Raw genomic sequence first — 57671 nt, forward strand, 5'->3', positions numbered from 1 at the left:
GGGTCTTCTGAAACCATGGGCGCCCACATTGTCCGCGGGCATGGCAGTCCATCTGGCCCATGATTTCCAACCCACAGCAAGCCTACACAGCCGCGCCGGCGGTTCCACCCACGGGGTCACCGCGATCGTGGAGCACGGCAGCGACATCTTTGCCGCCTCACGGGGGGGCGGGGTTGTCGTATCGATGCCCGTGAATGATCTGGGAGACGATCAATGACCCCAATTCTTGAGCTCCGAAACGGCACCAAGGACTACCGCGGCGTCTCTGCGGTCAAGGATGTCTCCTTCACGTTGCTGCCGGGCGAAGTGCATGCCTTGCTCGGAGAAAACGGAGCTGGCAAATCGACCCTGACAAAGATGCTAGCCGGCGTCGTGCAACCGACTGCCGGTGAGGTATTCCTCGATGGCGGGCAGGTCTCACTCCCTACTCCCGCGGATGCCCTCTCGAAGGGCATCGCGATGGTGTATCAGGAGACCAGTCTCGTGCCCTCGCTGACCGTAGCACAGAACCTCTACCTGACCGACCGGAAGCCATTTCATCGGCTGCGCGGGATCTATATCGCCGGCCAGCAGTTCCTCCAGTCACTCAACTTCCATGTCGATCCGACAGCACTGGTCTCAAGCCTGGGGGCCGGTCAGAAGCAGATGGTCGAGATCGCGCGGGCGGTCCACCACAATGCCCGGGTCATCATTTTCGATGAGCCGACGGCCACGTTGACCCCCGAAGAAAAGCACCAGTTCTTTGCCCTGGTCGCGCGCCTGCGGCAGCGGGGCGTCTCGATCATCTTCATCTCGCATGCTCTGGAAGAAGCGCTTCAAATCTCCGACCGCATTACGGTGATGCGTGACGGCGAACACGTCATCACGGCACCGACATCAAGCTTCGACCGGGACAAGATCATCAGTGCCATGGTTGGTCGCTCACTGTCCGATGAACTTTATGGAGCGCATCCGGATCGTGCGGTGCGGCGCGCGGGCAATAAAGTCCTGAGTGTTCAGAACCTTTCGATGAACAACGTCGTGCGCAACACATCCTTCTCGGTTTTTGCCGGGCAGATCACGGGTGTTTTCGGCTTGATCGGTTCAGGCCGGACCGAAGCGGCGAAAGTGGTTGCGGGTGTCCTGAAACGCGATTTCTTCCATGGCGGCGAAGTGCGTCTGGACGGTCGCTCGGTTCGCTACCGCGTGCCGCGTCCTGCCGTGAAGGACGGCATCATCTACGTTACCGAAGACCGCAAGCAGGAAGGCTTCTTCGAAACCATGTCGATCGCGGAGAACATCCACATGGGTGCTCTGGCGGGTGGTCAAACCCGTTCCACCACCATCAGCATGCGCGAGATGCGCGAGATCGCCGATGAGTGGATCAAGGCGCTCAGTGTGCGGGCCATCAACGGCGACGCTCGCGTGATCGAACTGTCCGGCGGCAACCAGCAAAAGGTCGTCGTCGCCAAGGCGCTCGTGCAAAAGCCCAAGCTTGTCATCTTCGATGAGCCGACGCGCGGTGTCGACGTCGGCGCAATCGCTGAGATTCATGCCCTCATAAACAGGCTTGCCGACGACGGCATCGCCGTGATGGTGATTTCCTCCTACCTGCCCGAGGTTTTGCATCTCTCCGACCGTATTCTCGTTTGTCGTCAGGGACGTATCGTCGAGGAATTCGACGGTCGGAACGCGAATGAGGAAACCATCATGTATGCGGCGGTCCACTGATGTCCGGGGCGCTGAGGATGACGAACCCGGTTCGTGCGGTCCGAACCATCGAAGATATTCGCGCCATCGAAACGCAGCCCTACGACGAGGTCGTCACGGCGCATAATCTGTATGATCTATTCAGGGCAACCGCGGTCCACCGCGGTGACGCACCAGCCCTGACGGTTCTGCGTTCGCCGGATACCCTTGAAGCCGGGTGTACCCTGAACCATCGCCAGCTGTTGGGCGAGATTAAGCGCGCTGCAAACATGTTCCGGCGGCTTGGCATCGCGGAGGGGAAAGGCAGCGTTGCCTTCATGACCCCGACCGTGCCCGAACTGCAGGCCCTGCTGATCGGTGCGCAGGTTGCTGGCGTCGCGAGTTCCCTGAATTATCTGCTGAACCGCGATACGATCGCCGAGCTGATGAATGCCCATGGCGCAACGGTACTCGTGACCGCTGCGCCGTCGGTTGATGAAAACTGTTGGTCGAAGGCCGAGGGACTTTTCGACCTCGTGCCCACACTGGAAAGGATCATCGTCATCGGTGCGGCCTCTCCGCTGCCTGCTGGATACATCGCCCTGGACAACGGTGTTGCAGGGTGTTCGACGGCAGATCTGGAATTCACACCGACTGCGACGCGCGACACGGTTTGCGCGCTCTTCCACACCGGCGGCACCACCGGCCGGCCGAAGCTTGTTCAACTGACCCATGGAAACCAGATTCATGCCGCCTTCGGTTTTGGTCAGGTTTTTGGCTACGACGCCCAGGACACCGTCATTAACGGATTTCCGTTCTTTCATGTTGGCGGAACGATGACCGTCGGCATGTCGGTCCTGGCAGCGGGGGGGCACATGGTGGTCCCATCGCCCTATGCCCTTCGCCCACCACAAGTGATCGAGCGCTACTGGGACCTCGTCCAGCACTTTCGAGCGACCGTGGTGAGCGGTGTGCCCACATCGATCGCCTCGATGACCAACACTGTCCCAAAAGGGCGGGATCTATCGCATGTGCGCATGGCAGTGACGGGCGGAGCGGTCCTGCCCCGCGCGGTCGGTACAGCATTCGAGAAGGCCACCGGCATCAAGATCTATGAAACCTATGGCATGACCGAAACCGCTGCCGCCATTGCATTCAATCCCGGCCGCGGCACGCCCATGATGGGCAGCGTCGGATTTCGTGCTCCATTCTCGCAGGTCCGCGTCGTTCGCCAGGACACCGGCGATTTGGCCATGTGCTCCCCAAGCGAGCCTGGCCTCGTTCAGATCCGTGGACCACAGGTTTTTCCAGGTTACCACGACCCGAAGCAGAACACCGGTGTCCTCGACCCACAAGGATGGCTGACTACGGGTGACATCGGATACCTCACCGAGGACGAGCGGCTTGTCCTGACGGGCAGAGCGAAAGACCTGATTGTCAGAAGCGGTCACAACATCGATCCTGCAGCGATCGAGGACGTGGCGAACCAATTCGAAGGGGTCGCCATCAGCGCAGCTGTGGCAATGCCGGATCAATATGCCGGGGAAGTGCCGGCGCTGTTTGTCGTGCCGGTCCCCGGAACGGTGATCGACATTGACCGTCTGGCCGACCATATGCGGACACACGTCCACGAGCCGCCTGCACGCCCTAGGAGCATAGTCGTAATCCCGTCCCTGCCGGTCACCGCTGTTGGCAAGATCTTCAAACCCGCGTTGCGCGACTTGGCGATCGAGGAAAAGGTGAAGCTTGAGGTCGCCGGCATCTGCGCGCCCGGCGCTGTGGCGACTATTGAGATCGGCGAGGATGAACGAATGCATTCTGTCATCTCAGTCCAGGTGCAAGGCGCCACGGCGGCGGAGCTTAAAGCTCTGGCTGAGCGCCTGCACCCACTTCCTCAGACCTACAGGATCACTGGAGACCGTCCGAATGACTGAATGCGTCACACTATCGGTTGAAAATGGCGTCGCGCTCATGACACTCGACCGGCCTGAGAGCCTGAATGCCCTGTCGAAGGCCATGATGAAAGCACTCGAAGAACGCATAGACGCGCTGGCAGAAATGCCGGAACTTCGGGTTGTCATCCTGACGGCAACGGGCAGGGGCTTCTGCGCGGGCGGAGATCTCAAGGAGTTTGAAGAAGAGCTCCATCGCGACAAGCGGCAACTCCTGGCGACTCTAAGCTACAATCAGGGTGTGATTGCCAAGCTTGAGAACCTGCCGGTTCCGGTAATTGCCGCGGTGAACGGCGTTGCGGTCGCCGGAGGTCTCGAACTCCTTCTGGCATGCGATCTGATCGTCGCTGCTGCGGGCGCAAAGATGGGCGATGGACATGCCAAATACGCCATAGTGCCGGCAGGAGGGGCGACGGTCCGTCTCGCTGAAAAGGTCTCACCTGCAAGAGCCGCTGAACTTTTCTATACCGCCAAGCTTGTCGATGCAGAAACGATGGCGGAGTGGGGTCTGGTAAACGAGGTAGTCTCTCGGGAAAGAGTGCTTCCGCGCGCAAGGGAAATCGCGGCGGAAATCTGCAGCGCAAATCCGTCCGCCATCCGCCACATCAAGCAGTTGACCAGGCCCTGCAACCGTCTGGTGGAACGCTCGATCCGCCTTGAGGTCGAGATCGAGCATTTCCGCCAGCACCTGGACGGTCCGGACATGGCAAACGGCCTCGCCGCCTTTCGAGGCAAGTAGCCCCGGCGGCCGCAAAAAGAAACGCAATGCCGCCGCCGGAGCCAACGAGCTCCGGTCTACATCTTCACCCAAGCCGCATTGCGCGACGAAGACCGCACGCAGGCGTCGACGAATTGCACGCCAGCGAGACCCTCTTCAATCCCGGGAACCAGGGAGGCGAGTCCATCCCCACCTCGATGTGCACGGATTACACCTGCAGCTTCTTTGTAGATGTTGGCGAAGCCTTCAAGATAGCCTTCCGGATGGCCGGCAGGGATGCGCGTTGTTGGGGCAACCCCGGCAGACATTCCGGCTCCCCCACGAGTGATGATGCGGGTCGGCTCGCCGAAGGGCGAGACGTGGAGATAATTCGGATTCTCCTGATGCCACTCGAGGCCACCCTTTTCTCCGTAAACCCGGAGCTTCAGGGCATTCTCGTTGCCCGGTGCAACCTGCGAACACCAGAGCATCCCGCGGGCCCCGCCTTCAAAGCGCAGCAACACGTGGCCATTGTCATCGACCTGACGTCCTGGAACGAAGGATTGCAGATCCGCCGCCAGACTTTCCGCGGCAAGCCCTGAGACGAAGCAAGCGAGATTGTAAGCGTGGGTCCCGATGTCTCCGGTTGCGCCGCCCAGGCCTGACCGCTTCGGGTCGGTTCGCCATTCGGCCTGCTTGTTATGCTGTTCGACCGTGAGCCAGTCCTGAACATATTCGACCTGGACCAGACGCACCTTGCCGATAGCCCCCGATGCGACAAGTTCGCGGGCCTGACGCACCATCGGGTATCCGGTGTAATTATGGGTCAGGAAGAACAGGGCCGATGACTCACCGACGACTTTTGCCAGTTTCCGGGCATCAGCGAGCGTCGAAGTCAACGGCTTGTCGCAAATGACATGGATGCCGCGTTTAAGGAACGCCTTGGCGGCGGGATAGTGGACATGGTTGGGCGTGACGATAGCAACCGCCTCGATGCCGTTCTTCAACCGCGCCTCGCGCTTTGCCATATCCTCGAATGAGCTGTAGATCCGGTCTTCCGCCAAGCCAAGTGCCTGCCCGGACTCGACCGCTTTTTCCGGCGTTGATGACAACGCACCGGCAACGAGTTCAAAACAACCGTCGAGACGTGCTGCGATCCTGTGAACAGCGCCGATGAATGCATCCTTGCCGCCGCCAACCATGCCCAGCCGGATGGGCCGGTCGTGGTTGCCGTTTCGTCCTTCAATTGTCATGGCGTCCCCTACCCGATCCCTAGCATCTTGCGATTTGCTGCATCGTCCGTCCTCGCATCCGCAAAGTCATCGAAGGCCTTTTCGGTAACGCGGATGATGTGATCGCGCACGAAAGCCGCCCCCTCACGCGCTCCGTCTTCCGGATGTTTCAGACAGCATTCCCATTCGACAACGGCCCAACCGTTGAAGTCGTTGGCCGCCATCTTGGAGAACACGGCGGCGAAATCGACTTGGCCGTCGCCGAGCGACCTGAACCTTCCGGCCCGATCGACCCAGGACTGGTAGCCGCCATAAACGCCCTGGCGGCCGGTTGGGTTGAACTCGGCATCCTTGACGTGGAACATGCCGATCCGGTCCTTGTAGATATCTATGTTGTCCAGATAGTCGAGACACTGCAGAACATAGTGCGACGGGTCGTAGAGCATCTTGCAACGAGCGTGGTTGCGGACGCGTTCGAGGAACATCTCGAATGTGATGCCGTCATGCAGATCTTCGCCCGGATGGATTTCGTAGCAAAGGTCGACCCCCATATCCTCGGCATAGTCGAGGATCGGCTGCCAGCGCTTGGCGAGTTCATCGAAGGCCATCTCGATCAGCCCTGCAGGCCGTTGCGGCCAGGGATATACATAAGGCCACGCAAGGGCACCGGAAAAAGTCGCGTGCGCACTGAGCCCGAGGTTTCGGCTTGCGGCCAATGCCAATTTGACCTGATCGACCGCCCAGGCCTGGCGCGCCACCGGGTTGCCCCGGACATCTGATGCCGCAAATCCGTCAAACGCGGTGTCATACGCCGGATGGACCGCCACGAGCTGTCCCTGAAGGTGGGTCGAAAGCTCGGTGATCTCAATCCCCGCCTCACGGGCGGTCCCGGCAAGTTCATCGCAATAGGTCTTGGAGCTCGCCGCCTTCTGCAGGTCGAACAACCGTGCATCCCAGGTCGGCACCTGAACTCCGACATAGCCGCAATCTGCCGCCCAGCGGGTGATGTTTTCCCAGGAATTGAAGGGCGCCTCGTCGCCCGCAAACTGGGCCAGGAATAAAGCGGGCCCCTTGATCGTCTTCATGACTGTCTCCGGTATCGGATAGGAAAAATGGGCCGGAATCAGATCGCTAAAATCCCGGCCCAGAAGGTCCTCGCGGCCTTAGAAAGGCGACTCGGGGAAGTAGTAGCTCTCGGCATTCTCACGAGTGATGAGAGTTGCACCGAGAATGTAGCGACCGGCGACCGGGCCGTTGGACTTCAGGGCGTTTACCGTTGCATCCATCGCGGTTGCGATCATCGCAGGCGGATAGAGAACGTCGACAGGGATGAGCTCGTCGCCGTCCATGATGCCCTTGATGATTTCCTTCATGCCTGCGCCACCGACGACAAACATGCCGTTGCCATCGCGACCGGCCTGCTTCAGAGCCTCGACAACGCCGATGGCGATATCATCGTCTTGAGCCCAAACTGCATCGATGTCAGGGAAGCGGGAGAGGAAGTCCTGCATGACTTCGAAGCCGTCATCGCGATTCCAGTTGGCGTGCTTGTTATCGAGCACATTGATGCCGGAGCCTTCGATCTCCGCCATGAAGGCGTCGAAACGCTCGTTGTCGATGACAGTCGGAATGCCGCGCAGGACCACGATATTGTCACCGTCCTTCAGGCGGCCCTTCATGTACTGGGCGGAAACACGGCCGAGTTCCGGGTTGTTGCCCGCGACATAGAGGTCCTCGATCCCCGGCTGGCTCAGGCCACGGTCCACAACCGTGATCCATGCACCGGACTTCTTGACGTTCAGAACCGGATCCGTCAGCGGCTCGGACTCAAACGGAAGAACGACAAGAGCGTCGATCTGGTGCACGGAGACAAGGTCTTCAAGAGCGCTGGCCTGGGCACCCGGGTCAGGTGAATTGACCAGGATGAGATCGACATCCGGATACAGGGCTTCCAGACGCTTTTCGGCCTGTTCCGCGTGCCAGTTCATGCCGGCTGCCCAGGCATGGGTCGGTGTCGGATAGCTCACCCCGATCTTGATCTTGTCATCGGCAACGGCCGCCCCGGAAAGGGCGAGAAGTCCCGTTAGCGCCATCATTCCCATCTGTTTGGTAATACGCATTGCTTCCTCCTCGTTTGCTGGCAATTGGACGCACCTCTCCCGTCCGGTGCGAACCGGTTCTTCATTCAGGGACGGGTCCCGTTTCTCTGGATCAGGCGTTACGCCTTGGAGCGGCTTCCGAGCTTCCAGTCGCTCCGCTGCAAAAGAACCGCAACGATGATGATCAGGCCTTGCATGGTTCCATTCAGGTAGTTCGAGATCACATCGGTGAAGTTCAGAATGTTTCCGATCGTCGTCAGGATGAGAGCACCCATGATGGTGCCTCCGATCCGGCCATAGCCGCCTTTCAGGACTGTGCCGCCGATAATAACCGCGGCGATCGCCTCGAGCTCCCACAGCACCCCGGTAGAGGCCGACGCTGACCCGAGACGAGGGACATAGATGACGGTTGCAAAGGCGACGCAAAGGCCCTGAATGATGTAGGTGAGCGTCTTGACCCGGTCGATATTGATTGCCGAGTATTTGGCCACGGCCTCGTTGGAGCCGATCGCCGTGCAGTAGCGTCCGAAGGCAGTACGGTTAAGCAGGATCCAGCCGCAGATCGCAACAGCGATGAACACCCAGACAGGAACCGGCAGACCAAGAAAACTGTCATAGTAGACCGGCCGGTATGTGCTCCGGATATCGAAATCCAGCGACAGGGTTCCGCCATTGGCAAAGTAGGTCACAAGAGACCGGTAGATACCCATGGTCCCGAGCGTGACGATAAACGCCTCGATCTTGCCCTTGGTCGTCAAGGCCCCATTGATCCACCCGGCCCCGATGCCAAGCACGAAGGCGAGCCCCGCCCCGAGCAGCACTGTCGGTACGCCGGCCCCGAGCGTGTCGACGGCATTGTTCATGACGATGATCATGACGCCTGCAATCGCAGCCGCCATCGACCCGACGGACAGGTCGATCCCTCCGGCCGTGATGACGAAAGTCGCACCGACTGCGATGATGCCGATGAAGGCGGAGCGGGTCAGCAGATTGGTCAGGTTCCCCTCGCTGACGAAGGCCGGATTGAGGAGGAAGCCAATGATGCAAAGCACCAGCAAGGCCAGGGCTGGCCCAAGGGTCTTGAGGTCAACGGACATCTTCCTGGCGGCCGTAGCGCCCGTATTTTGCGGGGCGGTGGTCATGGTCAATGGATTTCCTCCCGTTTCAGCCCGGCGGCATAACGCATGATTTCGTTTTCGTTGATGTGATCGCCCGTCAGAACCCCGGTGATCTGCCCCTCCCGCATGACGACTACGCGATGACAGATGCCGATGATCTCCGGCATTTCCGAAGAGATCACCACGACCGAGACACCCTCGGCGGCGAGTGCCGCAATGAAGTGGTAGATTTGCTGTTTGGTTCCGACATCTATCCCTCGGGTGGGCTCATCGATGATCACGATCTTTGGATCGCTCTCCATGATCTTCGCCAACAGCAGCTTCTGCTGATTGCCACCTGACAGTTTACCGACGATCACCTCTGCATCCCTGGCACGAACATCAAAGCGCCGGATTGCACGGGACAGTGCCTCGGCTTCGGCCTTGTTGTCGATGGCAAGGTTTCGGACAAACTTGGGCAGAGCAAAGAGCGTGAGGTTGGGCTGCATCTTCTTATCGAGCAGCAGCCCTTTTTCCTTTCGATCCTTCGTCAGGTAAGCGAGACCTGCATCGCGCGCAGCGGAGACGCTGAGATGGCCGACATCGCGGCCGTATAGTCGAATGGTACCGCTCTCAATCGGCAGAAGACCACAAATCGCCTCGAAGACTGCAGTGCGGCCGGAGCCGATCAGCCCGGAAAAACCCAGGATCTCGCCCTGGCGCAACCCAAAGCTGACATTATGAACGCCCGGAGCCCTTAGGTTTTCAACCTCCAGAACAAGCTCCGCATCCACGTCGGCCTCATGCATGGGCGGATAAAGATCCGAGAGTTCGCGGCCCACCATCATTTGCGCCATCATGTCTGGCGTCAGATCCGCCGCTGGCCGGGTGTCGATCCTCTGACCATCACGCAAAATCGTCACGCGGTCCGCGATTGCCTTTACTTCGTTCAGCTTATGCGAGACGAACACGATCGCCACGCCACTTTGCTTCAACTTCGTGACCTGTCGGAAGAAGGCTTCGGTTTCCTCCTCCGTGAGCGCGGCTGTCGGCTCGTCCATGATCAGGACGCGAGCATTGCGGCTGACGGCCTTGACGATTTCAACCATCTGCTTTTGCGCAATTGTGAGACTGGAGATCCTGTCCGAAGGTGCGATGTCGAGCCCGATTTCGTCGAGGTACCGCTGGACAATTGCCCGCATCGCGGATTTGTCGAGAAAGCCTTTGGACCGGATCTCGCGCCCGAGAAAGACATTCTCCTCGACGGTCATCTGTTCAGCCAGGTTGAGTTCCTGGTGGATGAGCACGATACCGAGTTTTTCCGCCGCTCCGTTTTGCGGCAATTGGACCGAGGCCCCCTCGAGCTTGATATGCCCGGACGTGGGATCATGAAACCCGGCAAGGATTTTCATTAGGGTGGATTTGCCTGCGCCGTTCTCTCCGATCAAGGCATGAACTTCGCCCGGACGAATATCCATGCTGACACTGAACAGCACAGGAACCGGCCCGAAGGACTTGCTGATGTTGACGGCCTCGATCGCCGCCTCGGACTGAGACGCTTGGGCGTGCATTATGGCATTCCTCCCCCCGGCACCAATCCTCTTCCCTATCGGCGCCGAGTAAATGATGTAAACGTTTTCATCAAACGTGTAAACCTTTACATTCCAGATTGTAAACCTTTTCACAAATCCGGAAACGCTCTATACAGCGACAGAGCGTTGGAATTCACGGGCTTATCAAGCGTTCCAACACTGCCGTCATTGAGGAAAGAATGAGCGATCAGGCCGACAAGCCAGCGACGATTGAAGATGTGGCGAAGCTGGCCGGGGTATCGATCGCAACCGTCAGCCGCGCCCTGCGTTCTCCGGAAAAAGTCGCTGAGAGCACCCGTAAGAAGGTCACTGCAGCGATTGCAAGAACCGGCTACACCGCCAATGCCATGGCACAGAACCTGCGAATGCAGCGTTCCCGCATGGTGCTAGTCCTTGCATCCTCCATCGCCGATCCGAACTTTGCCGGCATTCTGACCGGCCTCGAAAAGACCGCGAACGACCGGGGCTACGGGGTTCTTATTGGCAATACGGAAGGCACGACCGGCCTTGAGCAAACCTATCTGCGCTTTCTATCGACGGGAATGGCCGATGGTCTTCTCCTGCTGACAGGGTACATCCCCGTCGCAGGAGAGCCGAGGACGCCACTTCACACATTGCCCCCTATCGTTGCGACCGAGCGGCCGGTCGACAGTCCGGAGATCAGCTACGTTGGGGTCGATGATGCGGCGGCCGCGAAAATGGCGACCGAGTACCTCATTTCACTTGGACATCGCCGGATCACCTATATTTCCGGTGGCCCAGCTGATGTCAGGAGCGACCTGCGTCATGCTGGATACCAGCGAGGCCTGAAGGAAACGCCTGAAACCCTTCGTGACTGGCGTGTCGAGGGTGACGGAACGAGCGAAAGCGGCCGCGCCGCGGTCGAAAGGCTGTTCATCAAGGATGATCTTCCGACGGCCTTTTTCTGCTTCAATGACAATACGGCAATTGGCGTCATTTCAGCGCTTCAACTGCGTGGCTACCGGGTTCCGGAAGACTTTTCCGTCCTGGGCTTCGACGACATTCCCTTTGCCAACAACTTCACCCCGGGACTGACCACCATTCGCCAGCCCCGGCACCAGATCGGCGAAATCGCGATGAACTTGCTGCTGGACCGGATCGCGAACAAGAGCCTGCCGCCTCAACGGCGCTTGCTTCACGGAGATCTCGTTGTCCGCGAGAGCTGTGCAGGGCTCTTGCGAAGGCAACTTTAGCAGGTCCGGACCGCGCCGGTGGCTGGCCAGACGCCCGAAGTCACTGGCCTGACCGCGCTCCATGAAGATAGCAATTTTAGCCGCTACCAAATCCGGATTCGTTTTCGGAGATCGCTGGACCCTAGAAGACGTTGATGTCACCGCGCAGGAAACCGTCAATCAGGTTCGGAGTGTCGGCGAGCTTGCGTCTGACGATCTCGGCAATCTTCGACCGATCATCTTTTAACAGGCTCTCGTCTTCCACCATGCAACGAATGTCGATCATTGCAGGCTCCGTGACTGGCGAACCTATTTGACCCACGAGGATGCATTCGGCGTATCGGACGTTTTCCAGTTCCTCGACAAGCGCACCTGCGATTCCCCCGGCGGTGACGTTGTAGAGCTTCCCGATGTGGCTGACCGGGTTCTTACCGGCGGATGCCTCGAGGCTCATCGGATGACAAGGGGTGATCAAGCCGTTGATCCGGTTGCCCCGCCCCACCTGACCGTCGTCTCCTCCTTCCGCGGAAGTCCCGGTAACCGTCATGTAGATGTCGCAGGTCTCGGGACTATCTGCGGCATTGACGGCGATGGTCGTGGACACCAGTCCTCGGTTGCGAGCGATATCTTCAACAAGGCCCGCGAGTTTGGTTTTCTTCGACAGGTAGGCTTCGAGATCGGCAACATGGGCACTGACCATCGCGCAGGCGACCGTCAGATGAACGTTCCCTCCCTGACGCCAACCCATGATCTTGACGTCTTCTCCCCAGGCCGGATCGTAGTCAACTGACGCCCACAATTCCTGCTGAAGCGAGCGCACCAGTCTTTCGAGATCCGACAGCGGCGCATACCCGACACCGATCGAGGTATCGTTGCAGAGTGGTACATCGTCTTGCCCACGGGCAAAAAGATCCACGAGTTCTGACGACCCACCACGGACCAATGGATGAATGCGCACATGCCGCTTGGGGTCGAGCCCGCGCAGGTTATGTGACAGCCATTGCTCCGCGCTCTCGCGGGCGAGCTCGGCGACTGGAATCTGGTCGCCCTTTACCGCCGAAACCGCTCGCCCGGTAAGGTAGATATCGATTGGTTCATCGACAGCACCGCCCCCGAAGACAGGGCTTGCCCGTCCCCCCACCAGAAGCGCCTTGTCCACGTTGTGATGCAGCACACGGCCGAAGTTCTCCAGATAATAGCGGCTCAGAGCCCGTGAGAAATTCTCAGCCAGCGCATCGCAAATAGTGTCCGGGTGACCGATCCCCTTGCGTTCGACAACTTCGACGGCCAATCCTGTTGAGGACAGGGTCCGGAGGCTCAATCCCTGCATTTCAATCCTCATTCTTGTATGCACCGGCCAAACTAGGTGGTTCCATTTGCTGACTGTCATGATCAACGGAAGCGTGCGTGGGGAGTTCGCTCCCCCTCTCATCGCCCCAGCCTTCTTCACCGATCAGAGGCACGAACAGCACCCCACCGAGGTTTTCGGTCGCGTAATCATTGTCTCCGGTTCGCATCACACGCATCAGGCTCTGGAGAGGGGCAAAGGCGCCGACGGGGATGACAAGCCGCCCCCCGATCTTTAGTTGCCGTTTCAGGGCGTCCGGCACACGTGGACCGCCTGCAGTTACGACGATGCCGTCGAACGGAGCCTCATCCGGCAGACCCTTGGTGCCATCGGCGCAGATGACGCGCACTTGTCCATGACCGCTGCGTTGGAGGTTCGCCCGCGCGTGATCCGCAAGAGATTTTACTCGCTCGATGGAAATCACCGTTCCGGCAATCTCGTCTAGAACCGCGGCCGCGTATCCGGAACCGGTTCCAATTTCCAAAACCTTCTCTCCGCCGCAAAGCTTCAGGGCCTCGGTCATCATCGCGACCATGTAGGGCTGGGAGATCGTCTGCCCCGCACCAATCGGCAAGGGCCTGTCATCATACGCATAGGCCCTTTCATTATCGGGTACGAAGTCATGTCGCGGCACCTTGCGCATGGCCGCAAGGGTCAGCTGGTCGCGAATGCCGCGGCGTTCCAGCTGAAACTCCACCATGTTCCGCCGCGCCGTCTCCAGTGTGTATCCGTCATTCTTCGCCATTGGATGAGCTGCCTCTCACCAGGCAGATCATCACGAAAATGCCACTTGGGACATGACCCAGATCATCGACCGGCGAGGGAGGGAGCGGCGCAACACGCTACTTCGACGGACCGATCATGAGTTCCGGCCGCACCAAGCGGTCGAAGTCAGCTTCGCTGACATAGCCGAGACGCAACGCCTCTTCGCGCAAGGAAGTGCCGTTCTTGTGCGCCGCCTTGGCAATCTCGGTCGCCTTGTCATAGCCGATGGCCGGAGCCAGAGCGGTGACAAGCATCAGCGAGCGCTCCATCAGCGCCTTGATGTTAGCCTCATTGGCCTTGATCCCGGCAACGCAGCGATCGGCAAAGCTCATGGCAGCATCCGCGAGAAGCCTGACCGACTGAAGCAGGGCATAGCCAAGCACCGGCTTGAAGACGTTGAGCTCAAAGTGCCCCTGGCTCCCCGAAAAGGAGACCGTCGCCTGATTGCCGTGAACCTGCGCACAAACCATGGTCATGGCCTCGCATTGGGTTGGATTGACCTTGCCCGGCATGATCGACGAGCCGGGCTCGTTCTCCGGCAGGGACAGCTCCCCAAGCCCCGAACGCGGCCCGGACCCGAGGAAACGGATATCGTTGGCGATCTTGAACAGAGACACTGCCACCGTGTTCAGGGCGCCATGGGCGTAAACATACGCGTCGTGAGCCGCGAGGGCTTCGAACTTGTTCGGCGCTGTACGAAACGGCAGGCCGGTGATGTCGGCAACTTGCTTCGCAAAGTTTTCAGCAAAGCCTTGCTTGGTGTTCAACCCGGTACCGACAGCCGTGCCACCCTGGGCAAGGTCATAAAGGCCGTCTAGTCCTTCCCGCACCCGGCGAAGACCATTCTCCACCTGGACGGCATAGCCACCGAATTCCTGCCCGAGCGTCAAGGGCGTCGCGTCCTGCGTATGTGTCCGGCCGATCTTGACGATGTCCTTCCATTCCTCGGCCTTGGCACTCAGGGCCACCTTCAAATGCTCAAGCGCCGGAATAAGGGAGGTGGTTATCTCGCGCGCTGCCGCAATATGCATGGCGGTCGGAAACGTATCGTTCGATGACTGACTCATGTTGCAGTGGTCGTTCGGATGAACAGGATCCTTCGAGCCGATAACGCCGCCTAGAATTTCAATCGCCCGGTTCGCCACGACCTCATTCGTGTTCATGTTCGACTGGGTACCCGACCCGGTTTGCCAGACGACGAGCGGGAAATGATCATCGAGCTTGCCCGCGGCAACCTCGCCTGCCGCCTGCTCAATTGCTCCCGCAATCTGCGGGTCAAGCTTGCCCTGCGCCTTGTTCACACGGGCGGCCGCCTGTTTGACGATGCCCAGCGCATGGATTAACGGCCGCGGCATGACTTCCTCCCCGATCGGGAAATTGATCAGAGAGCGGGCGGTCTGGGCGCCATAATACTTGTCACCGGGAATCTCCAGCGTTCCAAACGAGTCGCTTTCAGATCGCGTTCTCTGGTCCATCCTGGTCTCCATGTCGACTGCTTAGTGAGAGGCTCTGCCATAGCAAACGCCCCATCGGCTCATTCGATCATACAAAATTTGTCCATGATCGCCGCAAGTCGGACCGAACGCATTGCCTGTCTTTCGCCGTGCCGGTGTGACCGACCCGCTGAACGCATGATCAAGGCGTTGCGAAGGTCGAGCGCCAACGACGCAGGAAGAGATCTCGCGTCTGTTCATCCAGGGAAACAAGCAGGGCCGGTGAAAGCTCGATTGGCCGCGCTGTGGTGCGGTTCGCGTCGCTGATGCCGGTCTCGTCAGGAGTGAGAAGCGGAGACAGCAACAGCGTCTTTCGCAAAGCGATCCGACCATCATTCGACAGGAGAAAATCCAGAAACTCCTGTGCAAGGCGCCGGTTCGGTGCGGACTTCGGGATCATCAGGGCACGCGACAGAACCAACGTGTAGTCCTCCGGAAGGATGATCCCGACACGCTCGTCTTCCAGCTGATAACCTTGGGCGTAGGACCCAAGGACATTGTAGGCAATCAGATATCGCCCCTGGGCGACATCGCGGATGATGTCTGCCGAACAGCAGGTCGAGATAGCACCAGTTCGGCTGAAGGATTCCTGCAGGGCACCGAATGTCGTCGCCTCGAGCGAGTCCGCGAAGGCGAAGAGATATCCCAGGCCCGACGCCTCGATGTCATATGTGGCCACTTTGCCGGCAAAACGGCTGTTGGTCGGGCGCAGGAGGTCAAGCAGATCGAAACGGGACTTCGGCGCAAGTCCTTCGCTGACAAGCTCCCTATTGTAGATCATTACGGCGGGTTCGCGGGTAATCCCCCAAAGCTGGTCGCGCCACTGCAGCGCACCCGGAACGTTTGCCGTCTGGGCGGACCGATAGCTCGCCGCGCACGCCTCGTTGACCAGCTTGACCATCTGGTGCACAGCGGAGCTGATGACCACGTCACCGGCTGCCTTTCCCGAATGACAGGCAGTGCGGGTCAACTCGTAGAGTTCGTTCGAGCCCCATTGTTCATAACGCACGGAGAGACGTGGCCTGCCGATGAGGAACGCCTCCACCACCGGGCCAAAGACCGAAATATCCGTCGTGGAGCGGACGACAAGCGTATCGGATGCGGCCTGCGGGCCATATTCACGGATGATTTCTTGCCCGAGTGCCCCTGATACCAGCCCGAGCAAGGCAAGGACGCAGCCGAGCATTCTCCGAAGCCCTGTCATTGCACCGCCTCCTGAACGGAGACGAAATCAAGGGATGTCTGGAATCTTCCATTGGCCATCTGCTTCATTTCAAGCTTTCCCGAAAAGGCCTCAGCAACCGCAGAAGCAATCGCAAGCCCCAGCCCGGAACTGCCGCTTGCCGCCGACCCGTCCCGCACATTGAACCGCTCACCAAGCCGTCTCAGAACGGTTGCATCGGGACCTTGTCCCGCATCTTCCACCCAGAGACATGCTAGCCCTTCGTCTCGTGAAACCCCCAACACCACAGGCGGTACGCCGTATTTGAGTGCGTTGCTCAAAAGGTTCTTGAGTGCTTCCTGCAGGGACGGCGCATCGGCGAGAACGAGGACGGGACCTTCCGGGATCTCAAGGCGTATATCCGCGTCCGGAAGCAGGATCTGGTGATCGCCCGCCTCATAGACATCCAGCGCGATATCCCGCAGATCGACGATCTCACGCTTGGCGCTATCAACCCGGTGGCTGACAAGCGCACGACTTAGAAGCTGGTCCAGCAACCGGCCAAGATTTTCCGAGCGCATCTGGATCAGTTCGACGATTCTGTGTCTTCGCTCGGCGTCCTGTTCATCAATCAGGACATCCGCCTGTGCACGCAGCGCAGCCACAGGCGTCCGCAGCTGATGGGCGGTATCTGAAATGAGTTGCCGCATTGAGGTCATCTGCCGGTCGAGGCGTCCCATGAAACGGTTTACGGCCGTTACCATCACGGCGAGCTCCGGAGGAACTTTCGTATCCATCGGCGTCAGGTCATTCGGGTCGCGGCGCGTCAGGCCGTCGGCAATGCGTTCGAGCGGCTTGAGCGCAGATCGAACAACCAGAGCCGCAAGCAACAGCATCGCGATGCCGGAGAGGCCGAGAACGTAAAGCGCCTTGCGGGTGATATCGAACGCCAAAGCGTTGCGGGCAAGCAATGTGTGCCCGACGACAACTCGGATAGTACCGTTCAACGTCCGCTCGGCGAAACGTCGCGACACAACAACGAACCGGGCCGGCTCACCAAAGAATGCGGCATCGAAGAACCCTTGCGACAACAGTCGTTTGCCCTCGGGTGGCACAACCTCGTCGTATCCCGTCAGCGTCGCCCCATCAACGCCAATGACCCGGTAGCCGATACGATCATCAGGCGCGAGCGCAAGCAGTTCGAATGCGGAAATCGGCAGCTGCACGCGCGGAGCGCCATTTTGAATCTGGATTGATTCCGCGATGTCGTTGGCCGCACCCAGCAACAGGCGATCATAAGCGTCCTGGGCGGCCTGCCGCCCATAGGCAAAGGCTGCGAGCGAAACAACCACACCACCAATGAGCAGCAGCAATGTCACACCGACCGCAACACGGGTCTTGAGCGAGACTGTTGCTAGCTGGTCTTTAAGACTAACCATCGACATCGAGACGATATCCGAGGCCACGCTGGGTTTCGATCTTCACGCCACTGCCGCCGATCTTCTTTCGGATCCGGGCGACATAAAGCTCGACGGCATTCATCCCAACTTCGGTTTCCTCGAAGTTGAATATTCCCTCGAACAGGCGCTCCTTGCTCACCACCTTGCCGCGATTCCGGATCAGCATCTCGAGAACCGACAGTTCGCGGCGGGTCAGGTTTAAAGACGTGTCAGAGACTCGGACACTACGAGCCGTGGGATTGAAGGTCAGGTCGCCGAGAGAGATCTCTTCGGACTTGTCGCCCTTGTCCCGGCGATAGAGCGCGTGAATGCGCGCCTCGAGTTCCCGGTGATCGAACGGTTTGACCAGATAATCATCGGCCCCGGAATTCAGTGAGGAAACCCTGTCATCAACCGAGAACTGCGCCGTCAGCATCAAGACCGGCGTCCGATCTCCACGGCTGCGAAGTTGCTTCAACAGTTCCGTCCCGAGCCCATCCGGCAAATTGATATCCAGAACGATGACGTCATAGTTCTGTACATCGACACATCCGTGCGCCTGATCCAGCGTCTTGGCCAGGTCACAGGCGATGCCCGACCGCTCAAGCCGGATCATGATCGCCTCGGCCATGTCAAAGGTGTCTTCAACCAGCAGCAGTCGCACGTTTTTTCCTCCAGGTGCCACTAGTGCAATGGGAGCCGGGGTGGCGCAAGGGGTTTGAGGGTGCCTGACAGCTTGGTGACAGGGTTCACCACTACCATTCCCTCACTTCCGCTGGCGCCGCATTCGAACGGCATTCCAGCGGGACGCCAACGGTCGAAAAAAAGACTGTTACATGTGGAGGAAACATATCATGGCACTCAAGACTGGCCGCATTCTTCTTGCGGCAGCACTCATCGGCGCGTCCGCTTTCGGCGCAACCGCAGCCGACTTCAAGCCGGAGAACCCGGAGTGCATCGCACCTGCGAACCCGGGCGGCGGTTGGGACTTCACCTGCCGTCAGGTCGGCAAGTCCCTCCAGGATCTCGGCCTGCTCGACAAGACCATGCAGGTGGTGAACCTTGCAGGTGGCGGCGGCGGTGTGGCCTACGCTGAAGTCGTCAACAAGCGCAGCGACGACAATGACCTGATCGTTGCAGCGTCTTCTGCAACCGCAACTCGTCTCGCTCAGGGCGCTTACCCGGGCAACACGATGGACCAGGTTCGCTGGCTCGCGGCTATCGGCGCTGACTATGGCGTGATCGCAGTTGCTGCCAACAGCCCGGTCAATACGCTGCCGGAACTGCTTGACCAGATCAAGAACGATCCGACGTCTGTCTCCGTTGCCGGTGGTTCTGCTGTTGGTGGCTGGGATCACCTCAAGGTTCTGATTGCTGCCAATGCCTATGGCATCAGCGACGTCCGCTCGGTCAAGTACATCGCCTTCGATGGCGGCGGTGAAGCCGTTACCCAGCTTCTGGCTGGTTCCGTCCAGGCCTTCACCGGCGACATTTCCGAAGCCAAGGGCTTTGTTGACAGCGGCGATATCAAAGTGATCGCGGTTCTTTCCCCGGATCGCCTTCCGGGTGAATTCGACAAGTTCCCGACCGCCAAGGAACAGGGCGTCGATGCAATCGGTGCAAACTGGCGCGGTTTCTACGCTCCGGCAGGCATGTCCGACGACGCGTACAACGCATGGGTCTCGAAGATCTCCGAGCTCTATGCCAGCGATCAGTGGAAGGAAGTGATGGCTGCAAACGGCCTGGCGCCGCTCTCCCTCCAGGGCGATGCTTTCCAGGAGTTCGTTGCAAACTCCGTCGCTCAGATCCAGTCCATCTCACGTGAGATCGGCATCATCAAGTAAGACAGGTTGACTGCGGGAGGCCGGAATGCACCACCAAGGCTGCGTTCCGGCCTTTTGTCTGAGAAATCAACCTTCAAGCAGCCGCACAAGGAGGTCCCATGAGTGACCGTATCTTCGGCGCAATCGGACTGTTAGTGGCAATCGGATATGCGTGGGCCGCGCTCATCATCGAGGAAAGCTTCCTCTCCGACGCCGTTGGCCCGAAAGCCTTCCCGCTGATCATAGCAGCCGTTCTCGCCATGGCGTCCATCGCCATCTTCCTGAAACCCGATGCTGAACCCAGGTGGCCCTCACTCAGCCGGTTCATGGAAATCGCAGCAGCCGTTCTCGTCATGGTGCTTTATGCGCTCGCCCTGCCGGAAATCGGCTTTGTCATTGCGACCGCAGTCGCTGCGAGCTACCTGACCTGGCGCCTGGGAACCGCTCCGCTCTTCTCGCTCGTGTCCGGAACGGCAACCTCGCTCGGGATCTACGTTGTCTTCCACCTGGTGCTTGGCCTGTCGCTGGCCAAGGGACCTCTCGGCATCTGAGGACAGGACAATGGAAACTCTTTCGTCTCTCGCAGACGGGTTCGTCATCGCGCTGACATGGCAGAACCTTCTGCTTGCCCTGCTCGGCTGCTTTCTCGGTACCGTCATGGGCGCACTGCCGGGCCTCGGTCCCTCGAACGGCGTGGCCATCCTCATTCCGCTCGCGTTTACTCTCGGCCTCGGCGCAACACCCTCGCTTATCCTGCTGACTTCGGTCTATTACGGTGCCATGTATGGCGGGCGCATTTCATCGATCCTGCTGAACATTCCCGGTGACGAGCCGGCCATGATGACCTGTTTGGACGGTTATCCGATGGCTCAGCAGGGACGTGCAGGCGAAGCGCTGTCCCTGTCGGGCGTTGCCTCGTTCGTCGGCGCTTTCCTTGCGACTTGGGGCTTGATCCTGCTCGCTCCGCAGCTCGTCAAGATCGCGCTTCTGTTCGGGCCGGCTGAGTATTTCGCTCTCTTTACCCTGGCTTTCGCAACGCTCGGCGGCGTTGCCTCGACCAACCAGGCAAAGACGGCCTTCGCGGCTGCGATCGGCATTGGCCTCGCGATGGTTGGCGTCGATACCCAGACGGGCGTCCCGCGCTTCACCTTCGGCGAAGTGCATCTGTATGATGGTATCGACTTCCTCGTTGCCATTGTCGGCCTCTTCGCCCTTTCGGAAGTCTTCATCTTCCTCGAACACAAGCACGGCGCGTCAGACGCAGCAGGCAAGAAGGTCGAAATCGGCCGTCTGCTTCCGTCCTGGGGCCTGCTGAAGAGCTGTACTCCAACGATGCTGCGTACGAGCTTCCTGGGTTTCCTGGCCGGTGTTCTACCGGGCGCGGGCGCGTCGCTGGGATCGTTCATTTCCTACTCGATGGAAAAGCGGCTGGTCGACAAGGAAGGCACTTTCGGCAAGGGCGACCCGCGCGGTGTCGCGGCACCCGAGGCTGGAAACAATGCCGCTGCCGGCGGTGCACTCGTCCCGATGTTGGCGCTCGGCGTTCCTGGCTCGGGCACAACAGCGGTTCTTCTGGCTGTTCTTCTGGCTCTGAACATCACGCCAGGTCCCCTGCTCTTCGCTCAACAGCCGGACGTAGTCTGGGGGCTGATCGCGGCGCTGTTCATCGCCAACTTCATGCTGCTGGCCCTGAACATCCCGATGATCGGCATCTTCACGCGTGTGCTCCTGATCCCGCCGCGGATTCTGATGCCAATCGTTGCCATGGTCAGCTTCGTCGGCATCTACGGCATCTCGGGTTCCTCGTTCGACCTGCTTGTGATGATCGGCTTCGGCGTAGCCGGCTGGGTTCTTCGCAAGCTGGATGTGCCGCTGGTTCCGGTGATCCTCGGCACGCTGCTCGGCAATTCCATGGAGAACAACCTGCGTCGCGCGATCACCATCGACAACGGAAACTGGTGGACACTCATCGATAGTCCGCTGTCGATAACGCTCTGGGCCATCGCGATCGTCGGTTTCCTCCTGCCGATCCTGGTCGGCAAGATCATGAAACGCCGCATTCGCATGGCAAAGGACGAGGAAGGCGCGGTCACCGACTGACAACGCCCCATCCGATGCGAACACGACGGCCGCGGCATCTCCGCGGCCGTTTTCATTTCGGCCAGCCCCCGAACATGGAACATGCTAGGCGCAGGAGATCGAATACTCTAATGAAGAACCAGTTGTTCTCGATCGAGTTTGGATCCCATGCCATCAGGCTCTCAAGCCAGAAACACGCTTTCCGACATCGCGGACCTGGAAATCGACCTTGTGATCTTCGACTGTGACGGCGTTCTGATCGACAGTGAAATCATCAGCGCGCAGGTGCTTTTGAACGCCCTGAAGGAACTCGGAACTCCGGTCGACTTCGCATACTTCAAGGCCAACTTCCTTGGTCGTAGCTTTGCAAAGGTTGCCTCGAGCCTGAGGACCGATTTTTCCCTGGAACTTCCAGACACCTTCGAAGCCGACTACAGGCGCCGCCTGCTTGCCGAGTTCGATCATCGGCTTCAGCCTGTACCAGGGATTATCGAGATTCTGGACAATCTCGGCACTTCAGGCTGCGTCGCAACCAGCAGCAGCCCGGAGCGCGCGGGAAGGTCACTCGAAATCACTGCCCTTGCGCACTACTTCGGTGCCGCCGTCTTCACAGCGTCCCAGGTCACCAATGGCAAGCCGGCACCAGACCTTTTTCTTCATGCTGCGCGCACTCTGGGTGTCGCCCCAGAACGCTGTCTGGTGATCGAGGACAGCAGACCCGGCCTTATCGCAGCCCGTGCTGCAAAGATGCACGTCCTGCATTTTGTCGGCGGCAGTCATCTGTCCGGCGATGATGCACCGGCAAGCGGCATTGAACCCGCTGTGCCGTTTTTCGAGACTTGGGAGAGCTTTTTTGATATTGCCCCTCAACTGAGAAAACGCTGAGATTCGACGGAACGGGTACCATGGCAGCCAGATCAGACATCGATACCAGCCGTCTGGACGACGCTGCACGGGCTGGTTGGCTGTATTACGTCGCCGGCAACACCCAGGACGAGATCGCCCGGAAGCTGGGCGTTTCACGTCAGTCGGCACAGCGCCTGGTTTCGCTCGCGGTGAGTGAACGCCTCATCAAGGTTCGCCTTGACCATCCGATTGCGCGATGCATGGAACTAGCCGCAAAGCTCAGGGATAAGTTTGGCCTTCAAATCTGCGAGGTCGTCCCGAGCGATCCGGATAATCCGTCCCCGATCGTCGGCATCGACAACGCCGCGGCTGCAGAGATGGAACGACACCTAAAGGCCAAGGAGCCGAAGATCATCGCTTTCGGAACCGGACGTGCCCTTCGCGCTTCGGTTGACCAGCTCCCTGCGATGAACTGCCCACAGCACCGGATTGTCTCCCTCCTTGGCAACATGAACTCGGACGGTTCAGCTTCAGCCTACAACGTCATCATTCGCATGGCTGATCGCGTCAACGCGCGCCATTACCCCATGCCGCTGCCGGTTTTCGCAAGTTCGCAGGAGGAGCGAACCCTTCTGCATAACCAGGAGCCGGTGCACAACATCCTGGAGCTCGCCAAGCAGGCAGACGTTACTTTTGTCGGCGTTGGCAACATGGGCAAGACCGCACCCCTCTATGTCGACGGCTTCATCGACGAAGGCGAGATGAACGCGCTTGAAAGCGCTGGCGCGATCGGCGAAATCACGAGCTGGGTCTACGACAAGGACGGCAAGCTCATCGACGGGCTCACCAACGACCGGGTCGCCAGCGCCCCACTCACGCCAGCCAGTGAAAAACCTGTCATCGGGATTGCCGCTGGGTCGTCGAAGGTCGATGCAATCCGAGGCGCCTTGAACGGCAAGCTAATCAACGGGCTGATCACCAACGAGCGCACTGCAGAGCAATTGCTCGCCACCTGACCAGTTCAGGGCCTCAAGCATAGGTCATTTTCCAAGAGTGTCCTGCATCGTCAGATGCGATACCTGTTGCCTCAACTGGTGTCTCTTGCGTCGTTTTTGCGCGCAGGGTCGGATTTTCATTGATCTCTTGCTATTGACTCATCTCGCGATTTTGCGTTGCAGCATCGAAAGTTTCTCAGTTTTTCGTCAACCATCTTGACCTCTCGCTGCTCTTTTGTGAGTATTTGCCCGCCTTAGTAGCAATTGCCCAAAGAGGCTTTTGGGAGGAACCAATGACCAAGTTTACACGCGCCCTTCTCGGCGCGACCGCTCTCTCATTCGCGGTTACACCGGCTCTTGCCGACAAACTGACCATCGCTACCGTCAACAACGGTGACATGATCCGCATGCAGAAGCTGACGGAAGACTTCACGCAGAAGACAGGCCACACCGTCGAGTGGGTCACGCTTGAAGAAAACGTTCTGCGCCAGCGCGTCACCCAGGACATCGCCACCAAGGGTGGCCAGTTCGACATCATGACGATCGGCATGTACGAGACCCCGATCTGGGGCAAGCAGAACTGGCTCGTTCCGCTGAACGACCTGCCGGCATCCTACGACATCGACGATATCCTGCCGGCAATGCGTGGCGGTCTGTCCGTGGAAGGCACGCTTTATGCTGCGCCGTTCTACGGTGAGAGCTCGATGATCATGTACCGCACGGATCTCATGGAAAAGGCCGGCCTTGAAATGCCGGACGCACCGACCTGGGAATTCGTTGCCGACGCGGCGCGCAAGATGACCGACAAGGACAACGAAGTCTACGGCATCTGCCTGCGCGGCAAGGCCGGATGGGGCGAGAACATGGCGTTCCTGACCGCGACGTCCAACGCTTTCGGCGCACGCTGGTTCGACGAAGAGTGGAAGCCGCAGTTCGACAGCCCCGAGTGGAAAGAGACTCTGACCTTCTACATCGACCTGCTGAACGAAGCTGGCCCTCCAGGAGCATCGAACAACGGCTTCAACGAAAACCTGTCTCTGTTCCAGCAGGGCAAGTGCGGCATGTGGATCGACGCCACCGTTGCTGCTTCTTTCGTGACCAACCCGAACGACTCGACCGTCGCCGACAAGGTCGGCTTTGCCCTCGCACCGGACACCGGGCTCGGCAAACGCGGCAACTGGCTGTGGGCATGGGCACTCGCGATCCCGGCTGGCACCCAGAAGGAAGCTGCTGCAAAGCAGTTCATCGAGTGGGCAACTTCCAAGGAATACATCGAACTCGTAGCCTCCAAGGAAGGTTGGGCGAACGTTCCTCCGGGAGCGCGTACCTCGCTGTATGAGAACGCAAACTACAAGGACATCCCGTTCGCGAAGATGACCCTTGAGAGCATTCTGTCTGCCGATCCGAACAACCCGACCGTAAAGCCGGTTCCGTACATCGGTGTCCAGTTTGCTGCTATTCCGGAGTTTGCCGGCATCGCAACACAGGTTGGGCAGGAGTTCTCTGCAGCTCTCGCCGGTCAGCAGACTGCCGAGCAGGCCCTCGAAAAGGCCCAGGCTCTTGCCACGGAAGAAATGGAAGCCGCAGGCTACTAATATTCTCCCAAGACTCGAGGGCGGCTTCCTTGGCCGCCCTCCCCTTTTTCAAAGATAAATCAAAAAATTCCGTCCATTTGGCGGCGGCTGCCTGTCGCATGGGTCAGCAACCTGGGGAGGTGTGTCCATGGCAACCCAGAATTCCCGTTCAGCCGCACGACTAATGATGGCTCCGGCCGTCACGTTGTTGCTAGGCTGGATGCTCATTCCGCTCATCATGACCTTGTACTTCTCGTTTCGGAAGTATCTCCCACTTCGCGGCGGCGACCTCGGGTGGGCTGGTTTTGACAATTATGTCCGCTTTGTCACGTCGAGCGCCTTCTGGCCGAGCGTGCAGACGACGCTGATCATCGTCGGCGGTGTTCTCGTCATCACTGTCTCGCTGGGTGTCTTGCTGGCAATACTCCTGGATCAGCCGATGTGGGGTCAGGGGATCGTCCGCATTCTCGTCATCGCTCCATTCTTCGTCATGCCGACCGTGTCTTCTCTGGTCTGGAAAAACATGTTCATGGATCCGGTGAACGGGCTCCTCGCGCATTTGTGGAAGTTCTTCGGCGCCGAACCTGTGGTCTGGCTCACCGACGCATCGCTTTTCTCGATCATTCTGATCGTTTCCTGGCAATGGCTACCATTTGCGACGCTGATCCTGCTGACCGCAATCCAGTCGCTCGACAGTGAACAGCTGGAAGCTGCCGAAATGGACGGTGCTCCTGTTCTGGCCCGCTTTGGCTACATCGTGCTGCCGCACCTATCCCGCGCGATCACCATCGTCCTGCTGATCCAGACGATCTTCCTGCTCTCGATCTTCGCCGAGATCTTCGTCACCACGCAGGGTGCGTTCGGAACCAGAACACTGACCTACCTGATCTTCCAGCGCGTTCTGGAAAGCCAGAATGTCGGCCTGGGTTCTGCAGGCGGCGTCTACGCCATCATCCTCGCCAACATCGTCGCGATCTTCCTGATGCGCATCGTCGGCAAGAACCTGGACGCTTGAGGAGGGAACGACATGGCACGCTCTGTGAAAACCAACCGCAAGATCGTCAACACGATTGCCGCATGGGCAGTCGGGCTTCTGATCTTCTTCCCGATCCTCTGGACGATCCTGACCAGCTTCAAGACGGAAGCGCAGGCAATCGCCGATCCCCCGGTGTTCTTTTTCTTCGATTGGACGCTGGAGAACTATGCAGTGGTTCAGGAACGGTCCAACTACGTTCGCTACCTCTGGAACTCCGTGATCATTGCCGGTGGTTCGACCCTGCTTGGGATCATCATCGCCATTCCCGCGGCCTGGTCCATGGCTTTCGTCCCGTCGAAGAGAACCAAGGACATCCTGATGTGGATGCTCTCCACCAAGATGCTTCCGGCTGTCGGTGTGCTCTATCCGATCTACCTGGTCTTCATCGAACTCGGACTGCTGGACACCAGGGTCGGCCTCGTGGCCGTGCTGATGCTCTGCAATCTCCCGATCATCGTCTGGATGCTCTACACCTACTTCAAGGAAATCCCGGGCGAGATCCTTGAAGCGGCGCGCATGGACGGAGCGACACTCAAGGACGAGATCATCTATGTCCTGACGCCAATGGCAATTCCCGGGATCGCATCGACGGTCCTGCTCAACATCATTCTGGCCTGGAACGAAGCCTTCTGGACCTTGAACCTGACTGCGGCGCAAGCCGCTCCCCTCACCGCCTTCATCGCCAGCTACTCGAGCCCGGAAGGCCTGTTCTACGCCAAATTGTCGGCAGCCTCGACCATGGCCATCGCACCGATCCTGATCCTCGGCTGGTTTAGCCAGAAACAGCTCGTGCGTGGTCTCACCTTTGGCGCCGTGAAATAGGAAGATTCGAGATGGGACAGATTACACTCAACAAGATCACCAAGTCTTTCGGCGACGTGGAAGTCATTCCCCCGCTGGATCTCGAAATCAACGACGGTGAGTTCGTCGTGTTCGTCGGTCCATCAGGTTGTGGCAAGTCCACCCTGCTGCGCCTGATCGCCGGGCTTGAAGACGTCTCGACTGGCGAGATCCGCATCGATGGAACCGATGCTACCATGGTGCCGCCCGCGAAACGCGGCCTGGCCATGGTGTTCCAGTCCTACGCTCTTTACCCTCACATGTCGGTAAAGAAGAACATCGCCTTCCCGCTCAAGATGGCAAAGATGGATCAGGCCGAACAGGACCGTCGTGTCGCCAACGCAGCCAAGGTCCTGAATCTGACTGACTACCTCGACCGTCGTCCGGGCCAGTTGTCAGGTGGCCAGCGCCAGCGTGTTGCAATTGGCCGCGCCATCGTCCGGGAACCTGCCGCGTTTCTGTTCGACGAACCTCTCTCGAACCTCGACGCTGCTTTGCGTGTCAACATGCGCCTGGAAATCTCGGAACTTCATCAGTCGCTAAAGACCACAATGATCTACGTGACCCACGACCAGGTTGAAGCCATGACAATGGCCGACAAGATCGTGGTTCTGCAGGCAGGCAGGATCGAACAGGTCGGATCGCCACTGGAGCTTTACAACAACCCTCGCAACAAGTTCGTCGCCGGCTTCATCGGCTCACCGAAGATGAACTTCATGTCCGGAGCGGAAGCTGCAAAATACGGTGCGCATACGATCGGCATTCGTCCCGAACATCTGACGCTCTCCACGTCCGGCGGTGTCTGGACGGGAACGGTCGGCGTGGCCGAGCATCTTGGCTCCGACACTTTCCTGTACGTCCACGTCGATGGCATCGATCCGGTCACGGTTCGGGTGTCCGGTGAGGTCGGCGTCAAGCACGGTGACACTGTTCAGCTGACCCCGGACCCGGAAAAGCTGCACCGCTTTGACGAAAACGGGTTGCGCCAGAAATGAACCGTCTCGAGGGCAAGTCTGCCCTGATCACCGGCGCTGCACGTGGCATCGGCAAGGCCTTCGCGAAGGCCTATATCGCCGAAGGCGCGAAAGTTGCCATCGCGGACATCAATCTGGAAGGTGCCAAGGCCGCTGCGGCGGACCTTGGCACCCAAGCCTATGCGGTCGCCCTCGACGTCACCGATCAAGCCTCAATCGATGCGGCGATCAAGGCCGTCGAGGAAAAAACCGGCGGTATCGACATCCTGGTCAACAACGCCGCACTGTTCGATCTCGCCCCCATCACCGAGATCACCCGGGACAGTTACGATCGACTGTTCTCGATCAACGTATCCGGCACTCTTTTCATGTTGCAGTCCGCGGCCAGGTCGATGATTGCACGCGGAAAGGGCGGCAAGATCATCAACATGGCAAGCCAGGCGGGTCGGCGCGGTGAACCGCTCGTAGGCGTTTATTGCGCAACGAAGGCGGCAGTGATCAGCCTGACCCAATCGGCGGGTCTGAACCTCATCGAGCATGGCATCAACGTCAACGCGATCGCCCCTGGCGTCGTCGACGGTGAACATTGGGATGGGGTCGACGCCCTCTTTGCAAAATTCGAGAACCGTCCCCTTGGAGAAAAGAAGCGCCTTGTCGGGGAAGCCGTTCCCTTTGGCCGCATGGGGACAGCAGAAGATCTTACCGGCATGGCCGTGTTTCTGGCTTCGAAGGAAGCCGACTACATCGTCGCCCAGACATACAATGTCGACGGCGGCAACTGGATGAGCTGACCAATGGCAATCGAACTGAACCAGATCGCTCTCGCCGACCTCCCAAGCGGCGTGAACGCACCAAATTATGACCGTAGCAAACTTACGGCCGGCATTGTGCACATCGGCGTCGGAAACTTTCATCGCGCTCATCAGGCGGTCTATCTGGACCGGCTGTTTGCGAAAGGTCGTGACCATGATTGGGCGATTGTCGGTGCGGGTGTGAAATCCTTCGACAATGCCATGCGCGAGCGCCTGAAGGATCAGGATTGGCTCACGACCGTGGTTGAACTCGACCCCAACGGGTTCAACGCGACAGCGATCGGCTCGATGATCGACTTTGCGGAAATCAACCCCGACGCATTGATCGCGGAGCTGATCAAACCCGAAATCCGTATCGTCTCCCTGACAATCACCGAAGGCGGCTACTATGTCGATGCAAAGACCGGCGGCTTCGATGAAACAAACCCTGACGTGGTCGCCGATGCCGCAAATCCGGGCTCACCGCGAACAGTCTTCGGAATCCTGATCTCCGCGCTCGGCCTGCGCAAGGACAAAGGCATTGCTCCCTTCACGGTCCTGTCCTGCGACAACCTTCCGGAAAATGGCGCGATTGCCCGGCAAACCGTTCTGGGCCTCGCCGACATGATGACGCCCGATCTTTCCGAATGGATCGCCGAGAATGTCGCCTTTCCCAGCTCGATGGTCGACTGCATCACGCCTGCGACATCCGACCGGGAGCGTGACATGGTCGCCGACAAATTCGGGATCATCGATCAGGCTCCGGTTGCCTGCGAACCGTTCCGCCAATGGGTTATGGAGGACCACTTCCCGACCGGCCGGCCGCACCTCGAGGAAGTCGGCGTCGAATTCGTCAAGGACGTTGCTCCTTATGAGTTGATGAAACTTCGGATCCTGAACGGGGGGCACGCTGCGATCGCCTATCCATCCGCCCTTTTGGGTCATCACTTCGTCCATGATGCCATGGCCGATCCGGACATCGCTGCCTGGCTGAAGAAGCTCATTACAGAGGACGTCATTCCGCTCGTCCCGACAATTCCAGGCATCGATTTCAATGCCTATCTCGCCAAATGCGCCGAGCGCTTCTCCAATCCGGCCGTAGGCGACACCATCCCGCGTCTGTGCCTCGACGGGTCGAACCGCCAGCCAAAGTTTATCCTTCCGAGCATAGAGGACGCACTGAAGAGCGGACGCCCGATCAACGGCCTTGCCCTGGAGGTGGCCTTCTGGTGCCGGTACTGCGCAGAAACGGCCGATGCCTCCAAAGGCATTCCGCTTGAAGACCAGCGCAGGGCAGAACTTCAGAAGGCAGCAATCGAAGCAAAAGAACGCCCCGCCGCCTTCCTAGAGCTGGAAGACGTCTTCGGAGAACTTGGCAGCAACGCTACATTTGCGGATGCCTTCTCCGAGCATCTCACTTACATTTGGCGGGAAGGCGTGCGCGCCGCGCTGGCCCGTTATCTTGAAAAAGTGGAAGCTTGACCAGAATGCTCCTTTGCTGCGGCGAAGCACTCATCGACATGATCCCGTCCGAAGTCGCCGATGGCGGCTTCGGTTATGTTCCCCACTCCGGCGGAGCGATCTTCAACACTGCCATTGCGCTCGGCCGCCTCGGCCAGAAGGTCCAGATGCTGACAGGTGTCTCGACCGATCTCTTCGGCCAGCAGCTGGAGAAGAGCCTCTCGGAGAGCAATGTCGGGACATCCTTGTCTGTGCGCTCCGACCGCCCGACGACAATGGCGTTCGTCCAGCTCTCCAACGGGCATGCGACCTACACGTTCTACGATGAGAACAGCGCGGGCCGGATGCTCACGGAGGCCGATCTGCCATCCCTGCCCGATGATGTAAAAGCACTCTATTTCGGTGGCATCAGCCTTGCGGTCGAGCCTTGCGCCGATGCCTATGCCGCGCTTCTGCATCGTGAAGCGAAGACGCGCACCATCATGATCGACCCGAACATCCGGCCGGGCTTCATTCGCGATGAGGCAGGGTACCGGGCACGACTGAACAGAATGATCGCCGACGCGGATATCGTGAAGGTCTCGGACGAGGACCTCGACTGGATCGACCGCTCTGAAGGTTCACTGGAACGGAAAGCGGCCGATCTTTTGAGCACTGGTCCGAAGCTTGTCGTTGTGACCCGTGGCAAGGATGGTGCAGCGGCCTATTTCGCGGACGGATCATCCGTCTCTGTAAAAGGATCACCCGTTGCCGTCGTAGACACGGTTGGTGCCGGCGACACCTTCAATGCCGGTTTTCTGGCGTCGCTCAGCGATCAGGGCTTCATTGACAAGGCACACATTGCGAGCCTGTCGAAGGATGCAGCCGAGGCTGCGCTGTCGTACGGAGCAAAGGTCGCAGCGGTCACGGTGTCGCGAGCCGGAGCCAACCCGCCCTGGAAAAGCGAATTGACGGCCTGATCCGAACTTCGGAGGCAAAATGATCTCAGGCCTTGGGCATGCCCTTGGCCCTGAGATGCCGTTTCTGTGCAGCTATTCGGAACTGCGCGTTGGCCGCTCCATAGCCGTTGTAGCCACCACGGCGCTCGACGATTTCAAAGAAGAAGGCATCGCCGTAGGTCGGGCTATAAAGCTGGAAATACTCCCCGCCTGCTTCGTCCCGGCCATACAGGACACCGAAACTCTTGAGCCGCTCAAGAAATGCTTCGTCCAGCCCGAAGCGGGCATCCAGATCGTCGTAGTAGTTTGGTGAGATCACCAGCGGCCTCACGCCATTACGAGCGAGCTTTGCAGCGGTCTCGAAGATGTCGGCGGTTTCAAAGGCGATGTGCTGGACGGACGAACCGAAGCTCTCCTCGATGAAGCGCCCAGCCAAAGTCCGCCGGTTTTCTGCACCGTTCAGAGTGATACGGAAGGACCCTTCCGGATTTTCGATAGCCTGACTGCGGACCAGTCCCGCCGGGTCTATAACATCAACCATCGGAGTTTTCTTGGTGTGGAAGATCGACGTGTAGAAGAGAAGCCAGGTCAGCATCTCTTCATAGGCCATGGTTTCGGCGATATGATCGATGCGCGTCAGGCCTACCGACGTGTCGTCATCCATGCCAGCAGACGCCTTGAATTCCAAGTCCCAGACCCTCGACAGTTCACTTGAACCGTCGATGAAATGGATCACTCCGCCCCCAATACCGCGAATGGCAGGGATCTTGGTTTCCCCGGGTCCGACGGGCTGCTCGAACAATTCGGCGCCAAGCGCCTTGGCCCTTTCCACCGTCGCCTTGGCGTCGGCCACCTTGAGGCCAATGTCACAGACATTGGCGCCGTGCATGACATAGGAGGCATGGGCGAAGCTGGATGGCTCGGAATTGACGACAATGTTGATGTCGCCCTGGGTCCACAGATCAACGGCCTTCGAGATATGCCGTTTTGTCTTCCGGAAGCCGAGCGTTGCCAGCATGGCACCCAAGCCCTCTGCCTCAGTAGCGTTTGCGGCAAACTCGACAAACTCGATCCCGCCAACATCGACCCGTTCCGGCATCTCGGGCACGGAAATCCGGATATCCGGCTCAACGCGCCGGACCTGGTCCATCAGGTGAACCAGAGAGCGGTGTCCATCCTGGGCGATCGAACGGGCTGACCCGCTGCGGAATTGATCGTTGAAGATCTCCAGCGAGATCACACCGTCGTATCCGGTCGCTGCGATTGCCCGCATGAAGCCTGTAACATCCAGGTCACCCTCTCCCGGCATGTTGCGGAAATGCCGGCTCCAGTAAAGAAGGTCCATGTCGATCAGTGGCGCGTCGGCAAGCTGTACGAAGAAGATCTTGTCACCGGGAATGGAGCGGATGGATTCCGGGTCGATCTTGCGGGACAGCGTGTGAAAGGTGTCCAGGATCAATCCGACCTGCGAATGGTCGGCGCGCCGCACGATTTCCCAGGCGTCCCGATGATCGTTGATGTAGCGCCCCCAAGCCAGGGCCTCATAGCCGAGGCGAATACCGTAGGTCTTGGCAAGATCGCCAAGTTCGGCAAGATCGTCTGCGGCGCGATCAATGCCTCCAAGTGCCAGCGGCGACACGTTCGAGCAAATGAGGACCAGATCGGTCCCCAATTCGCTCATGAGGTCGAACTTGCGCTTGGCCCGCTCAAATGCCCGGCGGCGCTGAGGCTCGGGCATTCCTTCGAAGTCACGGAAGGGCTGAAACAGCGAGATCTCCAGCCCGTGATCGCGGACCATCTGACCGACGGCCTTGGGGCTGGCGTCGAAAGCCAGGAAGTCGTTCTCGAAGATTTCCACCCCGTCGAAGCCCGCGGCGGAAATCGCCGCAAGCTTCTCGGCGAGGTCGCCGGAAATCGAAACCGTGGCAATCGCCGTTTTCATGACTCAACTCCTGCCGCTAGTAGCCAAGAACCCTTGGCAGCCAGATGACGGTTTCGGGAACGAAGGTCAGGATGACAAGCACCAGCACCTCCACCGCAAAGAACGGAAGAATGGCCTTTGCCAGCTTCGCCATGCCGACCTGGGCAATACCCTCGGCAACAAAGAGGCAAAGCCCGAGCGGTGGCGTGATCAGACCGATCATCAGGTTGAAAATCACCAGGATACCGAAATGCACAGGATCCACGCCAAGACCGACTGCCATCGGATGCAGGATCGGGACAAGCACCAGCATCGCAGCGATGCCCTCAAGGAATAGTCCGACGAACAGGAACAGCAGCATGGTCGCCAGCAGGAACGTCGTCTGGCTGTCGACATTGCCGAGGACCCAGTCGGTCAGCATGTTGGGAACGCGGTTATAGGTGAGCACCCAGTTCGCCGCTGACACGGCGGCAATGATGATCAGGATGATCGCGCTGTCCCGCATGGCTTCGGCGAAGAGCTTCGGCAGCCGCGATATCCGGATCTTGCGATAAACGAAGATGCCGAGAAACAGAGCGTAAGCAACCGCAAAGCTGGCCGCCTCGGTCGGCGTGACGATGCCTAGCAGGATCGAGCCGACGACGAAGACAGGCATCAACAACGGCAAAATGCCGCCGAACAGTGCCGCGCCAACGGGCTGGCTTGTCAGGCCTTCACTCTGGTCACCGTGATCGATCTTGACCGTCAGCATCACGTATATCGAGAGGAATATAGCCAGCAGGATACCCGGGATCACACCTGCCATGAACAGGGCCGGCACCGAGACGCCAGACACGATCAAGGCATAGATAATGACCGGGATCGAAGGCGGAATGATCGGTCCGATGACGGATGACGCAGCTGTAAGAGCAGCGGCGAAGGAGCGGCTGTATCCATGCTTTTCCATCTCCGGAATGAACACCCGGCCGATGGCCGACGTGTCGGCGACAGCAGACCCGGACAGGCCGGCGAAAATCACCGACGCCCAGATGTTCACGAGTGCCAACCCGGCACGTAGGCGGCCGACGATGACGTTGGCGAAGGCAATGATGCGCCCGGTGATGCCGCTCTCGTTCATCACTTCGCCCGCCAGGACGAACAAGGGGATGGCAAGCAACGGGAACGAGTTCATGCCCTTGAACATCTCGGTCGCGACCTGTCGAAGCGCATAAGGCGCTTCGCCGAACCCCATGAAGACGGCGAGCGTCGCGACAATGGCAACAGCGATGGGAACGCCGGCAATCAGGCAAATCAAAAACAGTGCGTAAATCATGCTGAGACTGCCTTTTGTGCCGAGACGCGCTCAATAAGTCGAATAAGGGCCGCAACCGCCAGCATCGCGCCGCCAATGGCCATCGCGTATTGCCAGGTGCCGATCTTTGCGATCCAGCCCAACCACTCGATCCCGGTCGTCTCGACGATCCAGCGCCCCGTCGAGCGCAGGCCGGAGGCGGCGATATGACCGCGACGGGCGGCGAACTCGTGGCCTGAAATCGCGAGCGCAACACCGGCAGAAAATGTGACGAGATCGACCAGCGCAAACAGTCGCTCGCGAATGCGGCTGGAGGCGAAATCGGTGAAGATCGTGAAGCGGATATGACGATCCTGGAGATAGGCCAGAGCCACCCCGAACATGACGCCATAGATCGTCAGGTAGATCGGCAATTCCTCGCCCCAGGGAACGGATTGCCCAATCGTGTAACGCCTCAGCGAGTTGACGAAGATGATGGCGAAGACAAGCGCCATGGAAAGTCCGGCGCCAAACCCGAACACCCGCCGCGCGAGGAAACCGACCGTGGTCATGTGCACATTCCCATAAAAAGAGGCCCGGGCATGACTGCCCGGACCCGCGATATTAACCTGCCTTACTGGCTGGCGTTAGCGACGGCTGCCTGCAGGCGATCGATCCACTCCGCATCGTCACCCAGTTCACCACGCAGGTATTCGATGACGGCCGGCTGAGCCTTGGCTGCGAAGGCCGAGATTTCCTCGGCGGTCGGGGAATAGACCTGCATGCCTTCTTCCTGAACCTTGTTCACGCCTTCAGCGGTGCTCCACTGCTGGATCGAACGGCCCATGTTGCCGGCAATCCGGGCAGCGCGCTGGACGACAGCCTGTTCGGCCGGAGACAGCGACTGGAAGAACTCATCCGAGATCAGGATGAAGTCGGCGGCATAAACGTGACCATCGAGGGTCATGTACTTCTGCAGCTTGTGCAGGCCGTTGTTGTAGATCACGCCGACCGGGTTTTCCTGGCCGTCAACGACACCTGTCGACAGAGCATTCGGCAGTTCGGTCCATGCAATCGGGGTCGGCTCACCGCCAAGACCATTGACCAGCTCCAGGTACAGCGGGATCGGCTGAACGCGGAACTTCAAGCCTTCCATGTCTTCCGGCTTGCGGATTTCGCGCGTGTTGTTCGTGAAGTTACGGAACCCGGTCTCGCCATAGGCGAGGGTGCGAAGGCCGGTCTGCTCCAGGCAATGTGCGCTGAGGGCAGAACCGAACTCACCGTCAAGGACGTCCCACGCGATGGTCGCGGACGAGAAGGTATAGGGAATGTCCAGGACGGAGGCCGCAGAGCAGACTTTGGACATTGCACCGGACACCAGAACGACCTGGGTGACATTGTCCTGTGCCTGGGCAATCAGCTCGTCTTCGTTGCCAAGAGCACCGGCCGGGAACAGCTCGACCGTCAGGTCGGTTTCGCCTTCCACGATATTCTTGAAGATGTGTGCAGCAGCACCCTTCTTCGAAGCGGTCCACTCATCGGGATCCACGTGGGCTACACGGATGGTCTGCGCATGTGCAGCGGTGGCCAGGCCGACGGACAGCAGCGCGCCGGCAGCGATTTTTGCAAGTGTCAGTTTCATTTTAGTCCTCCCAAACAAAGTCAGGCTTTCGCGGTATTTTGCGAAGGTGTGTCGAAGGCATCGAAGGTTGCCTTCATCCGTACCGGATCGGCTGGACGACCGGTAAAGAGCTCAAAAGCTCGGACGGCCTGGAACAAGGCCATTCCGGAGCCGGGCAAAACGCGACATCCAATGGCCCGCGCGTTCGCCAGGAATTGTGTCTCGAGCGGGAAATAGACGATGTCGGCCACCCACATTTCTGGCCTCAGCAACTCTGCCGGGAACGGGGTCCCGGGAGACTTTGCCATACCGACAGGGGTCGCGTTGACAACGCCATCGAGGTCCTTGGCGACCGCGTCGCCAATTGCCGAAACTGCGACCGCCGTCACTCCGGCGCGATTGGCTTGCACTTGGTCTGCAAGAGCCTGCGCCCGCTGCGTGTCGGAGTCAAAAATCTTGAGGTGAAGGACGCCACAGTCGGCGAGAGCATGCGCGACCGCGACACCTGCCCCACCAGCTCCGATCAAAAGAACATTGCCTTTTGCAACTCCATCCATTCCCCGGCGAAACCCTTCCGCGAACCCCCAGAGATCCGTGTTGTGGCCGAACCTTTTGCCATCGCGAAACACGACCGTGTTCACCGATCCAACAGCACGGGCATTGTCGGACAACTCGTCCAGAAGCGGCAGGATCTCGATCTTGTATGGATAGGTGATGTTCAGTCCGTTGAAGCCGGCCAGCTCTGCGGCACGCACCAGATCGCCAAGATCGGGCACGGCGGACTCAAACGCTTCCGCATCGATCAATGTGTAGATCGCACGCATCCCCTGCGCTTCCGCTTCGGCCATGTGCATTTCCGGCGTGCGGGACTTTTGAATTCCCTTGCCGACCAGACCTGCCAGTAGCGCGTCCCTTGAGCCGCCCAAACCGGACCCCCCCCAACTCATTTCGTTTTCGTTGAGCGAGAAATTGTACTATCTAGTTAATTAAGTCAATCACTTTGTACTAGCGGGTGAAATTTGCTAATCAGGGCATCCTGTTACGGAGGGAGTGGCCGTCGAATGGCAGCAGAAAGCGCGGAAAGATTAAATGCTTCGGCAAAGACACGCTGGAAGCAAGACCCGGAAGGTGTCCGCGCGGATATCCTCACCGTTGCGCTCGAAGAGTTTTCCCAGAACGGCCTGTCCGGGGCGCGTATGGACGAGATCGCCGCCAAGACACGCACGTCCAAGCGGATGATCTACTATTATTTCAACGGCAAGGAGGGGCTGTACCAGGCAGCATTGGAGGCGGCTTACCGGCAGGTCCGAAAAGGCGAGGACGATCTCAAGCTCGCTCACCTTCCTCCAAGGGAGGCCATGTCACGGCTTGCCGCTTTCACTTTTGACCACCATCGGAAGAACCCGGATTTCATTCGACTTGTGATGATCGAGAATATCCATCACGGCAAGTATCTTGAGCAGTCAGAGACAATCAAGAACCTGAACAAGGCAGCCATTGCCAATATCGAGGAAATCTATGAGCGCGGCGTCCGAGAAGGCGCATTCCGTGAAGGGATCAGCCCAATGCGGATCCATTGGCTGATCTCAGCGATCAGCTTCTTCAACGTATCCAACGCGGCAACTTTTTCGATTCTGTTCGGGGGGGATCTTCATACGGAAGAAGGACAGGAGATCCTGAAGCAGGACGCCAGTGAGGCAGTGCTGAAATTCGTCTGCGCGTGACAGTTGGCTGCCCAGGAATGAATGGCCGGGACATCGTCGGATGTCCCGGCCATTCATTTGAAGCACGATCTATTTGGTTCAACAGAACTCAGGACGCTGCCCTAAATCCCGGGATCACCTGCTCCGCATAGTCGGCAATGATCTTCTCTTCATCACCGCTGTCGAGGTAGATATTGAACTGGGTGACGCCCGCCTTCTCGAGTTCCTTCAGCTTTGCGACATGCTGTTCCGGCGTTCCAAGAACCGCAAACGAGTCGACGATCTCATCAGTAATGAAATCGAGGAACGGATTGTCGCTCTGGCCATGCTTGGAATAATCATAGCCGCGGCGCTTCTCGATGTAGGACAGGAGCGCGGCCGGCATCTCGGCCGTGTCTGCACCGTATTTCTCGACAATGTCGGCGACATGATTGCCGACCATCGCCGGGAACCACTTCACCTTCTCGCGCGCGCGCTCAATGTCGCCGGTAAATGCCGGGGCAGCTGCCATGATACGGTAGTTAGACATGTCGCGGCCAGCCTCTTCGCCAGCCTTCTTGGCTGTGTCGCCTAACCATTTACAGATGGCAGGATCCGCGATCTGCAGGATCAAGCCATCGCCGACGCGTCCGGCGGTCGCCAGCGCCTTCGGACCGTAGGCCGCAATCCACATGGGTGGCTCGTGCCCGACCGCCCATGGGAACTGAACCGGCTCCGGACAGTCGCCATATTGCGCTTCCTCACCCTTGATCAGCTTGCGCAGGACTTCGGTAAATTCCTCGACTCGGGCAAGTGTGGCGGGTTTCTTGCCCATGACACGAACGGCACTGTCGCCGCGACCAATGCCAATATCGAACCGGTCACCGGACTGCTTGGCCAGTGACCCAAACAGGCTGGCGGCCACCGACCAGTCGCGGCTGTTCGGATTGGTCACGCATGGGCCGAAGCGCATGTGCTTCGTATGCTCCATGCACATGGCCATGGCGACATAACTGTCCCGCCAAAGGATATGACTGTCGTAGAACCAGCAATAGGTGAAGCCGGCATTTTCCGCTTGCCGGACCAGGGCCTTCGCGCGATCCGCCTCGACAAAGCCCTTGAAACAGATTCCAAATTCCATCGCGGCATTCCCCTCGGTTTCGCGCTCGGCACCGCACCCTGCGCGGGTTTGTTCTGATCAAAATGTTCCCGCCTGCAGCCCTCGCCGTCAACTATTTTTGACCAATTGATAAAATTTTTTTGCCAACTCCTTGATCACAGCTAAAATTAAGGCAATTCTCAAATGGTAATTTCGTCATCGGCCGATTTTCGCATCAGGAACCACGGCTCGTACGACACAAACCGCGCCCGCAAACCCTTGCCGGGCGTCAGCTTCAGGTAGGTTTCGGGCGTGAGCAGGAAAAAGGTAATTGCTGTTTCCGGCGGCGTCGGAGGCGCAAAGCTCTCTCAAGGGCTCGCGGCGGAAATGGACGCTTCGGACCTGACCGTGATCATCAACACAGGTGATGACTCCTGGCACTACGGCCTCTTTGTGACACCGGATATCGATACGCAGCTGTACACCCTGTCTGGCCGTGCCGACCTTGACCGCGGATGGGGCCGGTCCGGGGAAACCTGGAACGCGATGAACGCCCTGCGAGAACTTGGCGAAGACGTCTGGTTCAATCTCGGCGACAAGGATCTCGGCCTAAACCTGCTTCGTACCGCCCGCCTGGCCCGTGGGGATCGGCTGACCGATATCACAAGGGATTTTGCCCGAGCATTCGGCATTGCCTCGACGCTGCTTCCCATGTGCGATCAGCCTGTCAGCACACAATTGCGCTGCACCGATGGCGATTACGACTTCCACGACTGGTTTGTCGCTCACAAGACGAAGCCTGAGGTCCGCGATGTCCGCTTTCGCGGTGCCGAGACCGCCGAAATGTCGGGCGAAGTGCGCGCCGCACTATTCGACCCTGATCTCGCCGCCGTCATCATCTGTCCGTCGAATCCCTATCTCTCCATTGCGCCGGTGTTGGCAGTTCCCGGCTTGCAACAAGCCTTGATCGATTGCCCTGCCCCCGTGGTCGGCGTGACTCCGGTTGTCGGTGGGGCAGCTATCAAGGGACCAACCGCAGAAATGATGCGAGGTTTCGATGTCCCGGTAACGGCGACTTCGGCAGCTGAACTTCATGCCGACATATTCGACGGCTACATCATTGACGAACGCGACAGCGACCAGCTGCCGGACTTCACCCGGCGACTTCCGGACCTTGCCGTGACGACGGCCGATACAATGATGGTGGATCTGCCCGCAAAACGACGTTTGGCCCGTGCCGCCCTCGATTTCGCCGACGAACTGGCGAGGCGTTGACATGACCAATTGGGCGCTCATCCCCGTCAAACAGTTCAGTCACGCCAAGACCCGCCTTTCGGGTTTGCTGTCCGAAGGCCAAAGGGCTGACCTCGCCAAAGCCATGCTGCTGGATTGTCTTCGGGTCGTTACCGCGTCCAAGCATATCGAACGGATCGCCCTGGTCTCATCAGAGCCGCAAATTTCCGAACTCGCATCCACTCTCGGCGCTCAGGTCATTCCCGATATTGGACTGGGCCTCAACGCAGCTCTGGAGCACGGCCGAAGCTTTGTCAGGAGCCTGGGAGCAAGCCGTATACTGGTTCTGCCGGCAGACATCCCCTGTATCCGCAAACAGGACATCGAGGCAGTTTTCGAACAAGGTTTGAGCACGCGGGACGCCGTCATCGTTCCGGCACACGACGGCGACGGGACCAATGCGCTTCTGATACCGGCAGACGAAGCGCTGCCATTCAGCTACGGCGTGGGAAGTTTCTCCCGTCACCGCGAAGGGGCTGACACGCTCGGAATTGAGCTTCTTTGTTTGTCTCTTCCGGCAATCGCCGCGGATCTCGACACTCCGGGGGACCTGGATCGCATCACCGCAATAGGACCGGGCCCTGAGACCTCGATGTTCCTGCGGGCTTTCAGTGCACCGGACGTTCTGTCGCTCAAGGAGGTTTCATGACTGAGACAACGAGCGACCGGAACCTCCTGCGCCATCTAGAGACCTCCTCCCTTGTCGACCTGATGGGCGAAGCAAGAGCACGACGTGATGCTGCCTTCGGCTCTCTCATTACCTACTCGCCAAAGGTCTTCATTCCACTGACCAAGGCCTGCCGAGACGTTTGCCACTACTGCACCTTTGCCAAGCCCGTCCGCCGTGGCCAGAAGGTGTTTTTGACACCGGATGAGGTCCTCGACATCGCCAGGAAGGGCGAGCACGCCGGCTGCCACGAAGCGCTGTTCACACTCGGGGAAAAGCCGGAACTTCGGTACGAAGCGGCCCGTGAGGCCCTCGCCGAACTTGGCTTTTCAACGACCCTCGACTATCTCGCCCATGTCGCGCAGCTGGTGCGGGACGAGACATCGCTTCTTCCGCATCTCAATCCCGGCACGCTGACGCGAGCGGAGTTCGAGCAGCTAAAACCGGTCTCGGCTTCCATGGGCATGATGCTGGAGACAACGTCGGAGCGCTTGTCGGCTCGCGGCGGTCCTCATTTCGGCAGCCCTGACAAGGATCCAACCGTCCGGCTCGCAGCTCTTGAAGCCGCGGGGCAGGCGAATGTTCCCTTCACCACCGGCCTGTTGATCGGCATCGGGGAAACCCGCGAGGAACGCCTCGAAGCATTGCTGGCAATCCGCGACAGCCACATTCGGCACGGCCACGTGCAGGAAGTCATCATCCAGAATTTCCTGCCCAAGCCCGACACCAAGATGCGAAACTGCCCGCCGGCAGATCCTTTCGAACATCAATGGACGATTGCAGCAGCCCGCCTGTTGCTGCCGCCGGAGATCAGCCTGCAGGCACCCCCGAATCTAGCGGCCGGAACGGGTGCCGAACTGATCGAGGCAGGTATCAATGACTGGGGCGGCATATCCCCGGTCACGATCGACCATATCAATCCGGAGGCTCCATGGCCGTCCCTGGACAAGCTGGCGGTGATCACGGCCAGCGAAGGAAAGACGCTCGCGCCACGCCTGACCGTGTATCCGCGATATCTCAAGGCCGATGGGCCTTGGATCGCCACGCAAATGATGAAATCGGTCCTTCGGGCATCGGACGCGTCAGGTCTAGCCTTCGAGGGCACATGGACGCCGGGCTCTCTGGAAAAGGCACCACTGATCCGGCGGAGTGGGCGCGTCGATCCGACCATATCCGCAATCCTCGCGAAACCTGCCGGCACGGAGCTGGCCGAGGAGGAGATCTCGATACTCTTCACCGCTCGGGGCAACAGCTTTCACGCGGTCTGCGAGCATGCTGACGCGCTCAGGCAGAAATCGAATGGCGACACGGTCCACTATGTCGTCACTCGCAACATCAACTACACGAACGTCTGCACCTATGGCTGCACGTTCTGCGCCTTCTCGAAGGGCAAGACCCACGAAGCGTTGCGCGGTCCGGCCTACGATCTCGACATGACGGAGTTCTCACGCCGTGTCGCCGAAGCCTGGGCCCGCGGCGGCACCGAGATCTGCCTTCAGGGCGGCATTCATCCCGGCTACACCGGCGAAACCTATCTGAAGCTCTTACGTCATGCGAAACAGGCCGCACCGGGTATACATGTCCATGCGTTCTCGCCTCTGGAGATCTGGCAGGGTGCGGCGACGCTTGGCCTGCCGCTCACCGAGTATCTTCTCCAGTTGAAGGACGCCGGACTGTCATCGTTGCCGGGCACGGCTGCGGAAATCCTCGACGACGAGATCCGGGAGATCATTGCTCCGGACAAGATCACGACGGACCAGTGGTTCGAGGTGATGCGCGCCGCGCATTCGATCGGCCTGAAAAGTACCGCAACCATCATGTACGGCCACGTCGAAAGCCCGAAGCACTGGGCCCGTCATCTGATGCGGCTGCGCCGCCATCAACTCGACTTCGGCGGCTTCACGGAATTCGTTCCCCTGCCCTTCGTCGCTCTTGAAGCTCCGATGTATCTGAGGGGCAAGTCGCGAAAAGGCCCGACCTGGCGCGAAGCAGTTCTGATGCATGCCGTTGCGCGCATCGCCCTGCACGGCGTCATCGACCACATCCAGACATCGTGGGTGAAGATGGGGCCGGAAGGTGCCGCGGCCTGCCTGAACGCTGGTGCAGACGATCTCGGCGGAACGCTGATGAACGAAAGCATCACTCGAGCCGCGGGAGCGGTCCACGGCCAGGAATTCGCCCCCTGGCAAATGGAGGACCTCATTCGCTCCCTCGGCCGTGTCCCGCGCCAGAGATCGACCCTATATGCCCCGGTTCCCGAAGAACGCCGACAGCGCGCCCTGCAGGCAGCGCCGCTGGAAGCGATGATCAACACGCCATTCGTCAGCCGCAGGCGGCGCCAGCCGCAAGACGCCTGACCCGAAACAGATCTTCCCAACCAGAGGAATCAAAATGCTGCGCATCGGATACAAGGCCTCGGCCGAACAGTTCACGCCCGGCGACCTGATGGATTTCACCGTCACTGCTGAAGAGCTCGGCTTCGACAGCGCGTTCATTTCCGACCATTTCCAGCCCTGGCGCCATACGGGTGGTCACGCACCACATGCTCTGGTGTGGCTTGGGGCCGTCGGCGCCCGCACCAGCAAGATCGTCCTAGGCACCTCAGTCCTGACCCCAACCTTCCGCCATCACCCCTCCATGATTGCACAGGCTTTTGGCACACTGGGATCGATGTTCCCCGGACGCGTCATCCTCGGAATCGGCACGGGCGAGGGATTGAACGAAGTTCCTGCAACAGGATGCGAGTGGCCGGAGCGCAAGGAACGCTTCGCCCGCCTGCGGGAGGCCGTACGTCTGATGCGCAAGCTTTGGACGGAAGATCGGGTCACCTTCGAGGGCGACTACTACAAGACGGAAAGCGCGACCATCTATGACCGTCCGGAGCAGCCGGTTCCGATCTACGTCGCAGCAGCCGGTCCGATGATCGCAAAATACGCCGGCCGTTTCGGCGATGGCTTCATCTGTACGTCGGGCAAAGCCCCGAGCCTTTACAATGAAACCCTCATCCCCAATCTCGAGGACGGACTGACCCAGCAGGGGCGCACCGCCAGCGATGTCGACCGGATGATCGAGATTAAGCTTTCCTTCGACACCGATGTTTCCCGGGCGAAGGAAGACACCCGTTTCTGGGGCGCACTTGCACTCACTCCAGAACAGAAAATGACGGTTGAGGACCCGCTCGAGATGGAAAAGCTGGCGGACAGCCTGTCATCGGACCAAACCGCAAGTCGCTGGATCGTCACGTCCGATCCGGAAGAGGTGGTGGAAAAGGTTCGCCCCTACGCCGAGCTCGGTTTCAAGCACCTGGTCTTCCACGCTCCCGGCCCGGACCAGGCGCGTTTCCTGACCCAGTTCTCCAAGGAAGTGATGCCTCGGCTGCGCAAGGCTTTCGGCTGACCAAAAAATGCCAAGTCTTTCCCTCGTTTCCCTTGATGGCTTTCCCATGGTCAAACCGGGCGATGACCTCGCCCGCCTGACCCTTGATGCGATGGCCGCGCAAGATCTTGCATTCCGGCCAGGAGATGTACTGGTACTGGCGCAGAAGATCGTTTCAAAGTCGGAGGGCCGGCTGCGCGATCTCGCGAGCATCGACCCATCAGACGAGGCGATTGCGCTTGCAAAAGAAACGGACAAGGACCCGAGGCTCGTTCAGGCGATCCTCGACGAGAGCACGGACGTCGTGCGAAAACGCAAGGGCGTTCTGATTGTCCGCCACAAACGCGGGTGGGTCATGGCACAAGCCGGGATCGACCAATCGAACGTCGAAGGAGGGGAAGACGGTCAGCTTCTGCTGCTTCCGCTGGACCCGGACAGGTCGGCGCGGTTGTTGCGGCAGGAGATCGAGCGCCAGACCGGCACAGCTCCGGCCGTCGTCATAGCGGACAGCTTTGGCCGCCCATTCAGAAACGGTACCACTGGCGTTGCAATCGGAGCGGCCGGTCTTACCAGCTACATGGACATTCGCGGCGAGCGCGATCTCTTCGGTCGAGAGCTGAAGGTTTCGACCATTGGCCATGCCGACGAAATCGCGTCAGCCGCCTCCCTGTTGATGGGGCAAGCTGCCGAAGGGCGGCCCGCCGTCCTGCTACGGGGTCTCCCGGCCACCGGAGACTCACCGGCGTCGGACCTCGTGCGCCCCATCGAGGAAGACCTGTTCCGCTGACAAAGTGCCAGAGAGTGGCAAGGTCGTCATGACGACGGCTCATTCCACCAGTCGGCACCGGTCGGAATCACGAAAGCCCGCTAAATACATGAATATTATACTCATGTATTGACCGTTTTATTTTATGAATATAATAGTCAAGTTATAGCCATACGATGCTCCGTTCCGCAGCATCCCGGAGCGCATGCCGAGCTTTTGCCGGCATCCGCCGCCTCCGACCAGCCAAGAGCGCTGCACCAAACACCGGTGCTTGACCCCAAATTTCTTGAAATCGAGTGAGGCGGTTCATGACCGAAACCAATTCCCCGCGATACCGTGCGGACCAAATCCGCAACCTGCGTGAGCAGCATCCGAATCTGCGTGAGCGCGACTTCGCCCGTTCAATTGGAATCTCGGAAGCTGAATTCACGGCAGCCTATGTCGGCCAGAACGTACGCCGCATCTCCACGGACTTCGATGTGATCTTCCCGGGTCTTCAGAAGGTCGGGGAGGTCATGGCGCTGACGAGAAACGAGAGCGCTGTCCACGAAAAGATTGGCCTGTTCGAGAAGTTCGTCAACGGCAAACGAGCCGCGCTGATGCTCGGCGAGAATATCGACACCCGGATGTTCCGATCCGCCTGGGTCCATGGCTTCGAGGTTCGCAAGACCGACGGCGGCACACTGCGCCAGTCACTGCAGTTTTTCGGCGCCGACGGTGAGGCCGTCTTCAAGGTGCACACACGTCCGGAGACGGATCTCGCGGCCTGGGACGAGCTCGTGGAAGCTCTCCTTTTGGACGACCAGCAAGAAGGGCTTAGCGTCAAAGAGCAGGAGGAACCCACCGAGCCTCGCGCGACTGCGACGGCCGAAATCGTGACGACCCTAAAGGAACGCTGGGAAGCCATGACCGATCCCCATCAGTTCCACGGAATGCTCAAGGATCTGGACCTGCACCGCCTGAGCGCGTTTGAGGTCATCGGAACCCGTTGGGCGTGGCAGCTGGACAAGGACGCAGCAGTTTCGCTTTTGCGGATCGCCGCAAGCGAAGGCCTGCCGATCATGTGCTTTGTCGGGAACAAGGGCTGCATCCAGATCCATTCCGGTCCGATCAGTAAGATCATGGAGAAGGGTCCGTGGATCAACGTCATGGATCCGACCTTCCATTTACACCTCCGCATGGACCAGATCGCCGAAGTCTGGGCGGTTCGCAAACCCGCGGACATTGAGCACGTCACCTCTGTCGAGGCCTATGACAAGGACGGCAACCAGATCATCCAGTTCTTCGGGGTCCGCAAGGAAGGATCGACCGAGCGCAGCGACTGGCGTGAACTCGTTGAAAAGTTGCCCCAGATCCAGCCTGTTTCGGCATTGGGAGCAGCAGAATGAACGTACGCACGCTGCTTTCCCGAACCTCGCGCCTCGCATCGCTGCTCGGTGCCTTTGTCTTCACCGCGGCGCCAACACTCGCCGACGAACCAGCAAGTCGCATTGTCTCCGTAGGTGGGTCGATCACAGAGATCGTATATGCACTGGGTGAGAAAGAGCGGCTGGTTGCGCGTGACAGCACCAGCACCTATCCAACCGAGACAAGCGACTTGCCGGATGTCGGCTATATCAGGCGGCTCGCGCCGGAGGGCGTGCTTTCCGTTTCGCCGGACCTTCTGCTCATGCTGGAAGGCAGCGGCCCTCCTGAAACGGTCGACCTTTTGCAGAAATCAGGTCTGCGGATCATAACTGTCCCCGAAGCCTATTCCCCGGAGGGGATTCTGGAAAAGGTTCGCATTGTCGGCGATGCTCTCGGTGTTCCTGAGAAAGCCAAGCGTTTCTCCGACGATCTCCGAACATCCTTGAACAAGGCGCATGAGAAGAGTCTCGGTCAGGCAGACGGCATAAAAGTTCTGTTCGTTTTGTCGAACAATGGCGGGCGTGTTCTTGCTTCGGGTTCGGGAACCGCTGCTTCGAACATCATTGCGCTCGCCGGGGCGAAGAATGCGACCCCGGAATTCGAGGGTTACAAGCAGCTGACCGACGAAGCGATCATGCAGGCGGCTCCCGATGTCGTTCTGATGATGAGCAATGGCGCCAATCACGGCGATACTGATGTCTTCGCCAACCCAGCGCTTGCGTCGACACCTGCCGGTCAGAACAACCGTATCATAAAGATGCCCGGCAGTTATCTGCTGGGATTTGGCCCAAGGACTGCCGACGCGATCCTCGAGCTCTCGGAAAAGCTTTCTGCGATCAAGGGCTAGGCGCAAGATGACAGACGTTTCGGCCCAGCCGTTCCCGTTACTCGCGAAAGTCCGTTCCAAGACCGGGTTGGTGCCGGCTCAGTCCGGCCTTCGCAGCCTGAGGGCAAGATGGCTGATCGGCATACTGTGCGTCACCTTGATCCTTGTGATGTTCGGCAGCCTGGCGACTGGCCCGATCGGCATATCGGTTGCCGATTTCCTGATCTCCTATGCCAGCCACATTGCCGGCGGCGGGACCGGGAGGCCGGACGCTGTATCGCTACGCGACTGGATCGTCCTGTCGCAGATCCGCCTGCCCCGCATTCTCCTCGGGGCTTTGGTCGGTGCGTCACTGGCGGTGTCAGGAGCAGTCATGCAGGGGCTCTTTCGCAATCCGCTTGCAGATCCGGGGATTGTTGGCGTGTCTTCCGGGGCTGGTCTCGGCGCAGTAGGCATGATCGTATTGGGGGGCACCATCCTTGCGCCGGTTGTCGCATTTTTCGGCATATATGCCTTGCCCCTCGCAGCTTTCGGCGGCGGTCTCACCACAACCTGGCTCCTCTATCGCATTGGCACGAGCAGCGGCGTCACGTCCGTGGCAACCTTGCTCCTTGCCGGTATCGCCCTGGGCGCGCTCGCGGGCGCCTTCACAGGAATTCTTGTCTATATGGCGGACGACCAGCAGCTCCGCGACCTGACCTTCTGGGGTCTGGGATCACTGGCCGGCGCCACATGGACCAAGATCCTTTCCGCCGGTCCGATCATCGGCCTGACGTTGATCTTCATGCGCCTCTTCGCAGACGGGCTGAACGGACTGATGCTCGGAGAAGCTGCAGCCGGTCACATCGGCATTCGGATCCAACGCCTGAAAAATATCTGCATCGTCATGGTCGCAGCCTCGACGGGTGCATCCGTGGCAGTCAGTGGCGGCATCGGCTTCGTCGGAATTGTCGTCCCCCATCTGCTGCGTCTGGTGATCGGCCCTGATCACCGCTACCTGCTACCAGCGTCTGCGCTTCTCGGCGCCAGCCTGCTGATTGTGACCGACGCAATCAGTCGGACGATCGTTGCCCCTGCGGAGCTTCCGATCGGAATTCTGACGGCTTTGCTCGGTGCGCCTTTCTTCCTGTGGTTGCTTCTAAAAAAACGCGGAATGATGGGGATGTGATGACCAGCCCGTTCACCAATCAAGAAAACCTTCGAGAGGCTGCGAACCGGAGCCACCTGAGCATCGAGGGCGTAGGCATCGCATACGGCAAGACGCTTATCGTTGACGGGGTCAAGCTGAGCGCCGAGGCGGGAAAGGTCCATACAATCATTGGCCCGAACGGATCGGGGAAAAGTACGCTGCTCAAGGCCATCAGCGGCGAATTGCGCTACGCCGGGAGCATCACGCTTGCCGGACACGGCATCGCCGAAAGCTCCACCCGAACGCTTGCAAATATTCGAGGTGTCCTGCCGCAACATTCAGCGCTGTCATTTCCTCTGACCGTCGCCGAGGTCGTCAATCTGGGTATCCTGAAACATGCTGGAACACTGTCTCAGGCGGACCGGCATCAACGCATTCTTGACGCGCTGTGTCTTGTGGATCTGAAAGGTTTCGAGACGAGAACATATCAGACCCTCTCGGGCGGAGAACAGCAGCGAGTGCAGCTTGCACGGGTTCTGTGCCAGGTCTGGGAACCTGTTGCCGCTCATGGAACTCCACGCTGGCTGTTTCTTGATGAACCAGTCTCGAGCCTCGACATCAAGCATCAGATGCAGATCATGGACGTTGCCCGCGGCTTCGCCAGACGCGGTGGCGGCGTGCTCGCCATCATGCATGACCTGAACCTGACCGGAGCCTACGCCGATACGGTTACGGTGCTTCGCAGGGGCAAGATCCTTGCCCATGGGTCCGTAGAAGACGTATACCGGGATGAAATCCTGTCGGCCGCTTACGACTATGACATCCGCGTCGCACGGATCGATGGCCATGACGCCCCGGTGGTTCTGGCATCATAGCCGCGCCCCCTATGAGTGCGGCATCACGGAGAAGCTGATCTGGGCGACAAGCATACCTCAGCTTTACCTTTATCTGCGTTCGTACTGCTAGTATGACCATTGCAAACATTAGCAGACGGACATTGCCGTAATGATATTTCCCTGCATCCTTTCCGGAGGCATTGGCTCACGCCTTTGGCCGTTGTCTCGCAAGGACCGGCCGAAGCAGTTTCTGCCGATCTTCAACGGCGAGAGCCTGTTCCAGAAAACGGTAAAACGGGTTTCAGGTGACGGTTTTGCAGCGCCGATCATTATCGGTAACAACGACCATCGTTTCCTCATGGGCGAACAGCTCTCAGAGGTCGGCGTTAATGCCGATACAATCCTCCTCGAGCCAATGGGACGCAATACAGCAGCTCCCGCCGCCATGGCTGCCTTGCTCGCCGCCGAAAAGGACCCTCAGGCTCTGGTTCTCCTCCTGCCCTCCGATCACCTGATCGGAAAGGAAGACGTGTTCCTTGCCAGTGTCACGGCCGCAACGAGCGCCGCCCGCGAAGGCCAGATCGTCACCTTCGGCATCACCCCAAACGAACCCAACACCGGTTACGGTTACATCCGGCTCGATCAGGGAGCTGCCGCCGTTCGCAAGGTTGAAGCCTTCGTCGAAAAACCGGACATTGAGAAAGCCGTCGAATTCCTTGCGGCCGGCAATTACGTTTGGAACGCTGGCATCTTCCTCTATTCCGCCCGCGCAATGATCGATGCATTTGAGCGTTATCAGCCTGACTTGCTGAAGGATATCCGCGCGGCGCTCGGCACCCGGACAAGGGATCTCGATTTCACCCGCCTGGACCCTGAAGCTTTTTCAAGGATCGAAAGTATCTCGATCGACTATGCTATCATGGAGCGCGCGGACAACATCTCCTGTGTTCCGATGGCGCCCGAGTGGGACGACCTCGGCTCATGGTCAGCCATCTGGAGCGTTCTGGAAAAGGACGAGGCCGGAAACAGTGGTCTGGGCGACACGAAGTTTCTCGGATCCGAGAACTGCCTGGCCTACGCCGACGATGGCCTAGTCTCGGTGGTCGGCCTGTCCGACGTCCTTGTCATCTCAACGCGCGACAGCGTCCTTGTGGCACACAAGGACAAGGCGCAGGACGTGAAGAAAATCGTCGAGGCATTGGAGAAGGAAGGCCGCACGGAGGCCGACGCCCACCCCCGTTCCTACAAGCTGTGGGGCTGGACGGAGAGGATCAACAGCGGCGACCGCTTCGCAGTCCAGTCCATGATGATCAAACCGGGACAGGGCCTGACCCTGCAGAGTCACCTTCATCGTGCCGAGCATTGGGTCGTGGTTTCCGGCACGGTCGAGATTACCATCAACGGCAAGGCCGAGCTGCTCACGGAAAACCAGTCGGCTTATGTTCCCCTCGGCGCAAAGCACAAGCTGTTTAACCCCGGCAAGATCCCGGTGCGCATGATCGAGGTCCAGTCCGGCACTTATCTCGACGACGACGACGTTCATCGCCACGACTAGGGCCTAGGCGAAGTGTCCCAGGGCAGGCACAGACCTACCCGGGAAACTGCCAATCGGCGGCAGCTTTTGAAATCCGCTCTGCGGTTTCCGTAAGTACCGGCTGCAGCTCTCTTAAATGCTGGAAAGACTTGGTCTTAGTCGACGTGGTGATTGACAGCGCTCCCATCGGCCGTCCGCTGCGGGAGAGAATGGGAGCCGCGATGCAGATGATGCCCGTTTCATGCTCCTCCCTGTCGAAGGCAATTCCACTGTCCCGGATGATTTCGAGCTCAACCCTAAGGTCCTCTTCCGTCGTCAACGTGTGCTCGGTGTAGCCGTAGAACGACTGTTGCTCGATGGCGTGTGTCAGTTGGGGCTCGGGCAGAAATGCAAGCATCGCCTTGCCGACGCCCGTGCAGTAACTCGGGCCGACCTTTCCTGCTTGCGAATACATCTCGACGGGTGACACCGCGTTCCGCTTGTCGACATAGAGAACCTGCGCTCCATCCAGTTGAGCGAGATGGATGGTCTCACCTACTGTCCGGGACAACTCGTCGACAAACGGCCGGGCGATCGGAGCAAGTGAGCTCCGCTGCCAAGCCTTGTGCGCCAGTCGCATCAGGCGCATACCCAATGAGTATGTTTGATCTTCGGGCCGGTAGGAGAGCATCCCCTGGCTCACCAGCGTCTGCAGCAGTCGATATAGCGTGGCCTTCGGATGATCACTCTCTGACAGAAGTTCGGCGAAGCGAACCGGGCGTTCCTTTTCGGCGACCCGGTCGAGCACATCCAGCGCTTTGCCCACCGTCCCGTCTCCGGAAGCCTGCTGATCCATTCTTCTCTTCCTTGTCACGCGCATTTGGCGACATGACTGTTGACAGTCACCGGACTGATCAAACATAGTTTCATTTATTGAACCTAGGTTCCACTATTTGGAACATAATAACAAGCCTGATTTCGGTATCGATTTGAAGTGCGCCGTAGCTGCACGCCGGACATCGACAAGGGGACACCACATGACAGCGATTTTTCCCGACCTGAAGGACCGGTCGGTCTTCATCACTGGTGGTGGATCTGGAATTGGAGCGGCACTGACCGACGGTTTTCTCGCTCAAGGCGCGAAGGTTGCATTTGTCCAGCGTTCGGATGCCAAAGCCTTTTGCGACGAAATGGAAAGCCGTCATGGCAGGCGGCCACTGTTCCGGCCCTGTGACATCACCGACATCCCGTCGCTCAAGCGCGCAATGGACCAGGCGGCCGAAGCCAACGGCCCCATCTCGGTTCTCGTCAACAACGCCGCCAACGACCAGCGGCACGCCGCCGAAGACGTGACGGAAGACTATTGGGACTGGTGCCAGTCGATAAACCTGAAGCCTTATTTCTTCGCCTGCCAGCATGTCATCCCGGGAATGCGTGAGGCCGGCGGTGGTTCGATCATCAACTTCTCTTCCATTTCCTACATGATGGGCGGCGCCGGGTTCGTCGGATACACGACAGCCAATTCCGGCATCAACGGGATGACCCGCAGCCTGGCGCGCGAATTCGGTCCGGACAGGATTCGCGTCAATTCCCTGGCCCCTGGTTGGGTCCTGACCCAGAAGCAGAAGGACATGTGGGTCACCCCCGAGGCGCTCGCCGCCCATATCGACCGCCAATGCCTGAAGGACGAAATCACACCCAAAGACATCGTAGACCCTGCCCTTTTCCTAGCTTCCAGCTCCAGCCGCATGATGACAGGTCAGGCCCTGGTCGTTGATGCGGGTGTCGTGGTGACAGGATGACAATCGCCTCGCTAGTCGAATGGATCGCTGCCGACTGGGGCACGACCAACCTGCGTCTGTGGCTGATGGGGCCAGACGACACCATCGTCGAAGCACGCAGCTCAGCCAAAGGCATGGGGTCGCTGAATCCCTCAGAGTTTGAGCCGGCCCTTGTCGAACTGGTCGACGATGCGCTTACCGACGATCGAACCCTTCCGGTTATCGTTTGCGGCATGGCTGGTGCGCGTCAGGGCTGGGTCGAGGCCCCCTACGTTTCCGTCCCGTCTGCACCCGCGGACATTTCCCAAGCCGTTGAGGTGCCGGTCCGCGACAAGCGGCTCTCCGTTTATATTCTTCCGGGCATGAAGCAGGAAGAACCGGAGGATGTCATGCGCGGCGAGGAAACCCAGATCGCTGGTTTCCTCTCGACACGCCCGGACTACAGGGGTCTGCTTTGCCTGCCGGGAACCCATACGAAATGGGCGCGGCTCGAAGATGGAAAGGTCGTGTCGTTTTCGACCATCATGACAGGTGAACTCTTCGAGCTTCTCTCATCCAGGTCGGTGTTGCGGCATGGTCTGGAGGCAGGCCCGATAGATCAAACGGCATTCCGCGAAGCCGTGAGCGAGAGCTTCGTCTCACCTGCAAGTCTGACGAGATCTCTGTTCGGCGTTCGCGCCAAGGGGCTCTTGAGCGGCCTGGCTCCGGTCGCCGCCTACTCACGCCTCTCGGGCCTTCTAATCGGCGCTGAGCTTGCCGCGCTGCAGCTGCCCGAACCGGCAGCTAAACCGGTGTCGATCCTTGGTGCGGACCGGCTCTCCGACATCTATGCAGACGCTCTGAACACCATAGGCATGTCCGGCGTGAAGGTTCCCGCAGACGATGCAACACTCACCGGACTGCGCATGGCCTATGCGCAACTGAAGGACAAAACCAGATGACACGTCCGCTGATCGCTATTCTACGCGGAATCACACCGGCCGAGGCCCGCGACATCACGGCGGGCCTGATCGATGCCGGCATCACCCGGATCGAGGTACCTCTGAATTCTCCCGAGCCGCTCAAGAGCATAGAGGCGATGGTACGGGCTTTCGGAGACGCCGCCGATATCGGGGCAGGCACGGTTCTGACACCGAACGACGCAAAGGCAGTCCACTCGGCGGGAGGAAAGCTCGTCGTCTCGCCCGACTGCAACCCGGAGGTCATCCAGACAACCAAGTCCCTCGGCATGGCGTCCTACCCAGGCGTCATGACACCGAGCGAATGCTTCACGGCGCTGCGCAACGGCGCAGACGGGCTCAAGCTTTTTCCGGCATCGCTGATCGGCCCTTCCGGCCTGAAGGCCATCAAGGCCGTTCTGCCAGCGAATACCGAGACCTACGCAGTCGGCGGCGCTGGAGCTGACAATTTCGGCGAGTGGATTACCGCAGGCATTACCGGCTTCGGCATCGGAACCGCGCTCTACAAGCCGGGCATGACACTCGCAGAAGTGAGCAAGAACGCGAGGGAAATCGTCGCCGCCTATGATCGCGGACGGGAGGAAGCATAGTGTCAGAAATTTATGACAATCGCAGATGCCAACTGGGCGAAGGCCCGCTCTGGCACCCGCTGCGCAAACAGCTGTTCTGGTTCGATATCATCGGCATGAAACTGTTGAGCCGGGTCGGTGACCAGGAACTTGAGTGGCAGTTCGAAGAGCATGTCTCCGCGGCCGGTTGGATCGACACTGACCGGCTTCTGATCGCCAGCGAAAGCAGGCTTTTCGAGTTCGATGTCACGACAGGCGCCCAGCGTAAGATCTGTGACCTTGAGGCGGACAACCCGGCGACCCGTTCAAACGATGGAAGAGCCGATCCGCGAGGCGGATTCTGGATCGGCACCATGGGCAAGGAAGCGGAACAAGGTGCAGGTTCGATCTACCGTTACTACAAGGGCGAGCTTCGTCAGCTCTTTCCCGATATCACCATCTCCAACGCTATCTGCTTCGCTCCTGACGGCAAGACCGCCTATTTCGCCGACACAGACGTGCAGACGATCTGGAGCGTTGAGCTCGATGGAGACGGCTGGCCGGCAGGTGAGCGCAAGATCTTCCTCGACTTATCCGCGGAGGGCATCAATCCCGACGGCGCAGTTGTCGACCGAGACGGCAATTTCTGGAATGCGCAATGGGGCTCGCATCGCATCGCCCGCTACGCGCCCGATGGCCGCTTTCTCGACGAAATACGTTTCGACGCCGAGCAGGTGTCCTGCCCAGCGTTCGGTGGCGACGACTTCGCCACCCTGTTTGCGACGACGGCAGCTGTCAATTTGACCGGCAACGCGCAAGGCCTGACCTACACGGCCCAAACCACGGCACACGGTCAAGCGGAACATCAGGTTCTGGTCTGATCGGCCGCCGGGTCGCAACCGAAAATAAAAAATGGCCGGGCATTGATGTTCCCGGCCATTCCATTTGTTGATGCAGCTTTGCGCTTACATCCGCTCGACGATCACGGCGATCCCCTGGCCGCCGCCAATGCACATGGTAGCAAGACCATACCGCCCGCCGGTGCGCTGCAATTCATAGATCAGCTTGACCAGGATGATCGTACCGGACGCACCAACCGGATGGCCCAGCGCCACGGCCCCGCCGTTCGGATTGACCTTCTCCGCTGGAAGGCCGAGATTTTGCGAAACCGCACAGGCCTGGGCGGCAAAAGCCTCGTTTGATTCAATGACGTCGAGATCCGAGGCAGACAGGCCGGCACGCTCGAGCGCCTGACGTGTTGCGGGAACCGGACCAAGGCCCATGACTTCCGGTGCGACACCACCAAGACCGTAGGAAACAATCCGCGCCAGAGGCTTTGCGCCACGCTCTGAGGCGATGCCCTCTTCCATCAGTACCACGGCAGCTGCACCGTCATTGATTCCACTGGCGTTGCCGGCGGTCACGCTACCGTCCTTGCGGAACGCGGGGCGCAGCTTGGCCATGTCGTCCATCGTCACGCCCGGCCGCACGTGTTCATCCGTGTCGAACGCGACTTCTGCCCGGCCCTTGCGGACCGTGACCGGCAGGATCTGATCCTTGAAATAGCCTGCATCGATGGCAGCCGCAGCGCGGCGATGAGATTCGACGGCAAAGGCATCCTGTGCGTCACGATCGATACCGTTTCGCTCGGCCACGTTTTCCGCTGTAATGCCCATATGGCCGTTGCCGAACGGATCATTCAGCGCGCCCAGCATCATGTCGACAGCCGAGACGTCCCCCATCTTCTGGCCGAACCGGACCGAAGAAACCAGATGACCGGACCGGCTCATGCTTTCTGCGCCGCCCGCCAGGGCAATGTCACAGTTGCCGAGCAAGACCTGCTCCGTCGCTGTCACGACGGCCTGCAACCCGGACCCGCAAAGGCGGTTGAGCGTCAGGGCCGGAGAGGTTTCCGGCACACCGGCGCGCATGGCGGCAACGCGGCTCAGATACATGTCTTCGGGCGCGGTATGGATGACATTGCCGAAAACGGTCTGGCCAATGTCAGTCCCCTCGCAGCCCGCGCGGGAGATCGCCTCGCGGGCAACCATGGCACCGAGATCACAGGGAGAGACACCTGCCAATGATCCACCGAAATCCCCGATTGCCGTGCGCACACCAGATGCGATGACGACGCGTCTTGTCATGGTCGTGTCCTTAAATCTGCAACCGGCCGCGACAGTGATCGTGACGTGCCGGATCCTCCATCTTCTTCACGGAAGTGGTAGCAAAGTCCGATCCGGCTTGGATAGACCTTACCAAACGGGAGCTAGACCAAAGTCCGTGGACAGTCCGCTTCGGGACGAAGCACCTCAGGAACAATGGGCGATGAGTTTGGAGAGAAACGCCTCACAAGCGGCCAGTTCGCTTTTCTCGATGAACTCGTCAGCCTTGTGCGCCTGTTCGATCGACCCCGGCCCGCAAACCACTGTTGGCACCCCGGCATCTTCGCGGAACAGGCCTGCTTCCGTGCCATAGGCCACCTTGGAGTGGCCATTGCGTCCGACCAGGTGTTTTGCGAAGGCGACAATCTCTTCGTCAGCATTCGTGGCAAGACCCGGAATTCCGGAAATCAGATGAAAACTGAAACCGCAATCGGGATCTACTGCCTGCATCTGCGGCTCAAGTACGTCCTTCGCATAGGCTTTCACCTCATCGACCAATGCGTCGATATCCTCTTCAGGAAGAGCCCTGAATTCGAAGTCGAAGGAGCATTGCCCGGGAACGATATTGAGCTGTGTGCCACCAGAGATGCGTCCGACGTGAGCCGTTGTTACCGGCATGTCGTAAAGGTCATCACGCAACCCCTGGGCCAGTCGCCCGCCGATCTGGCGGATCTTCACGATCAGCTCGGCAGCATATTCGACCGCGTTCACAAACTGGGGTGCAAGCGATGAGTGTCCGGACTTTCCACTGACCGTTACACGAAGACTGCGCTTGGCCTTGTGACCGATCACGACCTCCATGTTCGTGGGCTCTCCGACGAAGCAGCCTCTCGGGCGCACGCCCCATCCGGCCATGTCGGAAACCACCTTTCGTACGCCGATGCAGCCAATCTCCTCGTCATAAGAGAACACCAGGTGCAGCGGGACCTTCAGGTCTGCGTTCAACATCTCGGGAACCTTTGCAAGGCAACAGGCCACAAAGCCCTTCATGTCGCATGTCCCTCGCCCATAGAGACGGCTTCCTTCGTCGCGCAGAACAAAGGGATCGCTGGTCCAATCCTGACCGGTAACGGGAACGACGTCGGTGTGGCCCGATAGAATATAGCCTGCCACATCCTTGGGCCCGATGATTGCGACGATATTGGCCTTGGTGCCCGTCTCATCCGGATAACGCACTGAGGCAACGCCACAGCGGGTCAGGAACGCTTCGATATAGTCGATCGCAGCAAGATTGCTGTTGCCGCTGGACGTATCGAACGACACGAGATCGGCAAGGATCCCCGCTGTTGTGAACTGCTTGCTGTCGTGTTGTTCTGTCATGTTATCGCTTCTGACCAGACATCGCTTCTGATCGAGGTTCGGATATGCCGCATCAGGGCACGTGCACCGGAACTTTGGGCTTGGCCTGCCGGCAAAAGAAAGCAGGTCCGGAATTCAATCTCGTCAGAGACCGGTTTGATCACCACACCGTCACCGACCTCGTCAGCAATCGGAAACGGATTGACGAAACCAACACCAATTCCCGCGCGCACGAACTCAAGAGCGGTGACCGTTGTCGCCGTCTCCGCAACGATATTGGGCCGAACCCCGGCCTTGGCAAACATCCGGTCGATTGATGCCCGCAACGAATGGCGTTTGACTGACGCAATCACCGGGTGATCGACAAGGTCATGGGGCGAAATGACGTTCTTGCTGCACAAGGGAGAGCCCTCGGGAACC

At 59.3% G+C, this 57671-nt stretch carries 53 protein-coding genes (2 of these 53 cut by a window edge); 32 read left to right on the forward strand and 21 right to left on the reverse strand.

Annotated features, from left to right (window positions below; translation table 11 throughout):
- The 4 genes in view from ACN0SY_RS09490 to ACN0SY_RS09505 are tightly spaced (at most 17 nt apart) and all read left to right on the forward strand, a layout consistent with a single transcriptional unit that may run on beyond the window.
- Positions 1-217, forward strand: the final stretch of a protein-coding gene (locus tag ACN0SY_RS09490; protein ID WP_417686667.1) for a hypothetical protein. Its footprint begins 875 nt before the window's first position; the window shows 217 of its 1092 coding nt (coding positions 876-1092); its start codon lies beyond the left edge, outside the window; its stop codon occupies positions 215-217.
- Entirely contained in the window at positions 214-1710 is a 1497-nt protein-coding gene (locus ACN0SY_RS09495; protein ID WP_417686669.1) for a sugar ABC transporter ATP-binding protein, read from the forward strand. Before ACN0SY_RS09490 ends, ACN0SY_RS09495 begins: the two co-directional genes overlap by 4 nt.
- A 17-nt stretch (positions 1711-1727) precedes the next feature.
- The gene (locus ACN0SY_RS09500) at positions 1728-3602 is read left to right on the forward strand and encodes an AMP-binding protein (protein ID WP_417686671.1); all 1875 of its coding nucleotides are present in this window, start codon (positions 1728-1730) and stop codon (positions 3600-3602) included.
- Entirely contained in the window at positions 3595-4359 is a 765-nt protein-coding gene (locus ACN0SY_RS09505; protein ID WP_417686674.1) for an enoyl-CoA hydratase/isomerase family protein, read from the forward strand. The genes ACN0SY_RS09500 and ACN0SY_RS09505 overlap by 8 nt, the downstream gene beginning before the upstream one ends.
- A 56-nt stretch (positions 4360-4415) precedes the next feature.
- Here the strand turns inward: ACN0SY_RS09505 and ACN0SY_RS09510 are convergent, their stop codons facing one another.
- From ACN0SY_RS09510 to ACN0SY_RS09530, 5 genes are all read right to left on the reverse strand, one after another.
- Positions 4416-5570, reverse strand: coding sequence for a Gfo/Idh/MocA family protein (locus ACN0SY_RS09510; RefSeq protein WP_417686676.1), 1155 nt, complete (start codon positions 5568-5570; stop codon positions 4416-4418).
- Positions 5571-5578: 8 nt separating this feature from the next.
- Positions 5579-6634: a sugar phosphate isomerase/epimerase family protein gene (locus ACN0SY_RS09515; protein ID WP_417686678.1), complete on the reverse strand. Its 1056-nt coding sequence runs from the start codon at positions 6632-6634 to the stop codon at positions 5579-5581.
- A gap of 78 nt (positions 6635-6712) precedes the next feature.
- Positions 6713-7669, reverse strand: a complete 957-nt coding sequence (locus ACN0SY_RS09520) for a substrate-binding domain-containing protein (protein WP_417686680.1) — start codon at positions 7667-7669, stop codon at positions 6713-6715.
- Between the two features lie 98 nt (positions 7670-7767).
- The gene (locus ACN0SY_RS09525) at positions 7768-8790 is read right to left on the reverse strand and encodes an ABC transporter permease (protein ID WP_417687201.1); all 1023 of its coding nucleotides are present in this window, start codon (positions 8788-8790) and stop codon (positions 7768-7770) included.
- A gap of 2 nt (positions 8791-8792) precedes the next feature.
- The gene (locus tag ACN0SY_RS09530; RefSeq protein WP_417686682.1) at positions 8793-10316 is read right to left on the reverse strand and encodes a sugar ABC transporter ATP-binding protein; all 1524 of its coding nucleotides are present in this window, start codon (positions 10314-10316) and stop codon (positions 8793-8795) included.
- 200 nt (positions 10317-10516) lie between these two features.
- On the opposite strand from ACN0SY_RS09530, the gene ACN0SY_RS09535 reads away from it, so the two are divergent.
- The gene (locus tag ACN0SY_RS09535) at positions 10517-11551 is read left to right on the forward strand and encodes a LacI family DNA-binding transcriptional regulator (protein ID WP_417686684.1); all 1035 of its coding nucleotides are present in this window, start codon (positions 10517-10519) and stop codon (positions 11549-11551) included.
- Positions 11552-11672: 121 nt separating this feature from the next.
- On the opposite strand, the gene ACN0SY_RS09540 is transcribed toward ACN0SY_RS09535, so the two are convergent.
- From ACN0SY_RS09540 to ACN0SY_RS09565, 6 genes are all read right to left on the reverse strand, one after another.
- On the reverse strand, positions 11673-12860 hold the full coding sequence (locus ACN0SY_RS09540; RefSeq protein WP_417686686.1) for a methionine adenosyltransferase: 1188 nt from the start codon (positions 12858-12860) through the stop codon (positions 11673-11675).
- A gap of 1 nt (position 12861) precedes the next feature.
- Complete coding sequence (locus tag ACN0SY_RS09545; protein WP_417686688.1) at positions 12862-13623, reverse strand: protein-L-isoaspartate(D-aspartate) O-methyltransferase; 762 nt, start codon at positions 13621-13623, stop codon at positions 12862-12864.
- 97 nt (positions 13624-13720) lie between these two features.
- A complete protein-coding gene (fumC, locus tag ACN0SY_RS09550; RefSeq protein WP_417686689.1) occupies positions 13721-15118 on the reverse strand; it encodes a class II fumarate hydratase in 1398 nt (465 codons plus the stop codon).
- A gap of 160 nt (positions 15119-15278) precedes the next feature.
- Positions 15279-16340 carry an ABC transporter substrate-binding protein gene (locus tag ACN0SY_RS09555; protein WP_417686691.1) on the reverse strand — a complete coding sequence of 354 codons (1062 nt, stop codon included), beginning with the start codon at positions 16338-16340 and terminating at the stop codon, positions 15279-15281.
- Positions 16337-17743: a sensor histidine kinase gene (locus tag ACN0SY_RS09560; protein WP_417686693.1), complete on the reverse strand. Its 1407-nt coding sequence runs from the start codon at positions 17741-17743 to the stop codon at positions 16337-16339. Before ACN0SY_RS09560 ends, ACN0SY_RS09555 begins: the two co-directional genes overlap by 4 nt.
- Positions 17730-18401 (reverse strand): response regulator, encoded by a 672-nt coding sequence (locus ACN0SY_RS09565; RefSeq protein ID WP_417686695.1) that lies wholly within the window; start codon positions 18399-18401, stop codon positions 17730-17732. The genes ACN0SY_RS09560 and ACN0SY_RS09565 overlap by 14 nt, the downstream gene beginning before the upstream one ends.
- A 190-nt stretch (positions 18402-18591) precedes the next feature.
- Here ACN0SY_RS09565 and ACN0SY_RS09570 point away from each other — a divergent pair, with 190 nt between their 5' ends.
- From ACN0SY_RS09570 to ACN0SY_RS09625, 12 genes are all read left to right on the forward strand, one after another.
- Entirely contained in the window at positions 18592-19581 is a 990-nt protein-coding gene (locus tag ACN0SY_RS09570) for a Bug family tripartite tricarboxylate transporter substrate binding protein (RefSeq protein WP_417686697.1), read from the forward strand.
- 98 nt (positions 19582-19679) lie between these two features.
- Positions 19680-20111, forward strand: a complete 432-nt coding sequence (locus ACN0SY_RS09575) for a tripartite tricarboxylate transporter TctB family protein (RefSeq protein ID WP_417686699.1) — start codon at positions 19680-19682, stop codon at positions 20109-20111.
- 10 nt (positions 20112-20121) lie between these two features.
- Positions 20122-21660: a tripartite tricarboxylate transporter permease gene (locus tag ACN0SY_RS09580; RefSeq protein WP_417686701.1), complete on the forward strand. Its 1539-nt coding sequence runs from the start codon at positions 20122-20124 to the stop codon at positions 21658-21660.
- 147 nt (positions 21661-21807) lie between these two features.
- Positions 21808-22524 carry an HAD family hydrolase gene (locus ACN0SY_RS09585; RefSeq protein WP_417686703.1) on the forward strand — a complete coding sequence of 239 codons (717 nt, stop codon included), beginning with the start codon at positions 21808-21810 and terminating at the stop codon, positions 22522-22524.
- 20 nt (positions 22525-22544) lie between these two features.
- On the forward strand, positions 22545-23501 hold the full coding sequence (locus tag ACN0SY_RS09590) for a sugar-binding transcriptional regulator (RefSeq protein ID WP_417686705.1): 957 nt from the start codon (positions 22545-22547) through the stop codon (positions 23499-23501).
- A 272-nt stretch (positions 23502-23773) separates the two neighbouring features.
- Positions 23774-25075, forward strand: a complete 1302-nt coding sequence (locus ACN0SY_RS09595; RefSeq protein WP_417686707.1) for an ABC transporter substrate-binding protein — start codon at positions 23774-23776, stop codon at positions 25073-25075.
- Positions 25076-25202: 127 nt separating this feature from the next.
- Positions 25203-26069 carry a carbohydrate ABC transporter permease gene (locus ACN0SY_RS09600; RefSeq protein WP_417686709.1) on the forward strand — a complete coding sequence of 289 codons (867 nt, stop codon included), beginning with the start codon at positions 25203-25205 and terminating at the stop codon, positions 26067-26069.
- A 12-nt stretch (positions 26070-26081) separates the two neighbouring features.
- On the forward strand, positions 26082-26912 hold the full coding sequence (locus tag ACN0SY_RS09605; RefSeq protein WP_417686711.1) for a carbohydrate ABC transporter permease: 831 nt from the start codon (positions 26082-26084) through the stop codon (positions 26910-26912).
- An 11-nt stretch (positions 26913-26923) separates the two neighbouring features.
- A complete protein-coding gene (locus ACN0SY_RS09610; RefSeq protein WP_417686713.1) occupies positions 26924-27925 on the forward strand; it encodes an ABC transporter ATP-binding protein in 1002 nt (333 codons plus the stop codon).
- Positions 27922-28695, forward strand: a complete 774-nt coding sequence (locus tag ACN0SY_RS09615; RefSeq protein WP_417686715.1) for an L-iditol 2-dehydrogenase — start codon at positions 27922-27924, stop codon at positions 28693-28695. Before ACN0SY_RS09610 ends, ACN0SY_RS09615 begins: the two co-directional genes overlap by 4 nt.
- 3 nt (positions 28696-28698) lie before the next feature.
- Entirely contained in the window at positions 28699-30177 is a 1479-nt protein-coding gene (locus tag ACN0SY_RS09620) for a mannitol dehydrogenase family protein (RefSeq protein ID WP_417686717.1), read from the forward strand.
- A gap of 5 nt (positions 30178-30182) precedes the next feature.
- A complete protein-coding gene (locus ACN0SY_RS09625) occupies positions 30183-31115 on the forward strand; it encodes a carbohydrate kinase family protein (protein ID WP_417686719.1) in 933 nt (310 codons plus the stop codon).
- A 25-nt stretch (positions 31116-31140) separates the two neighbouring features.
- Here ACN0SY_RS09625 and ACN0SY_RS09630 read toward each other — a convergent pair whose 3' ends face one another.
- From ACN0SY_RS09630 to ACN0SY_RS09650, 5 genes are all read right to left on the reverse strand, one after another.
- The gene (locus tag ACN0SY_RS09630; RefSeq protein WP_417686721.1) at positions 31141-33036 is read right to left on the reverse strand and encodes a bifunctional sugar phosphate isomerase/epimerase/4-hydroxyphenylpyruvate dioxygenase family protein; all 1896 of its coding nucleotides are present in this window, start codon (positions 33034-33036) and stop codon (positions 31141-31143) included.
- A 16-nt stretch (positions 33037-33052) separates the two neighbouring features.
- Positions 33053-34327 (reverse strand): TRAP transporter large permease, encoded by a 1275-nt coding sequence (locus ACN0SY_RS09635; protein WP_417686723.1) that lies wholly within the window; start codon positions 34325-34327, stop codon positions 33053-33055.
- Complete coding sequence (locus ACN0SY_RS09640) at positions 34324-34857, reverse strand: TRAP transporter small permease (RefSeq protein WP_417686725.1); 534 nt, start codon at positions 34855-34857, stop codon at positions 34324-34326. The genes ACN0SY_RS09635 and ACN0SY_RS09640 overlap by 4 nt, the downstream gene beginning before the upstream one ends.
- 62 nt (positions 34858-34919) lie before the next feature.
- A complete protein-coding gene (locus ACN0SY_RS09645) occupies positions 34920-35927 on the reverse strand; it encodes a DctP family TRAP transporter solute-binding subunit (RefSeq protein ID WP_417686727.1) in 1008 nt (335 codons plus the stop codon).
- 20 nt (positions 35928-35947) lie between these two features.
- Entirely contained in the window at positions 35948-36853 is a 906-nt protein-coding gene (locus ACN0SY_RS09650; protein ID WP_417686729.1) for a shikimate dehydrogenase, read from the reverse strand.
- A 114-nt stretch (positions 36854-36967) separates the two neighbouring features.
- Here ACN0SY_RS09650 and ACN0SY_RS09655 point away from each other — a divergent pair, with 114 nt between their 5' ends.
- Positions 36968-37630 carry a TetR/AcrR family transcriptional regulator gene (locus ACN0SY_RS09655; RefSeq protein ID WP_417686731.1) on the forward strand — a complete coding sequence of 221 codons (663 nt, stop codon included), beginning with the start codon at positions 36968-36970 and terminating at the stop codon, positions 37628-37630.
- A gap of 88 nt (positions 37631-37718) precedes the next feature.
- On the opposite strand, the gene ACN0SY_RS09660 is transcribed toward ACN0SY_RS09655, so the two are convergent.
- Positions 37719-38729, reverse strand: coding sequence for a TIGR03842 family LLM class F420-dependent oxidoreductase (locus ACN0SY_RS09660; RefSeq protein ID WP_417686733.1), 1011 nt, complete (start codon positions 38727-38729; stop codon positions 37719-37721).
- A gap of 270 nt (positions 38730-38999) precedes the next feature.
- Between ACN0SY_RS09660 and cofD the strand changes: the two genes are divergently transcribed.
- From cofD to ACN0SY_RS09710, 10 genes are all read left to right on the forward strand, one after another.
- Positions 39000-39962 (forward strand): 2-phospho-L-lactate transferase, encoded by a 963-nt coding sequence (cofD, locus tag ACN0SY_RS09665; protein WP_417686735.1) that lies wholly within the window; start codon positions 39000-39002, stop codon positions 39960-39962.
- 1 nt (position 39963) lies between these two features.
- Positions 39964-40629, forward strand: coding sequence for a 2-phospho-L-lactate guanylyltransferase (gene cofC, locus ACN0SY_RS09670; RefSeq protein ID WP_417686736.1), 666 nt, complete (start codon positions 39964-39966; stop codon positions 40627-40629).
- Positions 40626-43004, forward strand: a complete 2379-nt coding sequence (gene cofH / locus ACN0SY_RS09675) for a 5-amino-6-(D-ribitylamino)uracil--L-tyrosine 4-hydroxyphenyl transferase CofH (protein ID WP_417686738.1) — start codon at positions 40626-40628, stop codon at positions 43002-43004. Before cofC ends, cofH begins: the two co-directional genes overlap by 4 nt.
- Positions 43005-43038: 34 nt before the next feature.
- A complete protein-coding gene (gene fgd, locus ACN0SY_RS09680) occupies positions 43039-44043 on the forward strand; it encodes a glucose-6-phosphate dehydrogenase (coenzyme-F420) (protein ID WP_417686740.1) in 1005 nt (334 codons plus the stop codon).
- 7 nt (positions 44044-44050) lie between these two features.
- Complete coding sequence (cofE, locus tag ACN0SY_RS09685; protein ID WP_417686742.1) at positions 44051-44809, forward strand: coenzyme F420-0:L-glutamate ligase; 759 nt, start codon at positions 44051-44053, stop codon at positions 44807-44809.
- Positions 44810-45096: 287 nt separating this feature from the next.
- The gene (locus tag ACN0SY_RS09690) at positions 45097-46176 is read left to right on the forward strand and encodes a hemin-degrading factor (RefSeq protein ID WP_417686744.1); all 1080 of its coding nucleotides are present in this window, start codon (positions 45097-45099) and stop codon (positions 46174-46176) included.
- On the forward strand, positions 46173-47042 hold the full coding sequence (locus tag ACN0SY_RS09695; protein ID WP_417686746.1) for a heme/hemin ABC transporter substrate-binding protein: 870 nt from the start codon (positions 46173-46175) through the stop codon (positions 47040-47042). The genes ACN0SY_RS09690 and ACN0SY_RS09695 overlap by 4 nt, the downstream gene beginning before the upstream one ends.
- A 7-nt stretch (positions 47043-47049) precedes the next feature.
- Positions 47050-48189, forward strand: a complete 1140-nt coding sequence (locus ACN0SY_RS09700; RefSeq protein WP_417686748.1) for a FecCD family ABC transporter permease — start codon at positions 47050-47052, stop codon at positions 48187-48189.
- Positions 48189-49025 (forward strand): heme ABC transporter ATP-binding protein, encoded by an 837-nt coding sequence (locus ACN0SY_RS09705; RefSeq protein WP_417686750.1) that lies wholly within the window; start codon positions 48189-48191, stop codon positions 49023-49025. The genes ACN0SY_RS09700 and ACN0SY_RS09705 overlap by 1 nt, the downstream gene beginning before the upstream one ends.
- Positions 49026-49155: 130 nt before the next feature.
- On the forward strand, positions 49156-50541 hold the full coding sequence (locus ACN0SY_RS09710) for a mannose-1-phosphate guanylyltransferase/mannose-6-phosphate isomerase (RefSeq protein WP_417686752.1): 1386 nt from the start codon (positions 49156-49158) through the stop codon (positions 50539-50541).
- Between the two features lie 34 nt (positions 50542-50575).
- On the opposite strand, the gene ACN0SY_RS09715 is transcribed toward ACN0SY_RS09710, so the two are convergent.
- Entirely contained in the window at positions 50576-51355 is a 780-nt protein-coding gene (locus ACN0SY_RS09715) for an IclR family transcriptional regulator (RefSeq protein WP_417686753.1), read from the reverse strand.
- Positions 51356-51536: 181 nt separating this feature from the next.
- On the opposite strand from ACN0SY_RS09715, the gene ACN0SY_RS09720 reads away from it, so the two are divergent.
- From ACN0SY_RS09720 to ACN0SY_RS09735, 4 genes are read left to right on the forward strand one after another with little or no spacing between them, the layout of a single operon-like run.
- Positions 51537-52301, forward strand: a complete 765-nt coding sequence (locus ACN0SY_RS09720; protein WP_417686755.1) for an SDR family NAD(P)-dependent oxidoreductase — start codon at positions 51537-51539, stop codon at positions 52299-52301.
- Positions 52298-53221 carry a 2-dehydro-3-deoxygalactonokinase gene (locus tag ACN0SY_RS09725; RefSeq protein WP_417686756.1) on the forward strand — a complete coding sequence of 308 codons (924 nt, stop codon included), beginning with the start codon at positions 52298-52300 and terminating at the stop codon, positions 53219-53221. Before ACN0SY_RS09720 ends, ACN0SY_RS09725 begins: the two co-directional genes overlap by 4 nt.
- Positions 53218-53829 carry a 2-dehydro-3-deoxy-6-phosphogalactonate aldolase gene (locus ACN0SY_RS09730; protein WP_417686758.1) on the forward strand — a complete coding sequence of 204 codons (612 nt, stop codon included), beginning with the start codon at positions 53218-53220 and terminating at the stop codon, positions 53827-53829. Before ACN0SY_RS09725 ends, ACN0SY_RS09730 begins: the two co-directional genes overlap by 4 nt.
- Positions 53829-54668: an SMP-30/gluconolactonase/LRE family protein gene (locus tag ACN0SY_RS09735; RefSeq protein WP_417686760.1), complete on the forward strand. Its 840-nt coding sequence runs from the start codon at positions 53829-53831 to the stop codon at positions 54666-54668. Before ACN0SY_RS09730 ends, ACN0SY_RS09735 begins: the two co-directional genes overlap by 1 nt.
- Positions 54669-54752: 84 nt before the next feature.
- Here the strand turns inward: ACN0SY_RS09735 and ACN0SY_RS09740 are convergent, their stop codons facing one another.
- From ACN0SY_RS09740 to ACN0SY_RS09750, 3 genes are all read right to left on the reverse strand, one after another.
- Positions 54753-55934, reverse strand: a complete 1182-nt coding sequence (locus ACN0SY_RS09740; protein ID WP_417686762.1) for an acetyl-CoA C-acyltransferase family protein — start codon at positions 55932-55934, stop codon at positions 54753-54755.
- Positions 55935-56099: 165 nt separating this feature from the next.
- Positions 56100-57272: an acetylornithine deacetylase gene (argE, locus tag ACN0SY_RS09745; protein ID WP_417686763.1), complete on the reverse strand. Its 1173-nt coding sequence runs from the start codon at positions 57270-57272 to the stop codon at positions 56100-56102.
- Positions 57269-57671, reverse strand: partial view of a LysR family transcriptional regulator gene (locus ACN0SY_RS09750; protein ID WP_417686765.1) — the final stretch only. The gene runs 545 nt beyond the window's last position; only the last 403 of its 948 coding nucleotides appear in the window; its start codon lies beyond the right edge, outside the window — the gene reads right to left on this strand; its stop codon occupies positions 57269-57271. Before ACN0SY_RS09750 ends, argE begins: the two co-directional genes overlap by 4 nt.

Origin of the sequence: Roseibium sp. (assembly GCF_048261595.1) — a bacterium.
Taxonomy (GTDB): Bacteria; Pseudomonadota; Alphaproteobacteria; order Rhizobiales; family Stappiaceae; genus Roseibium.

Bases quoted from the DNA above. Each gene is read 5' to 3' on its own strand.
- ACN0SY_RS09495 (WP_417686669.1), top strand. From the start codon at position 214: ATGACCCCAATTCTTGAGCTCCGAAACGGCACCAAGGACTACCGCGGC.
- ACN0SY_RS09500 (WP_417686671.1), top strand. From the start codon at position 1,728: ATGACGAACCCGGTTCGTGCGGTCCGAACCATCGAAGATATTCGCGCC.
- ACN0SY_RS09505 (WP_417686674.1), top strand. From the start codon at position 3,595: ATGACTGAATGCGTCACACTATCGGTTGAAAATGGCGTCGCGCTCATG.
- ACN0SY_RS09510 (WP_417686676.1), bottom strand. From the start codon at position 5,570: ATGACAATTGAAGGACGAAACGGCAACCACGACCGGCCCATCCGGCTG.
- ACN0SY_RS09515 (WP_417686678.1), bottom strand. From the start codon at position 6,634: ATGAAGACGATCAAGGGGCCCGCTTTATTCCTGGCCCAGTTTGCGGGC.
- ACN0SY_RS09520 (WP_417686680.1), bottom strand. From the start codon at position 7,669: ATGCGTATTACCAAACAGATGGGAATGATGGCGCTAACGGGACTTCTC.
- ACN0SY_RS09525 (WP_417687201.1), bottom strand. From the start codon at position 8,790: ATGACCACCGCCCCGCAAAATACGGGCGCTACGGCCGCCAGGAAGATG.
- ACN0SY_RS09530 (WP_417686682.1), bottom strand. From the start codon at position 10,316: ATGCACGCCCAAGCGTCTCAGTCCGAGGCGGCGATCGAGGCCGTCAAC.
- ACN0SY_RS09535 (WP_417686684.1), top strand. From the start codon at position 10,517: ATGAGCGATCAGGCCGACAAGCCAGCGACGATTGAAGATGTGGCGAAG.
- ACN0SY_RS09540 (WP_417686686.1), bottom strand. From the start codon at position 12,860: ATGCAGGGATTGAGCCTCCGGACCCTGTCCTCAACAGGATTGGCCGTC.
- ACN0SY_RS09545 (WP_417686688.1), bottom strand. From the start codon at position 13,623: ATGGCGAAGAATGACGGATACACACTGGAGACGGCGCGGCGGAACATG.
- fumC (WP_417686689.1), bottom strand. From the start codon at position 15,118: ATGGACCAGAGAACGCGATCTGAAAGCGACTCGTTTGGAACGCTGGAG.
- ACN0SY_RS09555 (WP_417686691.1), bottom strand. From the start codon at position 16,340: ATGACAGGGCTTCGGAGAATGCTCGGCTGCGTCCTTGCCTTGCTCGGG.
- ACN0SY_RS09560 (WP_417686693.1), bottom strand. From the start codon at position 17,743: ATGTCGATGGTTAGTCTTAAAGACCAGCTAGCAACAGTCTCGCTCAAG.
- ACN0SY_RS09570 (WP_417686697.1), top strand. From the start codon at position 18,592: ATGGCACTCAAGACTGGCCGCATTCTTCTTGCGGCAGCACTCATCGGC.
- ACN0SY_RS09575 (WP_417686699.1), top strand. From the start codon at position 19,680: ATGAGTGACCGTATCTTCGGCGCAATCGGACTGTTAGTGGCAATCGGA.
- ACN0SY_RS09580 (WP_417686701.1), top strand. From the start codon at position 20,122: ATGGAAACTCTTTCGTCTCTCGCAGACGGGTTCGTCATCGCGCTGACA.
- ACN0SY_RS09585 (WP_417686703.1), top strand. From the start codon at position 21,808: ATGCCATCAGGCTCTCAAGCCAGAAACACGCTTTCCGACATCGCGGAC.
- ACN0SY_RS09590 (WP_417686705.1), top strand. From the start codon at position 22,545: ATGGCAGCCAGATCAGACATCGATACCAGCCGTCTGGACGACGCTGCA.
- ACN0SY_RS09595 (WP_417686707.1), top strand. From the start codon at position 23,774: ATGACCAAGTTTACACGCGCCCTTCTCGGCGCGACCGCTCTCTCATTC.
- ACN0SY_RS09600 (WP_417686709.1), top strand. From the start codon at position 25,203: ATGGCAACCCAGAATTCCCGTTCAGCCGCACGACTAATGATGGCTCCG.
- ACN0SY_RS09605 (WP_417686711.1), top strand. From the start codon at position 26,082: ATGGCACGCTCTGTGAAAACCAACCGCAAGATCGTCAACACGATTGCC.
- ACN0SY_RS09610 (WP_417686713.1), top strand. From the start codon at position 26,924: ATGGGACAGATTACACTCAACAAGATCACCAAGTCTTTCGGCGACGTG.
- ACN0SY_RS09615 (WP_417686715.1), top strand. From the start codon at position 27,922: ATGAACCGTCTCGAGGGCAAGTCTGCCCTGATCACCGGCGCTGCACGT.
- ACN0SY_RS09620 (WP_417686717.1), top strand. From the start codon at position 28,699: ATGGCAATCGAACTGAACCAGATCGCTCTCGCCGACCTCCCAAGCGGC.
- ACN0SY_RS09625 (WP_417686719.1), top strand. From the start codon at position 30,183: ATGCTCCTTTGCTGCGGCGAAGCACTCATCGACATGATCCCGTCCGAA.
- ACN0SY_RS09630 (WP_417686721.1), bottom strand. From the start codon at position 33,036: ATGAAAACGGCGATTGCCACGGTTTCGATTTCCGGCGACCTCGCCGAG.
- ACN0SY_RS09635 (WP_417686723.1), bottom strand. From the start codon at position 34,327: ATGATTTACGCACTGTTTTTGATTTGCCTGATTGCCGGCGTTCCCATC.
- ACN0SY_RS09640 (WP_417686725.1), bottom strand. From the start codon at position 34,857: ATGACCACGGTCGGTTTCCTCGCGCGGCGGGTGTTCGGGTTTGGCGCC.
- ACN0SY_RS09645 (WP_417686727.1), bottom strand. From the start codon at position 35,927: ATGAAACTGACACTTGCAAAAATCGCTGCCGGCGCGCTGCTGTCCGTC.
- ACN0SY_RS09650 (WP_417686729.1), bottom strand. From the start codon at position 36,853: ATGAGTTGGGGGGGGTCCGGTTTGGGCGGCTCAAGGGACGCGCTACTG.
- ACN0SY_RS09655 (WP_417686731.1), top strand. From the start codon at position 36,968: ATGGCAGCAGAAAGCGCGGAAAGATTAAATGCTTCGGCAAAGACACGC.
- ACN0SY_RS09660 (WP_417686733.1), bottom strand. From the start codon at position 38,729: ATGGAATTTGGAATCTGTTTCAAGGGCTTTGTCGAGGCGGATCGCGCG.
- cofC (WP_417686736.1), top strand. From the start codon at position 39,964: ATGACCAATTGGGCGCTCATCCCCGTCAAACAGTTCAGTCACGCCAAG.
- cofH (WP_417686738.1), top strand. From the start codon at position 40,626: ATGACTGAGACAACGAGCGACCGGAACCTCCTGCGCCATCTAGAGACC.
- fgd (WP_417686740.1), top strand. From the start codon at position 43,039: ATGCTGCGCATCGGATACAAGGCCTCGGCCGAACAGTTCACGCCCGGC.
- cofE (WP_417686742.1), top strand. From the start codon at position 44,051: ATGCCAAGTCTTTCCCTCGTTTCCCTTGATGGCTTTCCCATGGTCAAA.
- ACN0SY_RS09690 (WP_417686744.1), top strand. From the start codon at position 45,097: ATGACCGAAACCAATTCCCCGCGATACCGTGCGGACCAAATCCGCAAC.
- ACN0SY_RS09695 (WP_417686746.1), top strand. From the start codon at position 46,173: ATGAACGTACGCACGCTGCTTTCCCGAACCTCGCGCCTCGCATCGCTG.
- ACN0SY_RS09700 (WP_417686748.1), top strand. From the start codon at position 47,050: ATGACAGACGTTTCGGCCCAGCCGTTCCCGTTACTCGCGAAAGTCCGT.
- ACN0SY_RS09705 (WP_417686750.1), top strand. From the start codon at position 48,189: ATGACCAGCCCGTTCACCAATCAAGAAAACCTTCGAGAGGCTGCGAAC.
- ACN0SY_RS09710 (WP_417686752.1), top strand. From the start codon at position 49,156: ATGATATTTCCCTGCATCCTTTCCGGAGGCATTGGCTCACGCCTTTGG.
- ACN0SY_RS09715 (WP_417686753.1), bottom strand. From the start codon at position 51,355: ATGGATCAGCAGGCTTCCGGAGACGGGACGGTGGGCAAAGCGCTGGAT.
- ACN0SY_RS09720 (WP_417686755.1), top strand. From the start codon at position 51,537: ATGACAGCGATTTTTCCCGACCTGAAGGACCGGTCGGTCTTCATCACT.
- ACN0SY_RS09725 (WP_417686756.1), top strand. From the start codon at position 52,298: ATGACAATCGCCTCGCTAGTCGAATGGATCGCTGCCGACTGGGGCACG.
- ACN0SY_RS09730 (WP_417686758.1), top strand. From the start codon at position 53,218: ATGACACGTCCGCTGATCGCTATTCTACGCGGAATCACACCGGCCGAG.
- ACN0SY_RS09740 (WP_417686762.1), bottom strand. From the start codon at position 55,934: ATGACAAGACGCGTCGTCATCGCATCTGGTGTGCGCACGGCAATCGGG.
- argE (WP_417686763.1), bottom strand. From the start codon at position 57,272: ATGACAGAACAACACGACAGCAAGCAGTTCACAACAGCGGGGATCCTT.